Below are 46,310 nucleotides of genomic sequence, written 5' to 3' on the forward strand. Positions count from 1 at the left end.
CGGGCCGACCCCACCACCGACGCGACCGCGCAGCACCGGCTCGCCGCGGCACAGGCCGCGGTCCTCGGCCCGCCCGCGGCCGTGCGCCTGGCGCTGGATGCGGTCACCCTGCTCGGCGCCATCGGCTTCACCTGGGAGCACGACGTCCACCTCTACCAGCGCCGGGCCCTGGCGCTCGCCGCGGACTCCGGCCCGGAGGCGGACTGGGCGCATGCGCTGGGCGAGCTCGCCCTCGACCACCGGCGCGACTTCTCCCTGGTGGGACCCGGCGACCTGGCGGAGCTGCGGGCCGAGATCGGGCCTGTGCTCGATCGTGCCGTCACCCTGCCCGAGGACGACGGCGCCCTCACCGGTTGGGGGCCGGCCGGCGGCGGCCCGCGGCGGGCGGTACTCGCGGAGGCCGGTCTGGTCGCGCCCCACTACTCCGCGCCGTACGGTCGCGATGCCGGGCCGCGAGAGCAGGCCGCGATCGCCCAGGAGTTCGCTCGCCGCGGCCTGTCCCAGCCCACCACCGTCGTCGGTGAGTGGGTGCTGCCGACGCTGCTGGAGCACGGCTCCGACGCACAGCGCGACCGCTTCGTCGGTGCCACGCTGCGCGGCGAGATCGTGTGGTGCCAGCTCTTCAGCGAGCCGGGGGCGGGGTCCGATCTGGCCGGTCTGAGCACCCGCGCGACGAAGGTCGAGGGCGGCTGGTCGCTCTCCGGGCAGAAGATGTGGAACTCCTACGCCCACCTCGCCGACTGGGGCGTCTGCCTGGCCCGCACCGACCCCGAGGCGCCTCGGCACGCGGGGATCTCCTACCTCCTGGTCGACATGCGCTCACCCGGCGTCGAGGTCCGCCCGATCCGGCAGTCGACCGGACGCGCGGAGTTCAACGAGGTCTTCCTCGACGACGTCTTCGTGCCCGACGACTGCCTGGTCGGCGAGCCCGGCCAGGGCTGGCGACTGGCCGGCACCACCCTGGCCAACGAGCGGCTCGCCATGGGCGGCGCGCTCAGCCACGGGGGCGCCGACCTGGTCCGCCGCGTGGTCGCGGAGCGGACGTACGCGGTCTCCCGCGACGAGGCGCTCACCGTGCTGGGCCGCAACGTCTCGCGTGAGATGGTGCTCTCGGCGCTCGGCCTGCGCAGCGTGCTGGCCCGTCTGGCCGGGGGCGAGCCGGGCGCCGCGGCGAGCGTGCAGAAGGTCCTCAACGCGATCGCCCAGCGTGACGGCTCGGGCGCGCTCGTCGGTCTGCTCGGGCCCGCGCTGCTGGTCGACGAGCCTGACAGCCCGTACGCCGTGGACCACCTCGGCCTGCCGGCCGTCCTCTTCGGCGGCGGCACCATCGAGATCCAGCTCAACCTCATCGCCCGGCGGATCCTGGCGCTGCCAGGAGAGCCCCGATGAGCAGCGACCGGAGCAGCGACCGGACAGGAGGAGCCATGCCGACCCGCGACGAGGTCATCGCGCGCATCACCGGCCCCGGCGAGCGGTTCGAGATCGTGCGCGAGCCGGTCCTCGGCTACGAGCTGCCGGTCTACGTCCACCGGGAGCACTCGCTGGTCGAGATGCTGCTCGCCTCGGCGCGCTACGGCGACGCGGAGTATCTGGTCACCGACCGCGAGACGATCACCTTCGCCGAGCACCTGGCGATGGCCGGGGCGCTCGCGGCGGCGCTGCGCGAGGAGTACGGCGTGCGGCCCGGCGACCGGGTCGCGATCTGCGCCGCCAACTCCCCGCAGTGGATCCTCGCCTTCTGGGCGACGATCTCGATCGGCGCCGTCGTGGTGGGGATGAACTCGATGTGGGCGCCCGCCGAGCTGCGTCACGGCCTGGAGCTGACCGAGCCCACGGCGCTGGTCGCCGACGAGAGGCGCCGGGAGCTCACCGGCCCGGTCGACCTGCCGGTGATCGACATCGAGCACGACCTGCCGGGACTGCTCGCCCGCCATGCCGGGGCCCCGCTGCTGCAGGTCGCGATCGAGGAGGACGACCCGGCGGTCATCCTCTTCACCAGCGGCACCTCGGGCCGACCCAAGGGCTCCACCCACTCCCACCGCAACGTCATCTCGGCGGTCTGGTTCTTCCTGCTCAACGACGCCGTCGCGGCCGAGATGGGCGCGCCGCCCGCGGGCCGGCGCTACCTGCTGGCCAACCCGCTCTTCCACATCGCCGCGCTGCACAACCTGGCGGTGGTCCGGCTCGTCACCGGGGAGCCCTGCGTGGTGCACCTCGGCCGCTTCGACATCGAGGAGATCCTGCGCCTCATCGAGCGGCACCGGGTGACCAGCTGGGGCGCGGTGCCGACGATGGTGAGCCGGCTGGTGGAGCGCGCCGAGCGGGTCGGCCTCGACGACGTCGACCTGAGCTCGCTGCGCGTCATCACGGTCAACAGCGCGCCCTCCTCCTCGGGCCTCAAGGAGCGCCTGCGCCGGGTGCTTCCCGAGGCCGGTCGGGCGCTGGGCACCACCTACGGCCTCACCGAGTCCTCGACCGCCGCCACCCTGGCCTCGGCGGCGGAGCTGGCCGCCGACCCCGAGACCGTCGGCCGGGCGATCCCCACCATGGAGGTGGAGGTCCGCGACCCGCTCGGTCAGCCGGTGCCGGAGGGCGTGGAGGGTGAGATCTGCCTGCGCGGCCCGCAGATCCACCTCGGGTACTGGAACAACTCCGAGGCGAGCGCCGCCTCGGTCGCCGAGGACGGCTGGTTCCGCACCGGCGACCTCGGCACCCTGGTCGCCGGCGGCCACCTGCACATCTCCAGCCGCCGCTCCGACCTCATCCTGCGCGGCGGGGAGAACATCTACCCCGCCGAGGTGGAGAACCAGGTGCTGCTCCACCCCGCCGTCCGTGAGTGCATCGTGATGGGCGTCCCGGACGCCGACTACGGGGAGGCGGTCGCCGCGGTGGTCGTCCTGCACGAGGACGCCGGTCCGGTCGACCAGGAGCTCCTGCTGGAGCACCTGCGTCCCCGACTGGCCCGCTACAAGCTCCCCACGGTGTGGTCCCTCGGCACCACACCGCTGCCCCGCAACGCCACCGGCAAGGTGATCCGCCGCGACGTGGTGGTCACCGCCGGACCGAGTCACTGAGTACGAAGGACAGATCGATGCATCCAGAACTCTCCCCGGGCTCGCAGGAGTTGCGCGCGCAGCTGCGGGCCTACTTCGACGAGCTGATCAGCGAGGAGGACCACGCCGCGCTGCGGGAGCAGAACGAGGGCGGTCCCACCTTCGACCGGCTGCTGCGCCAGATGGGCGCCGACGGCTGGCTCGGCCTGGGCTGGCCGGAGGAGTACGGCGGCCGCGGCGCCGACCCGGAGGCGCTCTTCGTCTACTACGACGAGGCGATCCGTGCCGACGCGCCGCTCTCGCTGGTCACCCTCAACACCGTCGCCCCGGCGTTGATGAAGCACGGCACCCAGGAGCAGAGGGAGTTCTTCCTGCCCAGGATCCTGGCCGGTGAGCTCACCTTCGCGATCGGCTACACCGAGCCCGGCGCCGGCACCGACTTGGCCTCGCTGCAGACCCGGGCGGTGATCGACGGCGACGAGTTCGTCATCAACGGCAACAAGGTCTTCACCAGCGGCGCGATCTTCGCCGACTGGATCTGGCTGGCCTGCCGCACCGACCCCGACGCCCCGCGCCACCAGGGCCTGTCGATCATCACCGTGCCGACCACCAGCCCGGGCTTCTCGGTCACCCCGATCGAGACCGTCGGCGGTCACAGCACCACCGCGACCTACTACGAGGACGTCCGGGTGCCAGTGGCCAACCTGGTCGGCACCCTCAACGGCGGCTGGGGGCTGATCACCGACCAGCTCAACCACGAACGGGTCGCGCTGGCGGCCCGCGGCGGCATCGCCAACGAACTCTTCGACGAGGTGGTCGGCTGGGCACGCGGTACCACGCTCTCCCAGGGCCGGGTCATCGACTTGCCGTGGGTGCAGTCGCTGCTGGCCCAGGCGTACGCGCTGATCAGCGCCGCCGACCTGATGAACCTGCGGCTGGTCTCCGACCTCGCCGACGGCACCCTCAACGGCGGGGACGCGGCCGGCGCCAAGGTGGTCGGCACCGAGACCGTCGTCGAGGTCTACAACCTGCTGCAGCAGGTGCTCGGCGCGGCCGGCCTGATCCGCCCGGACAGCCCGGGCGCGGTGCTCCACGGCCGGGTCGAGGCGCTGGCCCGGCGGGCGCAGAACAACACCTTCGGCGGCGGCAGCAACGAGGTGATGCGCGAGCTGCTCGCCGCCAAGCGGCTCGGCATGACCGTGGGAGTGCGCCGGACGCCGGCGCCCGAGAGGAGCGCGAGCTGATGGACTTCCGACTCGACGAGGACCACCAGGCGCTCAGTGACCTGGCGGCAGCGATCTTCGCCGACCTCTCCCAGCCCACGCGGCTGCGCGAGGTCGAGGCCGAGGGCGGCTTCGACACCACGCTGTGGCGGGCGCTGGCCGAGGCCGACCTGCTCGGCATCGGCCTGCCCGAGGCTGCGGGCGGGGCCGGCATGGGCCTGATCGGAGTCGCCGCCCTGCTCGAGCAGCAGGGCCGGCGCACGGCGCTGGTGCCGCTGTGGTCGGTGCTCACCACCGCGCTCACCCCGATCGCGGAGTTCGGCTCCGCGGAGCAGCGCGAGCAGTGGCTGCCGCGGATCCTGCGTGGCGACGACCGCGTGGTCGGCGCATTCACCCTGGAGCAGGACGGGGTGCTGCCGTTCAGCGGCACGCCGGACGGCGAGGGCTGGGTGCTCTCCGGCGAGCTGCCGGCCGTGCTCGCGGCGCCGCACGCGGCCGCCTTCGTGTTGCCCTTCCGGGTCGAGGGGCGGCCCTACGTCGCACTGCTGCCGCGCGAGAGCGCCGGTGTGGAGGTCACCCCGACCAAGGTCACCAGCCGGGAGAGCGCGGGCAACCTGCGGCTGGACGGCGTACGCGTGCGCCCCGCCGACCTGCTGGACGAGACCGGCGGCACCGACGGCGCCGCGATCCTCGCCCGCGTGCGTACCGTCGCGACCATCGGCCAGGCGGCGCTCGCGGTCGGCGTGTGCAGCGAGGCGGTCGCGATGGCGGCGGCCTACACCTCGCAGCGGGTGCAGTTCGGCCGGCCGCTCTCGACCAACCAGGGCATCTCGCTGCGCCTGGCCGACGCCCATCTGGACACCGAGCGGACCCGGCTCACCACCTATCACGCCGCCTGGCAGGTCGACGAGGGTCGCGGGCCGGAGCGGACCTGGCCGGCCGCGCTGGTGTGCAGCTGGTGGGCGAAGGAGGCCGGCACGCGGGTGGTCCACTCCACCCAGCACGTGCACGGCGGGATCGGGGGCGACGTCGACTACCCGATCCACCGCTACCTGATCTGGGGCAAGCAGATCGCGCTGACGGCCGGGTCGGCGGCCTCGACCCAGGCCGAGCTCGGGAGCGTGATCGAGACGGCTCCTCGGATCGGCGCCGCCCTCGAGGGTGCCCGATGAACGTGCCCTCGACCTGGGCGGAGATCGTGCGTCTCCGGGCGGGGGACGACGGGCTCGGACTGCTCTTCGAGGACGACTCCTGGACCTGGGCGCAGATCGTGCAGGCCGGTGCCGACCGGATGGCCGTGGCGGCCGAGCTCGTTCCGGCGCCCGAGGGGCGTCCGCTGCACATCGGCATCCTGCTCGACAACGTGCCGGACTTCGTCTTCTGGATCGCCGGTGCGGCCATGTCGGGCGCGGCCGTGGTGGGCATCAACTCCAGCCGGGCCGCCGCGGAGCTGGCCCTCGACATCGAGCATGCCGACGTCGACCTGATCGTCACCGAGCCGCGGCTGCTGGCGCTGGTGGCGGACGGCGGCCACGGCGTACCCCCCGAGCGCGTCCTGGACATCGAGTCCCGGCGCTACCGCGGGCTGCTGGCGGCGCACGCCGGCTCGCCGCTGCCCGACGCGACCCCGGCGCCGGAGGACCACGCGTTCCTCATGTACAGCTCCGGCTCGACCGGCCGCCCCAAGGCCGTCATCGCCGGGCAGGGCCGGATGGGTCGGCTGATGGGCGCGATCGTCGACCGGATCGAGCTGACCCGGGAGAGCCGGACCTACCTGTGCATGCCGCTCTTCCACGGCAACGCGGTGATCATGAACCTGATGCCGGCCTTCACGATCGGTGCCAGCATCGGGATGGTCCGCAAGTTCTCCGCCAGCCGGTTCAGCGACGACATCCACCGCTTCGGCGCCACCTATCTCAACTACGTCGGCCGGGCGCTGTCCTACGTCCTCAGTCAGGCCGAGGACCCGCGCGACCGGACCAGCACGCTGCGGCTCGCCTACGGCACCGAGGCCTCCGAGATGGACATCGCGCGGTTCACCGAGCGGTTCGGCTGCCGGGTCTCGGAGGGGTACGGCAGCAGCGAGGGCGTCTTCCGGATCAACCGCACCAACGACACCCCGCCCGGTGCCCTCGGCAGCGTGCCCGGCGGGCTCGACGTGCGCGTCCTCGACCAGGGGACCGGCCGGGAGTGCCCGCGGGCGCGCTTCGACGAGCACGGCCGGCTGGTCGACGAGGCCGCCGTCGGCGAGATCGTCGGGGTCGGCCTGGCGCACGCCTTCGAGGGCTACTACAAGAACCCCGCCGCCGAGGCCGAGCGGATCCGCGGCGACGACTTCTGGTCCGGCGACCTCGCCTACCGCGACGAGGAAGGCTGGTTCTACTTCGCCGGCCGCTCCTCGGACTGGCTGCGGGTCGACTCGGAGAACTTCTCCGCCGCCCAGGTCGAGCAGATCCTGCGCCGCGCGCCCGGCATCGCGGTGGCACCGGTCTTCGCCGTCCCCGACCCGGTCACCGGCGACCGGGTGATGTGTGTGCTCGAGCTCGAGCGCGGCGCGAGCTTCGACGCTGTCGGGTTCGGGCGCTTCCTGGGTGCCCAGGAAGACCTCGGCGCCAAGTGGTGGCCGAGCTTCGTCCGGGTCACCGAGCGGGTGCCGCTGACCGGCAGCAACAAGCTCGACAAGGCACCGCTGCGCCGGGCCGCCTGGGCCACCGACGACCCCATCTGGGTGCGGCGGGGCAGGACGGAGGTCTACGAGCCGCTGGATGCCACCGCGCGCGAGGCGCTGATCGCGCAGTTCGTCGAGCACGGTCGCAGCACCCACCTGCCCGCCTTGCTGGGAGTGACCCCATGAGTGACGTACGCCTGTTCGAGCCGCTCCCCGTGCGGGACGTGACCCTGCCCAACCGGGTCGGCGTCTCGCCGATGTGCATGTACAGCGCCACCGACGGCCGCGCCTCCGACTACCACCTGGTCCACCTGGGCCGGTTCGCGCTCGGCGGTGCCGGCCTGGTCATCGCCGAGGCGACCGCGGTCGCCCCCGAGGGACGCATCTCCCACGGCGACCTGGGCCTGTGGGACGACAGCCAGACCGAGGCGCTGCGGCCGGTGGTGGAGTTCCTGCACCGCCAGGGCAGCGTCGCCGGCGTCCAGCTCGCGCATGCGGGCCGCAAGGGGTCGGCGCGCGTGGCCTGGGAGGGCGGCCGGCCGCTCACCCAGGAGGACGCCGCGCACGGCGAGCCGCCGTGGCCGGTGGTCGGCCCCTCCGCGATCGCCGCCGGACCGGGTTGGCAGACGCCGGTGGAGATGAGCGTCGAGCAGATCGCGGCGTCGGTCGAGGACTGGCGGGCCGCCGCCCGGCGCGCGGTGGAGGCCGGCTTCGACGTGGTGGAGCTGCACGGCGCCCACGGCTACCTGCTGCACGCCTTCTGGTCCCCGGTCTCCAACCGGCGCGAGGACGCCTACGGCGGATCGGCCGAGGCGCGGATGCGCTATCCGCTCGAGGTGGCCGCGGCCGTCCGCGAGGCCATCGGCGAGGGCCGCCCGCTCCTCTACCGTGTCTCCGCCGTCGACGGCATGGCGGGCGGCCTGAGGCTGGAGGACACCGCGGAGTTCTGCCGCCGGCTGCGCGAGGCCGGCGTCGACGTCATCGACACCTCCTCTGGCGGCATCGTCACCGACCGGGCGATCGACACCCGCGTACGTCGTGGCTATGCCTTCCACACGCCCCTCTCCGGCCCGCTGCGCGAGGCCACCGGCATGACGGTCGCCACCGTCGGCCTCGTGGTCGACCCACACCAGGCCGAGGCGATCCTGCAGCACGGCGACGCCGACCTGGTGCTCCTGGGTCGCACGATGCTGGACGACCCGAACTGGGCCCACCACGCCCGTGCCGAGCTGCTGCCCGGGGACTGGTCCGCCTGGCCGTCGCAGTCGGGCTACGCCGTCGCCGCCCGCGCCTCGGCGATGGCCAGACTCGCCGCCGACGGCGAGGACCCTCTCACGCGCTACCGCCGCTGAGTCGTGCGACGTCGGCGGCAGCCACGGAGCGCAGTCCCTGCGCCGACCGGTCTCACCAGTCCTGCCACGGGATGATCGTGCGCAGCGGCGTGGAGAGGAGCGCCTCCTCGGCCTCGGCGGCCGCGCGGGAGGTCGGCGTGGCGACCTCCTCCTCGGTACGGCGGATCGCGGCGGTGGTCTCGAGCGGATCGCCGTCGAGGTAGAGCACCCGCAGCCGGAGGCTGCCCGGCGCATCCTCGGCGGCCGAGTGGAACGGCAGCGTGCGGTGCCGCTGGTGCCGGTCGAAGGAGAAGGTCCAGGCTCCGGCGACCCCGTCGAGGTCGAGTAGCGCGGGGATGAGCGTGCGGTCCTGCCAGGTGAACAGGGCGTGCGTGCTCAGGTCGTGCGGCGCGGCGTACCGGGTGAGCGTGAGGTGCAGGCCGCGGTTGGGCCGGAAGGGCAGCACATCGGGGCCGACCAGCGCGGACGGGGCGGCGTACCCCTTGACCGGCACGAAGAACGACGTCATCCGGCGGGTGACGCCGGGAATGATCGGTCCTCGGCCCCACTGGAAGGAGTCCTCGCCGAGCCGGTCCCAAGCGGCGAGCGAGGCGGGCAGCGGGTTGCGGAAGAGGTACATCGCGACGTAGTCGACCTCGGCGTACTCCGGCGCGGCCGAGCCGGACTCGCGGTACTCCTGCGGCCTGGCCCAGCGGTCGCCCCAGGCGACGCCAGGCAGGGCCAGGTTCTCGGGGCGGTGGTCGAGCTGGTGCCACTCGTTGTAGGCGCGGTGCTGGGTGGGATCGGTGAGATCGACGAAGGAGAGGAAGGCCATCGGATACGTCACTCTGACAACCTAATGCTTGGTTGGTAACCTGTCCATGTGCGACAGGTGGCGATCGTGACCGGGGCCAGTCGAGGCGCGGGGGCGGGCATCGCCGTGGCGCTGGGCGAGGCCGGCTATGTGGTGTACGTGACGGGCCGGACCCGCGAGGGCGAGGCGCACGAGCTCGGCGGCTCCATCGGGACCACCGCTGCCGAGGTGACCCGCCGCGGCGGTCTCGGCGTCCCGGTGGCCTGCGATCACCGTCGCGACGAGGAGGTCGACGCGCTGGTCGAGCGCGTACGAGCTGAGCACGGCGGCCTCGACCTGCTGGTCAACAACGCGCTGGCGGTCGACGACGAGCTGCTGGATCCACGGCCGTTCTGGGAGAAGTCGCTGGACCAGCTGCGGATGCTCGACGTCGGCCTGCGCTCGACGATCGTGATGACCCACCGCGCCGCTCCGCTGCTGCTCGCCCGCGCCGACCGGGGGCCGCTGGTGGTCACCACCTCCGGCTTCGGTGGCACCTGCTACATGCACGGCCCGGCGTACGGTGCGGTCAAGGCCGGCGTCGACAAGCTCGCGCACGACATGGCGGTGGACTTCGCGTCGTACGGCGTGAGCGTGGTCTCGATCTGGATGGGGCTGCTGCGCACCGAGCGGACCGAGCGGGTGCTGGCCGCCGAGCCGGAGAAGTACGGCGGGGCGCGGCGCATCACCGAGTCGCCGGAGTTCACCGGGCGGGTGATCGCCGCGCTGCACGCCGACCCGGAGCGGGCGGCCCTCTCCGGGCGGGTGCTGATCGGCGCCGAGGAGGGCGAGCGCCTCGGTGTGCGCGACGTCGACGACACCCGGCCACGCTCGCGGCGCTCGATCCTCGGCGAGCCGCCGTCGTTCAGCGACGTGGTGGTGCGCTGAGTCCCAGTACCCGTGCGCGGACGGCGAAGACGGGATCCTCCGGGCCGCGCCGCCCGGCCGGGCCGTCGCCCTCCTTGGCCCGGAAGAGGCCGGCGTCGCTGCGGGTCCAGTCGCGGATCGCGAACCGCTCCCGGATGCGCCAGCCCGCGGGCGTGCGCACCAGGTGGTCGACGTAGCGGAAGCCGCTGGTGAAGTTGCGGCCCGGGTCGTCGCCCGGGGTGCCCCAGTGCACCGCGGTGCCGTACGTCTCCGCGACCGCCGCGTCGCCGGCCAGCTCGCACAGGTGGTTGGCGACCAGGTGCATGGTGCCGTCCAGGCGCGGCAGCAGGCGCTCGAGCCAGGCGACGTAGTCGTCGGCGGGGCCGGAGAAGCCGGTGTGGTGGTCGACCCCGTTCGCGGCGTAGACGGCGCGGATGTCGGCGTAGTCGAGCCGGTCGACCGCCCGGCAGTAGCGCGCACCAGGTCGTGGATCTCCTGCCGGTCGGTCAGCTCCCGGAGCGCGTCGGTCACTGCGTGACGGTCCAGCCGCCGTCGACCGGGAGCAGCACGCCGTTGATGTAGGAGGCCAGCGGCGAGAGCAGGAAGAGCTCCGCCCAGGCGATGTCGTCGGCGGTGGCCATCCGGCCCAGCGGGTTGCGGGCGAGCGCACGCTGGCCGATCTCGCTGCCGGCGAAGCCGGCCAGTCGCGGGGTGTCGGTCATACCCGGCGCGACGGCGTTGGAGCGGAAGGACGCAGCGCGGTGGGCGGCCAGGTGGCGGACGTAGCCCATCAGGGCGGCCTTGGAGGCGGAGTACCAGTCGGACTCGGTGCCGATCCTGTTGCCGGCCACCGACGAGGTGGCCACCATCGCCGCGCCCTCGGGCAGGCCGGTGGCGGCCCACGCCTCGGTCATGGCGCGTACGCTGCCGATGCAGATCCGGATCGCGTCCTCGAACTCCAGCGGGGCGGCCGAGGAGGGGCCGGCGTTGTTGGCCAGGTAGCGGATCGGGCCGAGCTCGGCCAGCGTCCGCTCGAAGCCGACGGCGGTCGCGGCGTGGTCGCTGACGTCGGCGACGTACGTCATCACCTCGCCACCGGCATCCCGGGCCTGGGCGGCGACGTCGAGGAGCCCGGCCTCGGTGAGGTCCCAGGCGGAGACGCGCAGGCCGAGCTCCACCGCACGGAGGACGAGCTGGCGGCCGATGCCGCTGGCGGCGCCGGTGATGAGGACGACGTCGCCGCGATCGAAGCCGAAGTCGGGGTGGGGCATGGTGCGCTCTCCTTCGCCGGTGGTGTGACCTCGTCATGATAGCGTAGAAAACAAGCAAGCGATTGGTTGTATGGGGGCGGCATGATCGAGGGGCGGACCGCGGTCGTCACCGGGGGCGCGAGCGGACTGGGCGCCGCGGTCGTACGCGAGCTGGCCGCTCTCGGCGCCGACGTGGTGATCGCCGATCGCGATCTCGCCGGGGCCGAGGCGCTGGCCGCGCGGCTCGCCGGTCTGCCGGGCGAGGTGATCGCCCGCCACGTCGACATCGCCGAGGACGACTCCGTACGCACCTTGTGCGCCGAGCTGGCCGAGCGGGAGTGCTCGATCCTGGTCGCCAACGCCGGCATCACCCGGGTCGAGCGGTTCGTCACCTCCGACCCGGCGTCCTGGGAACAGCTCTACCGGGTCAACCAGCGCGGTCCGATGCTCCTCGCCCACCGGCTCGTGCCGGGCATGGTCGAGCGCGGCTGGGGTCGGGTCGTCCTGGTCTCCTCCGACGGCGCTCGCGCCGGGTCGTGGGGCGAGGCGGTCTACAGCGCGACCAAGTCGGCGCTCTTCGGGTTCGCCAAGTCGCTGGCCCGCGAGACCGCGCGCGCCGGCGTCACCGTCAACGTGGTCTGCCCCGGCCCGATGCGCACGCCGATGCTCGAGCGCGTCAGCGCCGAGAGCCCGAGCCTGGTCGCCGACCTCGAGCGCGCCATCCCGATGCGCCGGCTCGGCGAGCCGGAGGACGTCGCGGGGGTGATCGCCTTCCTGGCCGGGGACGGCGCGTCCTATCTCACCGGCCAGGTCGTCAGCGTCAGCGGCGGGATCACGATGCAGTGACCGCCGGCCGCTGCGCAGCGTGTCACGGTGACACGTCGGCGGGCAGCGGGTGCCCCTGCACCCAGGCGTCGAGATGACGCCGGAGCAGGTCGGGGATCGGGGTGGACTCACCGGACGGCGTGACGGTGACGACCCGGATGAGGCCCCGGCCGACGAGCCTCTGGTCCTCGGTGCGGACGAGATGGTGGAGCATGTCGAAGGAGCGGCGGCCGACCCGGCCGACCCGCAGCTCGGCGCGGATGTGGTCGAAGAGTCCGACCGGCACGAGGTAGTCGCACTCGGTGTGGCAGGTGACGCTCCAGAAGCCGTGCTCGGCGGCGAGCTGGTCCTGGCGCAGCCCGTTCATCCAGAACCACTCGCTCTGCAGCCGCTCCATCCAGGGGAACCACGCCGCGTAGTAGAGGATCCCGGCGGGATCGGTGTCGGCGTAGCTGAGCCGGAACTCCAGCTGGTGCAGCGGCGCGGTGTCGCTCATCGGCGTACTCGCTGCGCTCCGTGCGCCGATGAGGCACACCCGCGCCGTGTTGGATCGTTCGCTCGCTGACGCTCGCTCATCAGGCCTCGCGCGGGAAGTTGGTCCAGCCCTTGCCGTCGACCCGGGCGTACCAGCCCGACGCTGCCAGGGTGCCGCCGTCGACGGGGATGGTGTGGCCGGTGACGTAGGAGGCGGCCTCGGAGGAGAGGAACTCCACCACCGCGGCGTATTCGTCGACGTGGCCGAAGCGCCCGATCGGCACCCAGGTCGGGACTCGGCCGGGGTCGCGGTCGCCGATCATCAGCGCGGCCGGGGTCTGCTCGCTGTCGGCCAGGTCCGGCGCGATGGCGTTGACCCGGATCCCGTGTCGAGCCACCTCGACGGCGAGGCTCTTGGTGAAGGCCGAGACGCCGGCGTTGTAGGCCGAGTAGACCGAGTGCCCGGGGATGCCGCGGAACGCCTCGACGGTGGAGACGTTGACGATCGCGCCGCGGCCGCGTTCGATCATGCCAGGCAGCAGTGCGTGGGTCAGGTGAAGGACATGCAGCAGGTTGAGCTCGTGCATCCGCTGCCACTGGGCGGGACTGCTGTGCACGAAGTCGCGCTTGGCCGGGCGAAAATCACCCACGTTGTTGACCAGCACCTCCACCGGACCGGCCTCCTCGGCGACCGCCCGGATGGTGGCGACCACCGCCGGATTGGTCACGTCGCCGACGACGACCTCGCACCGGCCACCGGCCGCGCGGATCTCGCCGGCGGTGTGCTCGGCGGCCTCGGCGTCGATGTCGTTGAGCACGATCCGGTCGCCGCGGCGGGCCAGCCGGCGCGAGGTGGCGCCACCGATCCCGGCCGCCCCGCCGGTGACCACGGTGATGGCCTCGGGTGAGGGGAAGGTCATGATGAGCAACCTAGCATTTGTTTGGTTTTGATCCTAGGATCATGGTCGTCACCGCGGAACGCGGGGTGACAGAGACAAGGAGTGGGTGTGGGTATCGAGCTCGACTTCACGGGCAAGGTGGTGCTAGTCACCGGTGGCGGCCGCGGGGTCGGCGACGGGATCGTCTCGGTCTTCCTCGCCGCCGGCGCCGAGCTGGAGATCTGCGGTCGTACGCAGCCCGAGCGGCTGCGGGAGGTCGACGGCCGCGCCCCGGTCTTCCGTGCTGTGGACGTCCGCGACGCGGGCCAGGTCGAGGCGTGGATCGCCGACGTGCTGGCGCGCCGCAGCCGGATCGACGTCGTGGTCAACAACGCCGGCGGGTCGCCGTTCGCCAACCTCGCCGACTCCTCGCCGCGCTACTCCGACAAGATCGCCGCGCTCAACTTCATGTCCACCGTCTACGTCAGTCATGCGGCGTACGCGGCGCTGAGGGAGAGCCGCGGCTCGGTCGTCAACATCACCTCGATCTCCGCGCGCCGGCCCAGCCCGGGCACGGCGGTCTACGGCGCGGCCAAGGCCGCCGTCGAGAGCCTCACCACCAGCCTCGCCGTCGAGTGGGCGCCCGACGTACGGGTCAACGCGGTGAGCTGCGGGCTGGTCGAGACGCCCGGCTCGATCGACCACTACGGCGACGCGGAGCAGTACGCCCGCGTGGCCGCCACGATCCCGCGCGGCGTCTTCGCGCGCCCCGAGGAGATCGGCCAGGCCTGCCTGATGCTTGTCTCGCCGCTCTCCACCCACATCACCGGCGCCGTGCTCAACGTCGACGGTGGCGGGGAGTGGCCCGCCTTCCTGCAGCACACCCCCAACGCGCTCCGCTGAACCCCCGCACCTCAGGAGGAACCCCATGCCCGAAGCCGTCATCGTCTCCGCCGCCCGCTCGCCGATCGGCCGCGCCGGCAAGGGGTCGCTGCGCGAGCTGCGGCCCGACGAGCTGGCCGAGCAGATGGTCCGCGCGGCCCTGGCGGCCGTCCCCGCGCTCGACCCCGGCCAGGTCGAGGACCTGATGATGGGGTGCGCCCAGCCGGCCGGCGAGCAGGGCTACAACATCGGCCGGGTCACCGCCGTACGCCTCGGCCTCGACCACCTGCCCGGCACCACCGTGCACCGCTACTGCGCCTCCTCGCTGCAGACCACCCGGATGGCGCTGCACGCGATCAGGGCCGGCGAGGGCGACGTCTTCGTCTCCGCCGGCGTCGAGGCGGTCTCCCGCTTCGGGCTCGGCAAGTCCGACGGCATGCCCGACACCAAGGACGCGCGGTTCCTCGCGGCGGCCGAGCGGGACCGGGCCCGGATCGAGCGCGGCGAGCCGTGGGTCGACCCGCGCGACCTCGGCGAGCTACCGGACGTCTACATGGGCATGGGGGAGACCGCGGAGAACGTCGCCTCGCTGCGCAAGGTCTCGCGCGCCGACCAGGACGCCTTCGCGGTCCGCTCCCAGAACCTCGCCGAGGCTGCCGCCGACCGCGGCTTCTGGGAGCGCGACATCACCCCGGTGACGTTGCACGACGGCACCGTCGTCGCCACCGACGACGGTCCGCGGCGGGGCGTCACGATGGAGAAGGTCTCCTCGCTGGCACCGGTCTTCCGCTCCGACGGCACCGTCACCGCGGGCAACTGCTGCCCGCTCAACGACGGCGCCGCGGCGCTGGTGATCATGAGCGACGTGCGCGTCCGCGAGCTCGGCCTGACCCCGCTGGCGCGGATCGTCTCCACCGGCGTCTCTGCGCTGAGCCCCGAGGTCATGGGCCTCGGTCCGGTCGAGGCGAGCCGGCAGGCGCTGGCCCGGGCCGGCCTCTCCGTCTCCGACCTCGACCTGGTGGAGATGAACGAGGCGTTCGCCGCCCAGGTGCTGCCCTGCGTCGACGACCTCGGCGTGGACCTCGACCGGGTCAATGTCAACGGCGGCGCGATCGCGCTGGGCCACCCGTTCGGCTCCACCGGCGCGCGGATGACCACGACGCTGATCCACGGCCTGCAGGAGCGCGACGCCCGGTTCGGCCTGGAGACGATGTGCGCCGCCGGTGGTCAGGGCATGGCGATGGTCATCGAACGCCTCTCCTGAGCCGCCGACTCGGCGCCAACCTGACACCGGGGAGCGCCGAGTCGGCGTGAACTCGACGCCTGAGAGCGTCCACTTCACGCCGACTCGGCGTTCTCACCCGTACGAGATGCGCCGACTCGGCGGCTCTCCTCAGCCGGCAGCGGCCGTGGCCCGGAGCTCCTTCTTCAGCACCTTCCCCGAGGCGTTGCGGGGGAAGTCGCTGAGCACCTGGAAGCGGCGCGGGACCTTGAAGTTGGCCAGCCGCTCGCGGCAGTAGGCCGCCAGCTCGTCGAGGTCGAGGTCGGCGTCGGGCCGGGGCAGGACGTAGGCGAGGCCGACCGAGCCCATCCGCTCGTCGGGGATGCCGACGACCGCCGACTCGATCACGTCGGGGTGGCTGACCAGCACGTTCTCCACCTCGGCGGGGTAGACGTTGAAGCCGCCGACGATGAACATGTCCTTGATCCGGTCGGTGATCTTGAGACAGCCGTGTTCGTCGAGCTCGCCGACGTCGCCGGAGTGGAACCAGCCGTCGGGGTCGATCGCCGCGGCGGTGGCTTCGGGGTCCTCGAAGTAGCCGAGCATGACGTTGTCGCCGCGCAGCCAGACCTCGCCCTCCTCCCCGGTCGGCACGCTGGCGCCGGACGGGTCGACGACCTTGATCTCGATGCCGGGCACGGCCGGGCCGGTGCACTCCGCGACGTGGCGCGGGTCCTCGCCGGGGCGTGACTGGGTCGCCACGACGCACTCGGTGAGGCCGTACGCCTGGGCCACCTGCCGGAAGCCGAGCACGTCGAGCATCTGCTCGAAGAGCGACTCCGGCACCGAGGTCGCGCCGGCGATGGAGAAGCGCAGCGAGGAGAGGTCGAACTCCGTGCGCCGCGGGTGGTTGATCAGCGTGATGAAGATCGTCGGCGCGCCGGGCAGGACGGTGATCCGCTCGCGCTGGATCAGCTCCATCAGGGTGACCGGGTCGAAGGTCGCCACTGGGTAGATGGCTGTGCCGGCGGTCAGCGCCGCGATCACGCCGGCCTTGTAGCCGAACCCGTGGAAGAACGGGTTGACGATGGCATACCGGTCCTCCGGGCCGAGCCCCGCCCCGGCCGCCCAGACCTTGGCCACGCCGATGGTCTGGCGTTGGGCGCTCATCACGCCCTTGGGCACGCCGGTGGTGCCGGAGGTGAAGAGGATGTCGGCGATCGTCTCGGGGGTGAGGGTGGCGACGGCCGCGGCGAGGGTCTCCTCGGTGACCGACTCCGCGCGCGCCAGGAGGTCGGACCACCCCACCGCGCGTGGGTCACCACTCTCCGCGATGTCGACGATGGTGTGCAGGCTCGGCAGCCCGAAGAGACCGGCGGGCCCGGAGGGATCCGGGCCGTCGTACGTCCCTGCGAGCAGGTCGATGTAGTCGTTGCCGAGGAAGCCCTGGACGGTGACCAGGACGCTGGCACGGGAGCGCTCGAGGATGGTCCGCGCCTCGTGCCCGCGGTAGCGGGTGTTGAGCGGCACCACGGCGGCGCCGATGTTCTGGGCTCCCAGCAGCGCGAGGATGTACTCGGCGCGGTTGGGCGCCCAGATGGCCACGTGGTCGCCGGGGGTCACTCCGGTGGCAAGATAGGCCCGGCTGACCCGGTCGACCTCGTGTGCGAGGTGGGCGTAGGTGAGGCGGGTCTCGCCGTCGACGATCGCGGGGCGGTCGGCGAAGTGCTCGACGCCGTAGGCCAGCAGGGCGGGGGCGGTCTGGGGTCTCATGAAGCCTGCTCCTCGAACAAGTGCTTGTTTGGTAGCATACTCAACCGACAGGTGTCGGCAGGACACGGTCGTACGGCCCGGGGATCGGGGCCGGAAGGGAGTCCTTGGTCATGGCGAGTTCCGAACCGGCCACCACCGGCCGCCGACGCGGCAGCGGCGGCAGCTCGGCCCGCCGCGCACAGCTGCTGGCGATCGGCGCCCAGATGTTCGCGGAGAAGGGCTTCACCCAGACGACGGTGCGCGACATCGCGGACGCGGCGGGCATCCTGTCGGGCAGCCTCTATCACCACTTCTCCTCCAAGGAGGAGATGCTCACGGAGGTGCTGCACGGCTTCATGGACGGCCTGCTCGGCCGGTTCGAGGAGATCGTGGCCCGCGAGGAGACCCCCCGCGCGGCCCTCGACAGCCTGATCCGGGAGTCCTTCGAGACCATGCACAACGAGCGCGAGGCGGTCGCGCTCTACCAGAGCGAGCAGGGCTTCCTGGCCACCCTCGACGGCTTCGAGTTCGTCGGCGCGGGCAGCAAGAGGATCGAGAAGATCTGGATCGGGGTGCTCGAGGCGGGCACCACCTCCGGCGACTTCCGCAGCGACCTCAACGTCCAGTTCGCCTACCGCTTCATCCGCGACGCCGTCTGGGCGTCCGTTCGGTGGTACCGCCCGGGCGGCCGCTATGGTCATGAGGCGGTCGCCGAGCAGTACCTCACGCTGCTGCACGACGGTCTCCTCAAGCATTGAGAGTGAGAGCCGGGCGTAGCGGCCGCCCGGACGGTGTTCAGGCGCGCACCTCGCGGTCGCGCAGCCCGCGCGGGTCGATGACCTCGCGGATGAGCCGCAGCTCCTCCTCGGTGGGCAGCCGGGTCGTGGTGGCCGAGGAGACGTCGATCGTGAAGCCGGTCTTGGCCCGGAGCTCCTCCGCGCTCACGCCGGGGTGCAGCGAGCGGACCTTCAGCACGCCCTCGTCGTCGTAGTCGAGGACCGCGAGGTCGGTGATGACCACACCGAGGTCGTGGAAGCGCAGCGAGCTTCCGGGATAGGCCCGCGCACGGTCGTTGCCGACGCCGGAGACGACGTCGACCTGCTCGACGAAGACCCGGGCGCTGTGCTTGCTGACCCAGTAGTCGACCCGGTGGTTGACGGTGTTGCCGGGGGCGCCGCGGACGCCGATGAGCTGCCGTGTCGGCTTGCGCCAGTCCCCGATCGAGGAGATGTTCTGGTTGCCGTAGCGATCGATCTGGCTGGCGCCCATCATCGAGTGGCGGCGACCGGAGTTGAGAATGTCGAAGATGTTGCGGAACGGCGTCCACGCCTCGATCACGCCACCGGTCGCCGCGGTCCTGCCCAGCGGTGGCGGCTCACTCATCAAGAAGCACTCGCCGTCGGAGAGCGCGAGCTCGGGAGTGTGGGTCAGCCGGGCCAGCCGGGCACCGATCGTCGGCACGGTCCCGACGGCATGGGCGAGCACCTCGCCGGCGCCGCGGAACGCCTCGGAGCAGGCGACGGCGCACACCTCGGCGCGGGTCACATCCGTGGTCACTTGGTCTCCTCCTTGGTATCGGCTCGCTCGGCGGCGCTCTCGGCGTGGAAGGCGGCGACGGCTACCTGGTAGGCAGCCTCGTCGCCGCGCAGGAAGCGCCGCTCGAAGGCCTCCCAGGCCTCCTGGCTCCCGGCCGCGGCGGCGTAGTGCCGCTGGAACGCCTCGTCGCGACCGTAGTCCGGCTCGCAGGTGGTGAAGTGGGCGCCGCGTGGCGCCTCGATGACGCCGTCCACGTAGAGCCGTGGGATGAGCAGGCTCTGGTGCGGTGCGTCGGCGGTCAGCTCAGCGGTCTCGATGATCCTCTCCACGCTCATGAAGGTCTTCTCCGAGGCCATCGCGAACATGTCGTCGAAGTACGGGTCGGTCCCGAGATACTGCCCGTTGCCGGCCTTGTCGGCGCGGTTGAGGTGGAGGAAGGAGACGTCCATCCGCAGCCCCGGGACCGCGACGTACTCCTCATCGTCGTACGGCGAGCGCACCGTGCGCAGATCGGGGTTCATCCGCGTCACGTCGCTGGCCAGTCCGGCGCGCGTCGGGGCGAAGGAGAGCCGGTTGCCGCCGGCTCGCAGTGCTGCCACGAACATGCCCTCGTCGTACTCCGCGGTCTCGATCGCGCCGGCCTCGCGGGCGGCGCGGAAGAACGGATCGAGCGCGATGCTGTCGAGGGAGACGAAGCCGTAGACGAGCTTGCGGATCTTGCCGGCCCGGCAGAGCAGGCCGACGTCCGGCCCGCCCAGGGTCACCACCGTCAGGTCGGTGACGTCACTGCGCAGCAGTTCGCGAACGATGGCCATGGGCTTGCGTCGTGAGCCCCAGCCCCCGATGCCGATGGTCATGCCGGACTCGACGTGTGCCACCACGTCGGACAGCTGCATGGTCTTGTCGACCACTGCTCCTCCTAAACCTAGCGCTTGTTTGGTGACTGTAACGCGCCGTCCTCGCTCTTGTCACCCGGGGTCCCTCGTGGTGGGATAGAAGGGACGAGCAAGCGCTTGGTCAGAAGCAGAGGGAGGGTCGCCGGTGGAGGACGTGGCGCGGACGAGGCGGCGCCTCGGTGACCTGGAGGTCTTCGCGATCGGGTTCGGTGCCATGACGCTGACCCAGGTGCCGGGGTACGACGCGGCCCGCGGCGTGCGGGTCGTGCATGCCGCGCTGGAGGCCGGCATCACCCTCTTCGACACCGCCGACGTCTACGGGCCGACCAACGGCTACGGCGTCAACGAGACCGCCTTGGTCGAGGCGCTGCGCTCCTGGCCCGGCTCGCTCGACGACGTCGTGATCGCCACCAAGGGCGGCCACACCCGGCTCGAGCACGACACCTGGTGGATCGACGGCAGCGCCGCCCACCTGCGCCGTGCGTGCACGGACTCGCTGCGCCGCCTCGGTCTCGACGTGCTGCCGCTCTACCAGCATCACCGGCCCGACCCGCGCCGGCCGTACGCCGAGTCGATGCAGGCGCTGCGCGAGCTGTACGACGAGGGGCTGGTCCGCCGGGTGGGCATCTCCAACGCCTCCTGCGACCAGATCCGGGAGGCGGCCGCGATTCTGGGCGAGGCGCTGGTCTCGGTGCAGAACGAGCTCTCGCCGGTGGCGCCCTGCGCCATGGACGAGATCGTGCTGTGTCAGGAGCTCGGGCTCGCCTTCCTGGCCTGGGGCCCCTTGGGCGGGATGCGCTCGGCCAAGGGGCTGGGCGCGACGGGCCCGGCCCGGGGCTTCGCGGAGGTCGCCGGGGCGCGCGGGGTCAGCCCGCAGCGGGTCGCCCTGGCCTGGGAGCTGGCCCGCTCGCCGGTGGTCATCCCGATCCCGGGTGCGAGCCGGCCGGAGTCGGTGCGCGACTCGGTCGCGGCGACCGAGCTGGTGCTGTCGGCCGAGGAGCTCGCCCTGCTCGATCAGGCCGTCGGGTGAGAGTGCGTCGCAGGGGGCTCCATCAGCTCGACCCGCACCCGGTCGGGGTCGAGCACGTAGACCACCCGCCAGCCGGCGAGCGGCTCGCTGGTCGTCACCGGCACCGAGATCGCCTCGGCCCCGCGCTCGGAGAGGTGGGCCAGGGTGGCGTCGAGGTCGGTCACGGTGACCCCGACGTGCGCCGCACCGGCGTGGCCGTTGTCGGGGTCGATCGAGAGCCCGGAGCCGCCGTCGTACTGCAGGAGCTCGACGATCGTCGTCCCCTCCCGGGCGCGGACGAACGCCTGCCGGACCACCACGCCCGGATGGCCGGTCACCGCGTCGATCCGCGGCCCGCTGCGCTCGTAGGGCCCAAGGCGCTCACCGCCGAGCAGATCCTCGTAGAAGTCCAGCGAGCGGCCGATGTCGCTCACGGTGATGCCGACGTGGTGGATGGCCGTCATGGCGTCCCTTCTCCCGGAGTACCTACCAAGCGATTGTTCTATCCCGAACGGATGCCCATGTCCACCCTCGCTGACCTGACCGGCCGGATCGTCCTGGTCACCGGAGCCGGCGGCGGTCTCGGTGCCGCCCATGCCCGCACCATCACCGCCCAGGGCGGGACCGTGATCGCCACCGATCTCGCCGTCCCGCCGGTCGCCGCCGAGCTCGGCCCCGACCACCTCGGCCTCGCCCACGACGTCACCGACCGCAGCGCCTGGGACGCCGTGGTGGCGCAGGCGGTGGAGCGGTACGGCCGCATCGACGGCCTGGTCAACAACGCCGGCCTGTGCCGCTACGCCCCGTTCCGCGAGAGCAACCCGGCGCTCTTCGCGAGCATGATGGCGGTCAACCTGTACGGCCCGCTGCACGGCATGCAGGCCGTCGTGCCGCACATGCCGGAGGGCGGCTCGATCGTCAACGTCTCCTCGATCGCGGGTCTCTACGGCTGGCCGAACTCCACCGCGTACGCGGCGTCGAAGCACGCGGTGCGCGGCCTCACCCACGCGGCCGCCGCCGAGCTCGGAAGGAGCGGGATCCGGGTCAACACCGTCTGCCCGGGCGCCGCGGACACCGCGATGCTGTCGGAGGAGTCGCGGGCCGGCGGCGGCGTGGTGGCGACGCTGCCGATCGCGCGGGCGGCCCGGCCCGAGGAGGTCAGCGCGATGGTGACCTTCCTGCTCAGCGACTCTGCGAGCTACTGCACCGGCCAGGACTACATCGTGGATGGTGGGATGAAGGCATGAGAAGCCCTATGTCAAGCCGCCCTATGTCAGGCCGCCTCGTTTTGTTGGGCGAGGACGTGTTGGAGTGCGTGGTGTTTGGTGGGGTCGTAGGCGAGGTTGTCTTGCCAGCAGTGCCAGATGATGTGGAGCCAGGCGCGGGCGAGGATGCGGACGGCGTGGGGGTGGTCCTTGCCGCGGGTGATGGCGTCGTTGTAGATCTTCGCGGCCCAGGGGTTGGCTCGTCGGGAGTCGCTGGCGAAGTCGGTGACGGCGTCGCGGAGTTGTTTGTCGCAGGCCCAGCGGAATCCGACGGTTCGGAGTTTGCCGGATTGTCGGGTCGAGGGTGCGGCTCCGGCCAGGCAGGTCAGGGACTCGGGGGTGGGGAACTTGGCGCGGCAGTCGCCGATCTCGGCCAGCAGTCGGGCGGCTCGGATGCGCCCGGCTCGGGGCAGGGAGGTGAAGATGTGCGCGTCGGCGTGCGTGGTCAGTTGGGTGTCGATTTGCTTTTCGAGGGCCTTGGTCTGCTCGACCAGGGTGCGTACCAGGGTGGCGTAGCTGGCGGTGATGTGGGCCTGGGTGGTGCCGTGGGTGCTGGTGGCTCCGCGGGGTGCGGCCAGGATCTGCTGGTGGAGTACTGCGGGGTCGACCCGGCCGGAGTAGCCCTGCTTGGCCAGCCAGTCGCCCAGCCGTTTGGGGGTGAGCCAGTCGAGCTTGTCCTGGGTGTCGAACCTGGTCAGGAACGCCAGGCTGATTGCGGAGTCGAGGTCGCGAAACAGGCCCACGACGGCCGGCAGCACCAGCCGCAGGTGTGCGCGCAGCTGATTGACCGCGGCGACACGGTGGCCGACGAGGTCCTTGCGGGCGCGGCAGGCGCGGCGCAGCGCGATGGTGGCCTCGGTGTCTGGCACCAGGGGCCGGAGTCGGGTGCGGTCGGTGCGCAAGGTGTCGGCGAGCACGTAGGCGTCGAACCGGTCGTCCTTGTTGCCGGCCGAGCCGTAGCGGCTGCGCAGGTTCTTGACCCGGTTCGGGGAGATCACCACCACAGTCAGGCCAGCGTCGAGCAGGGTGTCGACGACCGGGCCGTCGGGGCGTTCGATGGCGACCTCGCCGACACCGTGCTTGCCGAGGACCTTGATGAGTTCTCGCAGGCCGGCGGTGGTGTGCTCGACCGTGCCGCGGTGGACCTCGCGGCCGCGGCCATCCACGATCGCCACGGCGTGATCGTCGCGAGCCCAGTCGATGCCCGCAGTGACGTCGTTGGGCGGGAACTCGGGCAGTTCACTACTTCGGGTGTTGCTGGCAGACTTCACGTCAGCCTCCTCGCTGCTAAGCCCAGTGGGGAGGCACCCTCATCTTCAGTTGATGGTTCGGGTGGCCTTGGTGCCGGGACATGTCTGCCGGTTCGCTCACTGATCGGCGCTCGCAACCACACCAGATGTCAGTGGTGGTCTTGGCGCTCAGCCCTATCGACGGTCCACACGTCCCGGGCAACCACCAGGTCCTGCAGATCTCATGCTGGACGTCAACCGCGTCAAGCGAGCAGGGCAGTGACCCGGTGGCACCCGGGGTGCATCAGCGAGCTATCTGAACTCGCCGACGCCAGGAAGGTAGTCCAGTGAGCGCAGCGATCGAGCGTCAGCGAGCGGCCCTATGACCTGCTACGAGATCGACGGGGTGGTGCCGGTCATCGACCCCGCCGCCTTCGTGCACCCCTCTGCCGTCCTGATCGGCGACGTGATCGTCGGCCCCGGCTGCTACATCGGCCCGAGCGCCAGCCTGCGCGGCGACTTCGGCCGGATCGTGGTGGGGGAGGGGAGCAACGTGCAGGACTCGTGCGTCCTGCACGCCTTCCCCGGCGCCGACTGCGAGCTGGCGCCCCACAGCCACCTGGGCCACGGTGCGATCGTGCACGGCGCCCGGGTCGGCAGCTACGCGATGGTCGGGATGAACGCCGTCGTCATGGACGGCTGCGTGCTCGGCGACGACGCGCTCGTCGGGGCCTGCAGCTTCGTCCGTGCCGGCACCGAGGTGCCGCCGCGGACGCTGGTGGTCGGCAACCCGGCCCGGGTCGTCCGCGAGCTCGACGAGCAGGCGATCGCCTGGAAGCGCAACGGGGTGCACACCTATCAGGAGCTGGCCGAGCGCAGCCGCGTCGGCCTGCGCCCGGTCGAGCCGCTCACCGCGGTGGAGCCGGACCGGCGCCGGGTGAGCACGGACTCCTCGGTGGCCACGCCATTGCACCGGCTGCGCGCGGGGGCCTCCGATCCGTCGGCTACGTCCGCTGAGACGTCCACTGACGGCGATCCCACGTGAGCCAGGCGCGCGACCACCTCGTCCGGGCGACCCGCCGGCTCGCCGCCGCGGTCGGCCGGACCGACGTCGACCCGGTCTTGATGCGGGTGGTGGCGGAGCGGATCGAGGAGTCGCGTCGGCGCTCCTCCCGGCTCGTGGGAGTAGGCCTAGGATGCCGGGCTCACTCCGCCCGGTGATCCCCTGCGGGGCTGAGGCCCCGCCGGTGCTCCGCGCCACGGCCGAAGAGCTGCCCGGTGGCGTGGGCGCGCTTGAAGTAGAGGTGCGCGTCGTGCTCCCAGGTGATCGCGATGCCGCCGTGCAGCTGGATCATCTCCCCGGCCACGGCGGCGAACGCGTCGCCGCACCAGGACTTGGCCAGCGCCGCGCGGTGCTCGAGGGTGTCGGAGTCGTACGCCGCCGACCAGCCTGCCGCCCAGGAGATCGAGCGGGCCGACTCGACCGCGACCACGAGGTCGGCGCAACGGTGCTTGAGGGCCTGGAAGGAGCCCAGCGGGCGGCCGAACTGCACGCGCTCCTTGAGGTAGGCGACGGTCAGGTCGAGGGCGCGCTGGGCGCCGCCGACCTGCAGCGCGGTGACCGCGGTCGCGGCGAGCGCCCGCAGCCGGGGGAGGACCGCCTCGAAGCCGGACTCGACGAGGGGTGCGGCCAAGGCGTCGAGGGTGACGTCGGCCAGGCTGAGCGTCAGATCCAGCCCCGGCGTACGCCGCACCTCCACGCCCGCGGCGCCCGCCGGTAGCTGGAAGAGACCGACGCCCGACGGAGTCCGCGCGACGGCCAGCAGCACGTCGGCGTGCGAGGCGCCCAGCACCAGCGTCGCGGTGCCGCGCAGCCTCCAGCGGCCCTCCTCCGGCGTCGCGGTCAGGTCGCTCCCGTCCGTGCGCCAGCGCCCACCCGCGTCGGCCCAGCACAGCGCCGCGACCGACCCCGCGGTCAGCTCGGGGAGGAGCTCCCCGGCCGGACCGGCCAGTGCCTCGGGACCGCTGAGCAACAGCGCCTGGGTCGCCAGGACGCCGGAGCCCAGCAGCGGGCTCGGCGTCAGCGAGGCGCCGAGCTCCTCCAGCACCAGGTGCGTCTCGAGCGAGGAGAAGCCGGCCCCGCCGTACTCCTCCGGCACCGCCAGGGCGGCGACCCCGATCTGCTCGCACAGCACCTGCCACAGCTCGGCGTCGTAGCCCGGCTCGGAGCCGTACGCCGTGCGCAGGTCGACGCTGCCGACGCGGCGCTCGACGAGAGCGCGCACCGTGCTGACGAGCTCCCGCTGCTCGGGGGTGAGAGCGAAGTGCATGCTCAATTCCTAGCGGAGGTGGGCCCGGTGAGGGAGGCGAGGACCCGCCGGCGGTGGTGGTCGGGCGTGCCCCAGGCCGTTCGCAGGGCGCGCACCTTGAGCAGCCACAGGCTCAGGTCGCACTCCTGGGTGTAGCCGATCGCGCCGTGCACCTGCAGCGCGGTCCGCGCGGCGAGGCGCGCGGCCTCCGCGCAGGCGACTGCGGCAGCCGAGACGTCCCGCCCGGCCTCCGGCACTCCGGCGTCGAGGCCCAGCGCCGCGAGGTGCACCAGCGGCCGGGCGAAGTCGAGCGCCACGCGGACGTCGGCGAGCAGGTGCTTGAGCGCCTGATACTCCCCGATGAGCTGACCGAACTGACGGCGCGTGGTCGCGTAGGAGACCGACTCGGCCAGCAGCCGCTCGCCCGCGCCGAGGACGGTCGCGGCGGCGGCCAGGGAGGCACCGTCGAGCGCCCTGTCCACAGCGACCCGGTCGAGGGTCGCGACGTACGCCCCGGGGCGTACGTCGTAGAGCCGGCGAGCCGGATCGACGCTGGTGCGCGCGGCCCCGAGCTCGGCCCGTGACAGCATGGTGCCGTCGAGCACGAAGAGCTCGTCGGCGACGTCGGCGTCGAGTGCGCGTGGGACGGTGGCGGCGACGGTGACCAGGGTCGTGCCCTCGGCGACGCCCTCCAGGACCGTGTCGAGGCCGGCACCTGCCAGCAGCCGTGGCGCCAGTGCGATCGACTCGATCCACGGGCCCGGCACGGCGTGGCGGCCGAGCGCCTCGAAGGCGACCGTCAGGTCGGCCTTGCTCGCCTCCAGCCCGCCCAGCTCCTCCGGGACGGCCAGCCCGGTGACGCCGAGCTCCGCCAGCCGACGCCACAGCGCCAGTCCGGACTCGTGCTCGCCCGCGGCCCAGGCGCGCGCGGCCGCGGGCACGTCCGTGCCGGACAGCAGGTCGTCGAGCGCCTCGGCGAACGACCGCTGCTCCTGCGTCACTCCGAAGTGCATGGTCACTTGCCCTTTCCCGGACGTGGCAGGCCGAGGATCCGCTCCGCGACGATGTTGCGCTGGATCTGGTTGGTGCCGGCATAGATCGGGCCGGCGAGCGCGAAGAGATAGCCGTCCATCCAGGCTCCCTCCTCCCCGGCTCCTGCGTCACGCAGCTCCTGCTCCTTCCCGAGCAGCTCCAGCGCGGTCTCGTGCAGCTCCAGGTCGAGCTCGGACCAGAAGAGCTTGTTGACGCTGCCCGCCGCTCCGACGCTCTCACCCTGACCGACCCGGGTGACGGTGTCCCAGGTGTAGTAGCGGTAGGCCTGCGCGCCGATCCAGGCGTCGACCACCCGGTCGCGCAGGTGCGGCGCGTCTTCGCCGCGCTCGGTCCACAGCTCCAGCAGCCGCTCGGCGGTGGCGCAGAACCGGCCGGGCGAGCGCAGTGAGAGGCCGCGCTCGTTGCCGGCGGTGCTCATCGCCACCTGCCAGCCCGCGCCGACCGCGCCCAGCACGTCGGCGTCGGGGACGAAGACGTCGTCGAAGAAGATCTCCGCGAAGCCCGGATCGCCGTCGAGCTGGTCGATCGGGCGCACGGTGATGCCCGGGGCGTCGAGCGGGAAGAGGAGGTAGGTCAGTCCGCGGTGCCGCTCGGCGGCCGGGTCCGTACGGAAGAGGCCGAAGCCGCGGTCGGCAAACGGGGCGCGTGAGCTCCAGGTCTTCTGCCCGTTGAGCACCCAGCCGCCACGGACGTCGTCGCGGTCGGCGCGGCTGCGGATGCCCGCGAGGTCGCTGCCGGCCTCCGGCTCGGACCAGGCCTGCGCCCACACCTCGGTGCCGGCCGCCATCGCCGGCAGATAGCGCTGCCGCTGCTCGGGGGTGCCGTGCTCGAAGATGATCGGGGCCAGCAGCGAGATGCCGTTCTGCGCGATCCGGGTGGGAGCGCCGGCGAGGTAGTACTCCTCCTCGAAGATCACCCATTCGGTCAGGCTCGCGCCGCGCCCGCCGAACTCCTCCGGCCAGGCGACCACGGACCACCGGCCCGAGGCCAGGGTCTGCTCCCACTCCCGGTGGCGTACGGCGCCCTCCGGGGTGTCCATCGAGGGCAGCCGGCCGGGGCTGTGCTCGGCGAGCCAGGCGTGCGCCTCGGCGCGGAACGCCTCCTCGGCCTCGGTGAACTCCAGGATCACGCCTCGTCCCCCTCGCCGGCGGCCTTCTTGTTCGCCGCCGCCATGCCGCGGGCGTCGAGCCCGGCCAGCGAGTCCTTGCCGACCTCGGCGTTGTGGGCGTGGGCGGCGTGGTGGAGGCCGAAGACGGAGTCCATGCCGGAGCGCATGCCCATCAGGTCCTCGGCCTGGTTGACGGCCTTCTTGGTCAGCGCGAGGCCCAGCCGCGGCATCTCGGCGATCCGCTCGGCCGTCGCCATCACCTCGGTCTCGAGGTCGGCGCGCGGCACGACGTGGTTGACCATGCCGAGCGCCTCGGCGCGCTGCGCGGAGAGGCGGGCGCCGGTGTAGAGGAACTCCTTGGCGGCGCGCGGGTTCATCACCCACGGGTGCGCGAAGTACTCCACTCCGGGGATACCCATCCGCACCACCGGGTCGGAGAAGAAGGCGTCGTCGGAGGCGATGATGAAGTCGCACGACCAGGCCAGCATGAGTCCGCCGGCGATGCAGGCGCCCTGCACCATCGCGATCATCGGCTTGGGGATCTCCCGCCAGCGTCGGCACATGCCGAGGTAGACCTCGGACTCGCGGGCGAAGCGACTGTCGACGCCCTCCTTGTCGACGTGGTCGTACCAGATGACCGCCTTGCGCTCGAAGGACTGGTCGATGTCCCGGCCGGGCGTGCCGATGTCATGGCCGCCGCAGAAGTGCTCGCCGTTGCCGCCGAGCACGATCACCTTGACGTCGTTGTCGTTCACCGCGCGGGTGAAGGCGGCGTCGAGGGCGTAGGTCACCTTCGAGTTCTGGGCGTTGGTGTACTCCGGCCGGTTCAGCCTCACCACCGCCACCGGTCCGCGCACCTCATAGGTGACGACGGGGGCGCCGTCCTGCTCGCTCATCTGTCCTCCACACGTCGATATCCGCGGCCGTACTGTGCCTGAGTGCGCCCGAAGCACGTTACCAAACAAGTGCTTGGTTTGCTACGGTGGCAGGACGATCCGGCCACGACCAGGGAGGACCCCGATGGATCTCACCTTCTCCGCGGAGGACGAGGCGTTCCGCGCCGAGGTGCGCACGTGGCTGGCCGACAACCTCGTCGGCGAGTTCGCCGCGATCAAGGGCATGGGCGGCTCGGGCCGCGAGCACGAGGCGTACGAGGAGCGGGTCGCCTGGAACCGGCACCTGGCCGCCTCCGGCTGGACCTGCCTCGGCTGGCCCGTCGAGCACGGTGGCCGGGGCCTCAGCCTCTTCCAGCAGGTGATCTTCCACGAGGAGTACGCCCGCGCCGACGCCCCGGCCCGCGTCAACCACCTCGGTGAGGAGTTGCTCGGACCGACCCTGATCGCGCTCGGCACGCCCGAGCAGCAGGCCCGCTTCCTGCCCGGCATCGTGGCGGTCACCGAGCTGTGGTGCCAGGGCTACTCCGAGCCCGGCGCCGGCTCCGACCTGGCCGGCGTGCGTACGCGAGCCCGGCTCGAGGACGGTCCCGAGGGTGGGCGCTGGGTCATCGATGGGCAGAAGGTGTGGACCTCACTGGCCCAGCACGCCGACTGGTGCTTCGCGGTGGTCCGCACCGAGCCCGGCTCCCAGCGTCACCACGGCCTGTCCTACCTGCTGGTGCCGATGCACCAGGACGGAGTGGAGGTCCGGCCGATCGTGCAGCTGACCGGCACCTCGGAGTTCAACGAGGTCTTCTTCGACGCTGCGATCACCGATGCCGACCTCATCGTGGGCGCGCCCGGTGAGGGCTGGAAGGTCGCGATGGCGACGCTCGGCTTCGAGCGCGGCGTCTCGACGGTCGGCCAGCAGGTGGGTTACGAGCGGGAGCTCGCCACGATCACCGAGCTGGCCCGCGCCAACGGCAGCATCGACGAGCCCGACATCGCCGACCGGCTCGCCCGCGCGAGCGTCGAGCTGGAGGTCATGCGGATGCATGCGCTGCGCACGCTGAGCGCCTTCGACTCCGGCTCGCGGGGGCCCGAGGCGTCGGTCTCCAAGCTGCTGTGGGCCCGGTGGCACCGCAGCCTCGGCGAGCTCGCGATGGACGTCGCCGGCGCCGGCGCGCTGACCGTCGAGAAGGCGCCGTACGAGCTGGACCGCCTCCAGTCCCTCTTCCTCTTCAGCCGGGCCGACACCATCTACGGCGGCTCGGACGAGATCCAGCGCACCATCATCGCCGAGCGGGTGCTCGGCCTGCCGAAGGAGTACCGCCCATGACCCGGGTCGAACAGCCCACCCCCGACTACGTCCCCGGCCACGACCTGCTGACCGGGAAGGTGGTCGTCGTGACCGCGGCCGCGGGTGCGGGCATCGGTGCCGCGGTCGTACGCCGGGCGCTGGAGGAGGGCGCGAAGGCGGTCGTCTTCTCCGACACCCACGAGCGCCGGCTGGCCGAGGCCGAGACCGCTCTCGCCGAGGAGTTCGGCGCCGATCGCGTCCGCCAGCTGGTCTGCGACGTGACCCGGGAGGCCGACGTGCAGGCGCTGCTCGACGCCGCGGACGAGTTCGGCGGGGTCGACGTGATGGTCAACAACGCCGGCCTGGGCGGCACCACCGACATCCTGGAGATGCCCGACGAGGAGTGGAGCCGGGTCCTCGACATCACCCTGACCGGCACCATGCGCTGCACTCGGGCGGCCGGCAACCGCTTCGTCGCCGCGGGCACGAAGGGCGTCATCGTCAACAACGCCTCCGTCGTCGGCTGGCGCGCCCAGGAGGGCCAGGCCCACTACGCGGCGGCGAAGGCCGGCGTGATGGCGCTGACCCGATGCGCGGCAATCGACCTGGCACCGCACGGGATCCGGGTCAACGCCGTCTCGCCGAGCCTGGCGATGCACCCGTTCCTGGAGAAGGTCACCACGCCGGAGCTGCTGGTCGAGCTCAAGGGCCGTGAGGTGTTCGGCCGCGCCGCGGCGCCCTGGGAGGTCGCCAACGTGATGGTCTTCCTGGCCAGCGACTACTCCTCCTACATGACCGGCGAGGTCGTGTCCGTCAGCAGTCAGCACGCCTGACCCGTCCAGATCTCTCGAGGGAGAAGCCCATGCCCGAGGCCTACATCGTCGACGCCGTCCGCACCCCGGTGGGCAAGCGCGGCGGGTCGCTGTCCACCGTCCACCCCGCCGACCTGGGCGCCCACCCGATCAAGGCGCTGGTCGAGCGCACCGGGATCGACCCGGGGGCCGTCGACGACGTGCTCTACGGCTGCTGCGACACCATCGGCGGCCAGGCCGGCGACATCGCACGGACCTCCTGGCTGGTCGCGGGCATGCCCGACCACGTGCCGGGCGTGACCATCGACCGGCAGTGCGGCTCGAGCCAGCAGGCCGTGCACTTCGCCGCCCAGGGCGTCATGTCCGGGACGCAGGAGCTCGTCGTGGCCGGCGGCGTGCAGAACATGTCCGCCATCCCGATCTCGGCGGCGATGATCGTGGGACAGCAGTACGGCTTCAGCACCCCGTTCGCCGAGTCGCCGGGGTGGCTTGAGCGCTATGGCGACCAGGAGGTCTCCCAGTTCCGCTCCGCCCGGATGATCGCGGAGAGGTGGGACATCTCGCGCGAGGAGATGGAGCGCTTCGCGCTGGTCAGCCACCAGCGCGCCGCGGCCGCAATCGCGGAGGGGCGCTTTACGGACCAGATCACCCCGGTGGGCGACTTCGCGGTCGACCAGTGCCCGCGCCCGGACACCTCACTGGAGAAGATGGCCGCGCTGCAGCCCTTGGAGGAGGGCAGCAGGATCACCGCGGCGGTCGCCTCCCAGATCTGCGACGGCGCCGGCGCGATGCTGATCGCCTCCGAGCAGGCGGTCCAGGACCACGGCCTCACCCCGCGCGCCCGGATCCACCACCTCAGCGTCTACGGCGCCGACCCGGCCTGGATGCTCACCGGCCCGATCCCCGCCACCCGGCGCGCCCTGGAGAGGACCGGGCTGACCGTCGACGACATCGACCTGTTCGAGTGCAACGAGGCGTTCGCCTCGGTCGTGCTCGCGTGGATGAGGGAGACCGGCGTCCCGCACGAGAAGGTCAACGTCAACGGCGGCGGCATCGCCCTCGGTCATCCCATCGGCGCCACCGGCGTCCGCCTGATGACGACATTGCTCAACGAGCTCGAGCGCACCGGCGGCCGCTATGGCCTCCAGACCATGTGCGAGGGCGGCGGCCAGGCCAACGTGACGATCATCGAGCGCCTCTGAGAACGTGCTCCGAGGGTCAGCTCGCGGTGTCCCTGGCCGCGACCAGCCGACCCAGATCGCCGCCGAGGAGCTCGTGCCCTCGCCTCCGGCTCGGCTCGTCGCTTCTGTGCGGAGTTTCGCCATCGGCTCAGCCGGTCGTGCCGACCAGGTTGCCCTGAGCCGCCCGCAGGCGCTCCGCGGCATCGCGGATGATCCGGTCGATGAGCTCCTCGCAGCTGGGCAGGTCGTCGATCATGCCCACGACCTGGCCGGAGGCGAGCATGCCCGCCTCGGTGTCGCCCTCGACGAGACCGGCCTTGAGCAGCATCGGGGTGTTGGCGGCGAGCACCATCTGGGCCCAGGTGCGGCCGCCGGACCTCTTCATTGACTGGCCGTCACGCATCAGCTGCGACCAGCTCAGCCCCGACAGTTGCTTGAACTGGGCGGTACGCCGCAGCGTGTGCAACAGCCGGGTGGTGAGACCCTCCTTCTCCAGGGTGTCGATGAACTCCGTGCGCAGCAGTCGGTGCGGCATCCCGTCGGCCCTGGTGGTGACCACGGTGCCGTCCAGTCCGAAGGTCAGGTAGCGCCGGCGGATCTCCTCGGGCACGGCGGAGTCGCTGGTGAGCAGGAAGCGCGTGCCCATCCCGATGCCGGCCGCGCCGTACGAGAGGGCCGCTATCAGGCCGCGTCCGTCGAAGAAGCCGCCCGCCGCGACGACCGGGATGTCGACCGCGTCGATGACCGAGGGGAGCAGCAACGTGGTGGGCACACTGCCGGTGTGGCCGCCGCCCTCTCCGCCCTGGACCATCACCAGGTCGGCCCCCCAGGAGGCCACCTTGACCGCGTGCTTGGCCGCGCCGACCGACGGCATCACCACGACGCCGCTCTCCTTGAGCCGGCTGATCAGCTCGGGCTTGGGTGCCAGTGCGAAGGAGGCCACCTTCACGCCGTGCTCGATGATCAGGTCGATCCGCTGAGCAGCGTCGGCGGCGTCGGCGCGGAGGTTGACGCCGAACGGCTGGGTGGTCCGCTCCTTGACCTCGATGATCGCGCTCGCGAGCTGTGCGGGGGTCATCGTGGCCGAGGCCAGGATGCCCAACCCCCCGGCCTCGGCGGTGGCCGAGACCAGGCGCGGACCCGCCACCCAGCCCATCCCGGTCTGGACGATTGGGTGGGTGACCCCGGTCAGCTCGGTGAGGGGAGTACGGAACGTGGCGGGCATGCTCATCGACGTACTCGCTTCGCTCTGTGCGCCGACGAGGCACATCCGTGCTGCCTTGACTGGTTCGCTCGCTGACGCTCGCTCATGGCTCCTCAGCTCTCAGACGGACAGATTGTTGCCGGAGCGGACGAACTCGTCGCGGTGCTGGTCGGCCACGCCGAGCAGGTTGAGCTCGAAGGTGAAGCCCTGCTCGAAACGGTAGCTGCGGTTGACATCGACGGGGTCGATGCCGTTGAGCGCCTCCTTGGCGGCGCGGACGACGCGGGTGTCCTTGGCGGCGATCTCGCCGGCGAGCGCGAGCGAGGCCTGATCGAGCTGGTCTCGCGGCACGACCTCGACCACCGAGCCGAAGGCGTGCAGCTGGGCGGCGGTCGCGGTGCGGCTGGTGTAGTACATCGTCCGCATCAGGTGCTGCGGCACCAGGCGCGAGAGGTGGGTGGCGGCGCCGAGCGCGCCGCGATCGATCTCGGGCACGCCGAAGTAGGCGTCCTCACTGGCGATGATGGTGTCGCAGTTGCCGACCAGGCCGACGCCGCCGCCCAGGCAGAAGCCCTGCACCGCTGCGATGACGGGGAGGGGACACTCGTAGACCGCCTTGAAAGCGGCGTAGCAGCCGCGGTTGGCGCCCACCAGATGGTCGAAGCCGGCGTGGTGCTGCATCTCCTTGATGTCGACGCCCGCGTTGAACCCGCGGCCCTCGGCACGCAGGACGACGACGCGGCTGATGCCGTCCTCGGCAGCCGCCTGCATCGCCCGGGCGATGTCGTACCAGCCCTCGACCGGGAGCGCGTTGACCGGGGAGTAGTCCATCGTCACGACGCTGATGCGCTCGTCGACGATCTCAGTGGTGATCGGCATTCCAATTCCTAACCTATCGCTTGCTTGGTAATGTAGCAGCAGCCTGGCCTGATGGGCCAAGGAGTTCGTCGAGAATGCATGTCGAGCATGCACGGAGAGAGGGGTCGAGCGTGGGCGTCCTGGATGGCCGGATCGCGATCGTGACGGGAGCGGGCCGCGGGCTCGGTCGAGAGCATGCGCTCGAGCTGGCGCGGCAGGGGGCGAAGGTCGTCGTCAACGACTACGGCGTCACCCTCTCCGGCGATGGCGGCGAGGGCGTCTCGCTGGCCGAGGAGGTCGTCGAGCTGATCCGGGCCGCCGGTGGCGAGGCGGTGGCCAACGGCGCCGATGTGGCCGACTTCGAGGCGGCCGAGGCGATGGTGTGCCAGGCGATCGACACCTTCGGCGGCCTCGACATCCTGGTCAACAATGCCGGCTTCGTCCGTGACCGCATGTTGGTCAACACCTCCGAGGAGGAGTGGGACGCGGTGATCCGGGTCCACCTCAAGGGCCACTTCGCGCCGCTGCGCCATGCGGGTGCCTACTGGCGCGTCGAGAGCAAGGCGGGGCGTACGCGCGCGGCTCGCGTGATCAACACCTCCTCGGGCGCGGGCCTGCAGGGCTCGGTCGGCCAGACGACGTACTCCGTCGCCAAGGCCGGCATCGCCACCATGACCACGGTCGCGGCCTATGAGCTGGCCTCCTACGGCGTCACCGTCAACGCGCTGGCCCCCTCCGCGCGCACCCGGATGACCCTCGGCGCCTTCGCCGAGGCGATGGCCGTGCCGGAGGAGGGGTTCGACGTGATGGACCCGGCCAACGTCTCACCGGTCGTCGCGTGGCTGGCCAGCGTGGAGGCCGGTGACGTCACCGGCCGGGTGATCGAGGTCGAGGGTGGCAAGGTCTGCGTCGAGGACGGCTGGCGGCACGGCCCGACGCTCGACCTGGGTCGGCGCTGGGAGGCGGCCGAGGTCGGCTCACGCCTGCGTGAGCTGCTGGCCAAGGCCGGCGATCCCGAGCCGATCTACGGGGCACGGGGATGACGGACCCGACGAGCGCGGGCGACTGGATCGGTCGCGAGCTCGGCGCGCGGGCGGTCTCCTGGACCGATCGCGACGTGATCCTCTACCACCTCGCGCTCGGCGCGCGGGCCGACGAGCTCGACCTCGTCTTCGAGCAGCGCCTGCACGTCCACCCGCTCTTCGGCCTCACCCTCGCGCAGTGGGCGCCCGACGTCCTCGGCGGCGAGGGGGCGTTCCCGGTCGGACAGTCGGTCCAGGGCGCCCAGGGCCTGGAGGTGCTCGCGCCGATGCCGCCCAGCGGCTCCACCGAGATCACCGCGCGGGTGGCGGCGGTCTGGGACAAGGGCTCGGCGGCGGTCTTCGAGGTCGAGGCCTCGTGTGACTACTTCCGCGGGGTCTGGTCGATCTTCGCGCCCGGCCGTGGCGGCTTCGGTGGTGAGCGCGGCCCGAGCAAGCGGTCGGCGCCCACCGGGCCTCCGGCGTACGCCAGCGAGATCGTGCTCGACCCGCGGGCGGCGGCGCTCTACCGGCTGACCGGCGACCGCCACCTCATCCACGTCGACCCCGCGGCTGCCCAGGCGATCGGGTACCCGAAGCCGATCCTGCACGGCCTCGCCACACTCGGCACCGCGGTCATGGCCCTGGCCGACCAGGTCGGGGCGAAGCCGTGGGAGCTCACCTCGCTCACCGGCCGGTTCAGCTCGGTGGCCTTCCCGGGTGACCGGCTCGCGGTCGAGTCGTGGGCGGACGGCACGTTCCGGGTCGTCAGTGGGCGTGGCGTCGCGATCGATGACGGCACGATCGCGTTCGGAGGCGCGCGATGAGGATCCTCGTCGTCGGCGGCACCGGCCTGATCGGGTCGCACGCGGCCCGGCTCCTCGCCGCGGAGGGTGAGGACGTCGTCATCGCGGGGCGTACCGCGCCCGAGGCTCCGTCACTGGTGGAGGAGCTCGACTTCCTCGAGGGCGACTATGCCGCCGGTGACTTCACTCCGGAGCGGCTGCGCGGCTTCGACGCGGTCGTGATGGCGGCGGGCAACGACATCCGCCACGTCGCTCCCGGCGCGGGGGACGTGGACCTGACCGACTTCTGGGAGCGGATGCAGTCCGGTGGCATCCCCGCCGTCGCGGAGGCGGCCCGCGCGGCAGAGGTCGGCCGGTTCATCCAGGTCGGCAGCTGCTACCACGTCGTGCGCCCCGAGTGGGCCGAGACCAACCCGTACGTCCGCGCCCGCCGCGACGCCGACGAGCGGGCCCGCGCGCTGACCACCGACGAGTTCGCGGTCGTCACGCTCAACCCGCCGCCGATCGTCGGGATGACCCCCGGCATCGCCACTCGCCGCTACAGCCGACTGTTCCGCTGGGCGCGCGGCGAGGACCCGAAGTGGCCGTTGACGGCGCCGCCCGGTGGGACCAACTTCGTCACCGTCCGCTCGCTCGCCGAGGCGATCCGCGGTGCGCTGTGGGTCGGGCGCCCCGGTGAGGCGTATCTGATCGGCGATGAGAACCTGAGCTACCGGGACTACTTCCAGACGATCGTCGACCTGGTCGGTGGCACCGGTCGTGTCGAGGTCGTTGATGCCGAGCACTGGTTCCTGCCGGATCGGATGATCGTGCCGGGTCGGTCGGCGATGTTCTCCTACGAGCCCGACCCGGCCGCGGTGGCGCTCCTCGGCTACCGCCGGGACGACATACGCCCGATGCTCGCCGCGATGGTGGCACAGGCTCGCACGGCGGGGCTCGTCTGAGGTGCGTCCGGAACGGGCAGTACGGCTCTGTGAGGTGACACCATGGTCGGGTGGAGAGCGAGACCCGGACCTATCGCACCGGCACCGACGAGGTGGTCCTCGACCTGACCCGCGATGCGGCAGCGTTCGTCGATGGTCGCGGCGACGGGCTGTTGCACCTGTTCGTACCGCATGCGACCGCCGGGATCGCGATCCTGGAGATCGGCGCGGGCAGCGACGACGATCTGCTCGCCGCGCTGGCCGACCTGCTGCCCGCCGACGACCGCTGGCGTCACCAGCACGGCAGTCTCGGGCACGGTCGCTCCCACGTGATGCCGGCGCTGATCCCGCCGTACGCCTCCGTGCCGGTGCTCGACGGACGCTTGGCGCTCGGCACCTGGCAGAGCATCTGCCTGGTGGACCTCAACGTCGACAACGTGGAGCGCGAGGTGCGATTCAGCCTTCTCGCGGGCTGAGCCAGGCTGAGGCCGGGCCGGCCGTTCCTCGGTGGGCGGGATGCGGCGGTCATGGCTGTGCCCAAGAGCCGCATCCCGACGTGACCGATGCGTGAGCGATGAAGGGATGCAGATGACGGCGTCGTACGCGGACAGGCTCGCGGTGGTGATGGGGGCAGGGTCGGGGATCGGTGCCGCTCTCGCCGAACGGCTGGCGGCGGAGGGCGCGACGGTGGTCGCCACCGACATCGACGCCGCGCGGATCGGGGACGTGGTCGAGCGGATGGTCGCCGATGGTGGCCGTGCCTTCGCCCGTACGGTGGACGTGGCCGACGCAGCGTCGGTAGACGCGTTGGCGGAAGAGCTCTTCGCCGAGCACGACCACGTCGACCTGTTGATCAACAACGCGGGCCTGCAGACGGCCGGGCCGGTCTGGGAGGCTGACCCCGCGCGCTGGGAGCAGATGATGCGGGTGAACATCGATGGCGTCTTCCATGGCATCCGCTTCTTCGTGCCGCGGATGCTCGCGACCGGCCGACCTGCGACGGTGGTCAACCTGTCGTCGGTGGGCGGGGCGGCGATCGTGCCGTTCCAGTCCTCCTATGTCGCCAGCAAGCACGCGGTCCTCGCCCTGACCGAGTGCCTGCACCAGGAGCTCCAGCTGGTCGGCGCGCCGATCCAGGTCTCGGTGGTGCTTCCCTCGTACGTCCGAACCCGGATATTCGTCGACGCCCAGCGGGTGGCGCCGACCGGCAACGACCTGGCGGCGGCCTATTTCGACCGAATGGAGCAGATCGGCCAGGAGCAGGGCAAGAGCCCGGCGGAGGCCGCCGCCGCGATCCTCGCCGGTGTGGCCGGAGGCGACTTCTGGGTCTTCACCGATGATGCCGCGGGTCAGCGGGTGCTGACACTCCGAGCCGAGCAGCTTGCCGGCCTGCGCCGTCCGCCCGACGCCCGTCCCCGCCTGCGGGAGATGGGCCTGGACGTCTAGTCCGCGGTCCCCTGGCCTGCCGGTTGGGCGTCCCTGGTGGCGGAGACGTACTCCCCCAGCCTCTGCCGACCGCTGTTTCCGTGCGATTCTGGGAGGAGTCGATCGACGAAGGAGACATTGATGAGTGAGCAGCAGGTGCGCCAGATCGTGCTCTCGACCGAGGACCTGGACTCCTCGATCGGTTTCTATGAGGCGCTGGGATTCACGTTGAAGTTCCGCGACGGCACCCACTACGCCGCGCTCGACGGTGGTTCGGTGACGATCGCGCTGGCCACCTCGATCGACCACCCCCTCCCCGGCAAGGTGGTCGTCGGCATCAAGACCGACGACGTCGACGGCGCGGCCGGCGCGATCGAGGCGAGTGGCGGGGCGATCGTGAAGGCGCCGTACGACGACGCGCACGAGCGGCGCGCGGTGGTCTACGACAACCAGGGCAACGGCCTGGTCTTCTACCAGCCGCTCCCACGCTGAGCCGACGGCCGGGGCGCCGGCTCGCCGATCGAGCGTGCCGGTGGGCGGCGTCTTGGAGCAGAGGGATTCAATGGTTCCGGCAGTCGCGTACCTATCGCGAGTGCGCAGGCGCATCCACGCTGACCGGGAAGGATCCGATCGATGAGGCACCCAGACCGATGAGGCAACCGGGGGGAATCCGCGCGCTCGTCGCGGTCGGTGTGGTGGGGTGGTCGTTGATCATCACCGGGTGCGCCGGGAGCAGTTCCGCGCCCGATGCCGCCGGGTCGTCGACGACCACGTCGTCGATGACCGCGAGTGCGACGGCATCGGCGTCGGCGTCGGCGTCGGCCAGCTCCTCGCCGAAGAAGGCGAAGAAGAAGCACTACCCGACCGGACCCGCGATGCTGCTGGACAGCATCGCGCCGCTCAGCGACACCACGGTCGGCGTGGCCATGCCGATCTCGATCGTCTTCACCGACCCGGTCAAGGTCTCGGCCCGCAAGCAGATCGAGGAGCACATCAAGCTGACCACCTCGGTCCCGGTCTCCGGGGCGTGGCACTGGTTCGGCACGCGGCGGGTCGACTTCCGGCCCCGAGGCTTCTGGAAGCCCGGGACCACGGTGTCGATGGTGGCCAGCTTCAACCACGTCGGCGACGGCCACGGTCGCTACGGCACCCACAGCTACGCCCGGGACTTCACGATCGGTGCCGACGTCCGGACCCACGTCTACGTCAGGCAGCACAAGACGGTCGTGACCCGCAACGGGACGGTGGTGCGCACCATGTCCAGCGACGCGGGTAGCCCGGACTACCCCTCCTGGGATGGGACGATGGCGGTGGTCAACAAGTCGCGCACCGTCCGGATGACCTCGTGCAGTGTGGGGATCGCCTGCGATCCGAGCGACCCCGACTACTACGACCTGGTGCTTCCGTGGGACGTGCGGATCACCTGGTCGGGCACCTTCCTGCACTACTCCACCGGCGATCCCTATCCTGGCCACAGCTACGGCTCGCACGGCTGCGTCCACCTCTCCTACTCGGACGCGAGGTGGTATTACAACCTGGTCAAGCAGGGCGACCCGGTGACCATCACCGGATCACCGCGGGGCAAGGCCGCCGGCGACAACGGGTACGCCGACTACGATGTGTCGTGGCGCGAGTGGCTGGCCGGCAGTGGGATGAAGCAGTTCACCACGCAGGTCTGACCGGCTCCTCACCCCGAGCTGCCGCGGGTCGCCTCGGGCTGCCCTGTCGCCCGGCGTGGCAGCGGGCGGCGGCGGGATCGCAGTAGGGTCGGCGGGGTGAGCGATGACTGGCGAACCGAGACCGCCCAGAACCTGCGGACCCTGATCCTGTCGGCCGACCCCGAGATGGTCGAGGAGGCCAAGTGGGTCAAGCCGTCGAACCCGGCCGGCGTACCGACCTTCTCCTGCTCGGGTCTGGTGTGCACCCTGGAGACCTACAAGGACAAGGTGAAGCTCACCTTCGCCAGGGGCGCCTCGATCGAGGATCCGGCCGGGCTCTTCAACGCCAGCCTCGACGCCGGGACCCGCCGCGCGATCGATGTCCGCGAAGGGGAGATGCCGGACGGAGCCGCCTTCGTCGAGCTGGTCCGCAGCGCGGTCGCCCGCAACCGAGGCTGAGCCTGGACCCGGCAGCTCGGATCGAAGCCGAGGTCGCGACCCTCCTCGCGGCCGGCGTACTGTGCAGTAATAAGCGCCGACGAAGGAGACCTCCGTGTTGAGACTCGCCAACTCCGGTGGAGAGCGCAGGCTTCTGGGCCCCCTGCGGCGGGTCGAGCGCGGCGTGCGCGACCAGGTCGACGCTCGGGTCAAGCCGGTGGTCCGCTGGGGCGTGGGCCAGGCGCTCCCGCGGGCGGCGATGCGAGGCGCGGCGCGCAAAGGCGACCTGCAGGGCAGGCTGATCGGCGCCTCGCCCGGGGTGCACACCGAGGAGCTGCACGGTCTCTTCGAGGAGGTGCGCGCGGCCGGACCGGTGCACAAGGGCGGGTTCAGCTATGTCACCGTCTCCCATCAGCACGTGCGGGAGGTGCTGAGCAGCAACGACTTCCGCACCGGGATCCTGGAGGGTCGCGGCGTGATCGGACGGCTCGGCGCCTGGTCGGCCACCGACGTGTTCAACCCGGTGCAGCCGCCCTCGCTACTGGCCACCGAGCCGCCCGACCACACCCGCTACCGCAAGCTGGTCACCCGCGTCTTCAGCGCCCGTGCGGTCGCCGGGCTGCGCAGCCGCACCGAACAGATCGCCACCGAGCTCCTCGACGACCTCGACGCCCGCGACGGCCGAGCCGGCGAGGGGCCGGTGGACCTGATCACCTCCTACTGCGGGCTGCTGCCGGTGACGGTGATCTCCGAGATCCTCGGCGTCCCCACCGAGCTGCGGGAGTGGATGCTCGAGCGCGGCGCGGCCGCCGGTGCCAGCCTCGACCTGGGGCTCGGCTGGCGCCGCTTCCGGGAGGTCGAGACCGCGCTGGCGGAGTTCGACACCTGGCTGACCGGTCATCTCAAGCGGCTGCGTGCGCAGCCCGGTGACGACCTGCTCAGCCAGCTGGTGGCGGTCAGCGAGGACGGCAGGGGCCTCAACGACCAGGAGCTGCGGGCGACCGCCGGGCTCGTCTTCGCGGCCGGGTTCGAGACCACCGTCAACCTGCTCGGCAACGGCATCGCGCTGCTCTGCGACCATCCCGACCAACTCGCGCTGCTGCGCGCCCGGCCCGAGCTCTGGCCGAACGCGGTCGACGAGATCCTGCGACTCGACCCGCCCGTCCTGCTCACCGGCCGGGTCGCCGCCCGCGACACCGAGGTGGCCGGCGTACGGATCGGCGAGGGGGCGGTGGTGACGACGGTCCTGGCCGCGGCCAACCTGGACCCGGACGTCTTCGCCGACCCGCACACCTTCGACGTCACCCGGGAGAACGCCCGCGAACACATCTCCTTCTCGGCCGGTCGGCACTACTGCCTGGGCGCCCAGCTCGCTCGGATGGAGGGCGAGGTCGGCCTGCGCGCCGTCTTCGACCGGTACGCCGACCTGCGACTCCTCCCCGGCCGGGTGCGCCGCCCGACGCGCATCCTGCGCGGCTACGAGCATCTGCCGGCCGTCCTGGGTGACGGCGAGTCCGTCGACGATCGCGTTGGTCCGATCGGGGCGTGATCCTCAGGCCTCGGCGGCGGCCAGCAGCCGCCGGCCGAGGTCGACGAGAGCGGCCCGCACCTCGTCGCCGAGCACGACGCGGAAGGGTGCCGGCAGCCTGACCAGCTGTTCGGCGTAGGAGGCCGGGTCGTCGGTCGAGCCCACCAGCCGACACCCGGCACCGTCCTCGCTGAGCCGACCCAGATGGCCCGCGACGGCACCGGCCACCCGGTCCATCGGCGCCTCGATGTGGATCTCCACGGGGTGCGTCCAGCCCTCGCCGAGGTGCTCCTCCACCGTGGCCACCGGGTCGAGGTCGGGGGCGGTGATGCGCTCGTCGGTGGGCCGCACCCAGGAGATCCGGTCGATGCGCAGCACCCGTCGCGCCTGGGAGGTCTGGGAGTAGCACAGCAAGTACCAGCGGGCATGGCGCACGACGATCGCCCACGGGTCCAGCACCATCTCGCGCAGCCGCTCGGGGCGGGTGCGGTAGCCGACCCGGATCCGGGTCCCCGTCTCACAGGCCCGGGCGAGGTCGACGATGACCTCGGGCTCCGGCCGCGCCGCCGCCCGGTCCGGTGCCGCGGAGGTCGTCCGGCGAACCGCGTCCAGGGTCTGGGCGAGCGGCTCGGGCAGCACCCGGGCGATCTTCCCGATCGCGGCACCGACGGGCGTCTCGCTGGTGCCGACGTCGTGGTGTCCGTCCAGCACCGCCATCACCAGGCCCAGCGCCTCGGTGGTGGAGAAGATCAGCGGTACCCGGGCACCCCGGCCGAGCCGGTAGCCGCCGTACGGGCCGCGCACCGAGTCGATCCGCAGCCCCGCCTCGCGCAGCGTCGAGACGTAGCGTCGGGCGGCCCGGTCGGAGACGCCGAGCCGCTCACCCAGCCGCTCGGCGGTGATCCCGGGCGTCGCGCCGATCAGCTCCAGCGCCAGGAGTGCACGCGCGGTCGGGCTCTCCTCGGGGGACATCGCGCCCTCCTTCCGGATTCCTGGGTTGGTCGAGCAACCAACGGATGCGACATCGATCGGTGTCGCCCCAGCCTCTCAGAAGCTCCGCGCCCCTTCACGCCCTCGCGGGCGAGGCGCCGCCGGTAGGCTCGGCCTCGATGCGACTCCTCCTGATCCGACACGGCCAGACGCCCAGCAACGTCTCGGGCGCACTCGACACCGGGATCCCCGGTCCCGGCCTCACCGAGCTCGGCCGGGCCCAGGCGCGGGCCATCCCGGAGGCCCTCGCCGGCCAGCGGATCGGCGCCATCTCGGCCTCCCCGATGATCCGCACCCAGTTCACCGCCGCACCGCTGGCCGAGCGGCTCGGCCTGCCGGTGACGGTGCGGGCCGGGTTGGAGGAGATCTCCGCGGGCGACCTGGCGATGAACTCCGACCGCGACTCCGTCGAGGCCTACCAGCAGACGCTGCACGAGTGGGTCACCGGCAACCTGGACCACGCCATCCCGGGGGCCGCCGACGGGCATGCCTTCCTGCGTCGCTACGACGCCGCCATCGCCGCGGTGGCGGCCGAGACGATCCGTGCCGACGGCGCGGACGGCGTCGCGGTGGTGGTCAGCCACGGCGCGGCGATCAGGCTGTGGAGCGCGCTGCGCTCCGACGCCGGCCACGCGTTGGCCACCCAGCACCGGCTGGGCAACACCGGCATGATCGTGCTGGACGGGGCGCCGGACTCCGGCTGGCGGATGGAGCGATGGCACGGCGACCCGATCGGTGGGGTGGGACTCGCCGACGTGGCCGCGCACGACGTCACCGGCGACGCGGATCCGGTCGAGTCGGAGGAGTCGAACGCCTCGTGATCGGTCCCGAGGAGCTGGCCAGGCTCAGGGCCGCGCAGGCCGCGGATCCCACCTCGGTGCGCACGTTCGTCCCGGTGGCCCCGGCGGACCGGCCGCGCCGTCGGCGTCGTACCGCGCGGGTGGTCCTGGTCGACGACCGCGACCGCACGCTGCTCTTCGCCGACTCCGACCCGGGCATCTTGGGGTCGCGCTGGTGGATGACACCCGGCGGGGGGATCGATCCGGGGGAGAGTGACCGGGCTGGGGCGGCGCGCGAGCTGGCCGAGGAGACCGGTCTGGTGGTGGCGCCGTCCGGCCTGCTCGGCCCGATCATGGTGCGCACCGTGCTGCACGGCTACACCGATGTGGTCATCGAGCAGGAGGACGTCTTCTACGCCTGCTGGACCCCCGCGTTCGAGGTCTCCGACGCCGGCCACACCGAGGAGGAGAAGCTCACCCTGGCCGAGCACCGCTGGTGGAGCCGTGTCGAGCTGGCCGGGACGGTCGAGGAGATCTGGCCCGCCACGCTGGCGGCGCTGTGGGCCGAGGCCGACGTACGCCGTGCGGCGGCCCTCGCCGGAGATCCGCTCGCCCCTCCGCTCGACGGCGGCATCGTGGAGGAGTCGTCCGTCCCGGTGTGAGGCGGCACGAGTCGGCCGCTACCCGAGCCCCATCTCAGCCCCCTCGGGCCCGGGCTCAGAGGTAGAGCCCGCCGGAGTCACCGTGGCCCTCACCCTGGGGCTGACCGGGCATCCCAGCCTGGGGATGCATGCCGGGTCCGGCCGCCTGGGCGCCCGGCGGCAGTCCACGCCGGATCTGCTCGAACTGGGCGCGGGCGGCCACCTGCTGGGCATAGATCGCCGTCTGGATGCCGTGGAAGAGGCCCTCCAGCCAACCGACCAGCTGGGCCTGCGCGATCCGGAGCTCGGCCTCCGACGGGGTCTGATCGTCGGTGAACGGCAACGAGAGCCGCTCCAACTCCTCGACCAGCTCGGGGGCGAGCCCCGACTCGAGCTCCTTGATCGAGGATCGGTGGATCTCCCGCAGCCGGTTCCGGGAGGCCTCGTCCAGTGGCGCGGCCTTCACCTCCTCGAGGAGCTGCCGGATCATCGAACCGATCCGCATCACCTTGGCCGGCTGTTCGACGAGATCGGTGATGCCCCGCTCCTCGCTCTCCTCGGCCTCCTCGGTGGCTGCCGCCATCGCCACGGGCTGGCCGTCCGGCCCGATCACCATGACCGGCCCCTGCTGCTCCTCGCTCATGTTTCCACCTTAGAGGGTCCGTGACGCAGGCCCGGTGGGCGGGAAGAGGGGGACCGGCGCGGCCCCGGCCGCGCACCGGGGCACGGCGACCGCTCGCCCGTCGCCACTCGCTCGCAGTCGCTCGCAGTCACTCGACGGTGAGCAGGATCTTGCCGGTGTGCGTGCCGGACTCCATCAGCCGGTGCGCGTCGGCGGCCGCACCGAGCGGGAAGACCTGGTGGACGACGGTGGTGATGCTGCCGTCGGCGATCAGCGGCCAGACGTGCTCTCGGACCGCGGCGCAGATGGCCGACTTGCCCGCCACCGGCCGGCCCCGCAGGTTGGTGGCGATCAGCGCGGCCCGCTTGCGCAGCAGCGCGTTGAGGTCGATCTCGCCGCGTCGCCCACCCTGCATCCCGATGACCACCAGCCTGCCCTCGAGTGCGAGCGAGTCGATGTTGTCCGCCAGGTAGCTGGCGCCCATGTTGTCCAGGATCACGTCGACCCCGGCGCCGTCGGTCAGGTTCTGCACCGCCGCCGGCCAGTCGCCGTGGTAGTCGATCGCCTCGTCCGCGCCCAGCCGTCGGCACAGCTCCAGCTTCTCCGGCGTGCCCGCCGTGGTGAGGACCCGGATGCCGAGGGCATGGGCGAGCTGGATCGCGAAGCTGCCGATGCCGCCGGCGCCACCGTGTGCCAGCAGCGTCTCGGCCGGCCGCAGGCCACCGACCATGAACACGTTCGACCAGACCGTGCAGGCCACCTCGGGGAGCGCCGCGGCGTCGATCAGCTCGACGCCGTCGGGCACCGGCAGCAGCTGACCGGCCGGCACGGCGACCCGCTCGGCGTACCCACCGCCGGCGAGCAGCGCGCACACCCGATCCCCGACCCGCCAGTCCTCGACCCCTTCGCCGACCGCGCCGATGGTGCCGCTGCACTCCATCCCGATGATGTCGGAGGCACCGGGCGGGGGCGGGTAGAAGCCCTGTCGTTGGAGCAGGTCGGCCCGGTTCAGCCCGGCCGCGACCACGTCGACGACCACCTCACCGGGGGCCGGCATCGGGTCGGGCACCTCGGCGACGCTGAGGACCTCGGGCCCACCGGCCTGTGTTGCCACCACTGCATGCATGCCGCCAGCGTAGTGACCGGTACGTCGCCCCGGGCCGCTCACCGCCCGGGCAGATCCGCGGGGCTGTCGACGTCGCGGTGCTCGTCGCCCTCGGCCGGCGTCTCGACCAGCCTCAGCGGTGCCAGCAGCCGCCACACGCCCAGGCCCACCGCGGCCCCGGGGGGCAGTCCGGCGTGCAGGTTCCGGAGGGCCGCCGCCTCGAGCATCAGCGCCAGCTGCCGGCGCGCGTCCGGCCCGATCAGGACCGCGCCGTCCGTCGCCTCGTCCATGCCGCCCGCCGGCTTCACTGCCGCGGCCCGGGCCAGCCGATCGAGGGTGCCGGTGGTCAGGTGCGGCATGTCCACCGCGAGCACCGCGACCCGGGGCGGCGCGGTCCGCAACGCGGTCCAGCCGGCGAGCAGGGCCGCGGCCGGGCCGGCGTACGGCGGCTGCTCACGGACGA

The 46,310-nt window shown here is 72.1% G+C and carries 48 protein-coding genes and 1 pseudogene; 29 read left to right on the forward strand and 20 right to left on the reverse strand.

The window, feature by feature from the left end; all coding sequences use genetic code 11:
* The 6 genes from QM638_RS08160 to QM638_RS08185 form a co-directional block, all read left to right on the forward strand.
* On the forward strand, positions 1–1,389 hold a 1,389-nt coding region (locus QM638_RS08160), incomplete at its 5' end, for an acyl-CoA dehydrogenase family protein (RefSeq protein WP_415141459.1).
* Positions 1,386–3,074 carry a class I adenylate-forming enzyme family protein gene (locus tag QM638_RS08165; protein WP_415141460.1) on the forward strand — a complete coding sequence of 563 codons (1,689 nt, stop codon included), beginning with the start codon at positions 1,386–1,388 and terminating at the stop codon, positions 3,072–3,074. The genes QM638_RS08160 and QM638_RS08165, both read left to right, overlap by 4 nt.
* A gap of 17 nt (positions 3,075–3,091) precedes the next feature.
* Positions 3,092–4,297: an acyl-CoA dehydrogenase family protein gene (locus tag QM638_RS08170; RefSeq protein WP_415141461.1), complete on the forward strand. Its 1,206-nt coding sequence runs from the start codon at positions 3,092–3,094 to the stop codon at positions 4,295–4,297.
* Entirely contained in the window at positions 4,297–5,448 is a 1,152-nt protein-coding gene (locus QM638_RS08175) for an acyl-CoA dehydrogenase family protein (protein WP_415141462.1), read from the forward strand. The genes QM638_RS08170 and QM638_RS08175 overlap by 1 nt, the downstream gene beginning before the upstream one ends.
* Positions 5,445–7,130: an AMP-binding protein gene (locus tag QM638_RS08180; RefSeq protein WP_415141463.1), complete on the forward strand. Its 1,686-nt coding sequence runs from the start codon at positions 5,445–5,447 to the stop codon at positions 7,128–7,130. Before QM638_RS08175 ends, QM638_RS08180 begins: the two co-directional genes overlap by 4 nt.
* Complete coding sequence (locus tag QM638_RS08185) at positions 7,127–8,296, forward strand: NADH:flavin oxidoreductase/NADH oxidase (protein ID WP_415141464.1); 1,170 nt, start codon at positions 7,127–7,129, stop codon at positions 8,294–8,296. Before QM638_RS08180 ends, QM638_RS08185 begins: the two co-directional genes overlap by 4 nt.
* A 52-nt stretch (positions 8,297–8,348) precedes the next feature.
* Here QM638_RS08185 and QM638_RS08190 read toward each other — a convergent pair whose 3' ends face one another.
* Positions 8,349–9,122: a hypothetical protein gene (locus QM638_RS08190; RefSeq protein WP_415141465.1), complete on the reverse strand. Its 774-nt coding sequence runs from the start codon at positions 9,120–9,122 to the stop codon at positions 8,349–8,351.
* Between the two features lie 36 nt (positions 9,123–9,158).
* Here QM638_RS08190 and QM638_RS08195 point away from each other — a divergent pair, with 36 nt between their 5' ends.
* Positions 9,159–10,016, forward strand: a complete 858-nt coding sequence (locus tag QM638_RS08195) for an SDR family NAD(P)-dependent oxidoreductase (protein ID WP_415141466.1) — start codon at positions 9,159–9,161, stop codon at positions 10,014–10,016.
* Here the strand turns inward: QM638_RS08195 and QM638_RS08200 are convergent.
* Positions 9,994–10,461: pseudogene (locus tag QM638_RS08200) on the reverse strand (nuclear transport factor 2 family protein); the annotation flags it as partial. The gene QM638_RS08195 and the pseudogene QM638_RS08200 sit on opposite strands and share 23 nt — an antisense overlap.
* 61 nt (positions 10,462–10,522) lie before the next feature.
* Positions 10,523–11,266, reverse strand: a complete 744-nt coding sequence (locus tag QM638_RS08205) for an SDR family NAD(P)-dependent oxidoreductase (protein ID WP_415141467.1) — start codon at positions 11,264–11,266, stop codon at positions 10,523–10,525.
* 81 nt (positions 11,267–11,347) lie between these two features.
* Between QM638_RS08205 and QM638_RS08210 the strand changes: the two genes are divergently transcribed.
* The gene (locus QM638_RS08210) at positions 11,348–12,091 is read left to right on the forward strand and encodes an SDR family NAD(P)-dependent oxidoreductase (RefSeq protein ID WP_415141468.1); all 744 of its coding nucleotides are present in this window, start codon (positions 11,348–11,350) and stop codon (positions 12,089–12,091) included.
* Between the two features lie 22 nt (positions 12,092–12,113).
* On the opposite strand, the gene QM638_RS08215 is transcribed toward QM638_RS08210, so the two are convergent.
* Together QM638_RS08215 and QM638_RS08220 are read right to left on the reverse strand one after the other, a co-directional pair.
* Positions 12,114–12,566 carry an acyl-CoA thioesterase gene (locus QM638_RS08215; protein WP_415141469.1) on the reverse strand — a complete coding sequence of 151 codons (453 nt, stop codon included), beginning with the start codon at positions 12,564–12,566 and terminating at the stop codon, positions 12,114–12,116.
* A gap of 79 nt (positions 12,567–12,645) precedes the next feature.
* Positions 12,646–13,464, reverse strand: coding sequence for an SDR family NAD(P)-dependent oxidoreductase (locus tag QM638_RS08220; RefSeq protein ID WP_415141470.1), 819 nt, complete (start codon positions 13,462–13,464; stop codon positions 12,646–12,648).
* A gap of 87 nt (positions 13,465–13,551) precedes the next feature.
* On the opposite strand from QM638_RS08220, the gene QM638_RS08225 reads away from it, so the two are divergent.
* Together QM638_RS08225 and QM638_RS08230 are read left to right on the forward strand one after the other, a co-directional pair.
* Positions 13,552–14,325 carry an SDR family oxidoreductase gene (locus tag QM638_RS08225; RefSeq protein ID WP_415141471.1) on the forward strand — a complete coding sequence of 258 codons (774 nt, stop codon included), beginning with the start codon at positions 13,552–13,554 and terminating at the stop codon, positions 14,323–14,325.
* Between the two features lie 25 nt (positions 14,326–14,350).
* Positions 14,351–15,568 (forward strand): acetyl-CoA C-acetyltransferase, encoded by a 1,218-nt coding sequence (locus tag QM638_RS08230; RefSeq protein ID WP_415141472.1) that lies wholly within the window; start codon positions 14,351–14,353, stop codon positions 15,566–15,568.
* Positions 15,569–15,697: 129 nt separating this feature from the next.
* On the opposite strand, the gene QM638_RS08235 is transcribed toward QM638_RS08230, so the two are convergent.
* Positions 15,698–17,299 carry an AMP-binding protein gene (locus tag QM638_RS08235; RefSeq protein WP_415141473.1) on the reverse strand — a complete coding sequence of 534 codons (1,602 nt, stop codon included), beginning with the start codon at positions 17,297–17,299 and terminating at the stop codon, positions 15,698–15,700.
* Between the two features lie 110 nt (positions 17,300–17,409).
* Between QM638_RS08235 and QM638_RS08240 the strand changes: the two genes are divergently transcribed.
* Positions 17,410–18,036: a TetR/AcrR family transcriptional regulator gene (locus QM638_RS08240; RefSeq protein WP_415141474.1), complete on the forward strand. Its 627-nt coding sequence runs from the start codon at positions 17,410–17,412 to the stop codon at positions 18,034–18,036.
* 37 nt (positions 18,037–18,073) lie between these two features.
* Here the strand turns inward: QM638_RS08240 and QM638_RS08245 are convergent, their stop codons facing one another.
* Positions 18,074–18,835: a CoA-transferase subunit beta gene (locus QM638_RS08245; RefSeq protein ID WP_415141475.1), complete on the reverse strand. Its 762-nt coding sequence runs from the start codon at positions 18,833–18,835 to the stop codon at positions 18,074–18,076.
* Positions 18,832–19,725, reverse strand: a complete 894-nt coding sequence (locus QM638_RS08250; RefSeq protein WP_415141476.1) for a CoA transferase subunit A — start codon at positions 19,723–19,725, stop codon at positions 18,832–18,834. The genes QM638_RS08245 and QM638_RS08250 overlap by 4 nt, the downstream gene beginning before the upstream one ends.
* Before the next feature lie 130 nt (positions 19,726–19,855).
* Between QM638_RS08250 and QM638_RS08255 the strand changes: the two genes are divergently transcribed.
* A complete protein-coding gene (locus QM638_RS08255; RefSeq protein WP_415141477.1) occupies positions 19,856–20,740 on the forward strand; it encodes an aldo/keto reductase in 885 nt (294 codons plus the stop codon).
* Here QM638_RS08255 and QM638_RS08260 read toward each other — a convergent pair.
* The gene (locus tag QM638_RS08260) at positions 20,725–21,183 is read right to left on the reverse strand and encodes a VOC family protein (protein WP_415141478.1); all 459 of its coding nucleotides are present in this window, start codon (positions 21,181–21,183) and stop codon (positions 20,725–20,727) included. The two genes, QM638_RS08255 and QM638_RS08260, sit on opposite strands and share 16 nt — an antisense overlap.
* A 57-nt stretch (positions 21,184–21,240) precedes the next feature.
* Here QM638_RS08260 and QM638_RS08265 point away from each other — a divergent pair, with 57 nt between their 5' ends.
* Complete coding sequence (locus QM638_RS08265; RefSeq protein WP_415141479.1) at positions 21,241–21,966, forward strand: SDR family NAD(P)-dependent oxidoreductase; 726 nt, start codon at positions 21,241–21,243, stop codon at positions 21,964–21,966.
* A 26-nt stretch (positions 21,967–21,992) separates the two neighbouring features.
* On the opposite strand, the gene QM638_RS08270 is transcribed toward QM638_RS08265, so the two are convergent.
* On the reverse strand, positions 21,993–23,255 hold the full coding sequence (locus tag QM638_RS08270; protein WP_415141480.1) for an IS110 family transposase: 1,263 nt from the start codon (positions 23,253–23,255) through the stop codon (positions 21,993–21,995).
* Positions 23,256–23,595: 340 nt separating this feature from the next.
* Here QM638_RS08270 and QM638_RS08275 point away from each other — a divergent pair, with 340 nt between their 5' ends.
* A complete protein-coding gene (locus tag QM638_RS08275) occupies positions 23,596–24,258 on the forward strand; it encodes a transferase hexapeptide repeat family protein (RefSeq protein ID WP_415141481.1) in 663 nt (220 codons plus the stop codon).
* The gene (locus tag QM638_RS08280; protein WP_415141482.1) at positions 24,255–24,434 is read left to right on the forward strand and encodes a hypothetical protein; all 180 of its coding nucleotides are present in this window, start codon (positions 24,255–24,257) and stop codon (positions 24,432–24,434) included. The genes QM638_RS08275 and QM638_RS08280 overlap by 4 nt, the downstream gene beginning before the upstream one ends.
* Here the strand turns inward: QM638_RS08280 and QM638_RS08285 are convergent.
* Genes QM638_RS08285 through QM638_RS08300 form a run of 4 tightly spaced genes read right to left on the reverse strand, consistent with a single transcriptional unit; the run spans position 24,419 to position 28,579 of the window.
* The gene (locus QM638_RS08285; RefSeq protein WP_415141483.1) at positions 24,419–25,543 is read right to left on the reverse strand and encodes an acyl-CoA dehydrogenase family protein; all 1,125 of its coding nucleotides are present in this window, start codon (positions 25,541–25,543) and stop codon (positions 24,419–24,421) included. The two genes, QM638_RS08280 and QM638_RS08285, sit on opposite strands and share 16 nt — an antisense overlap.
* 2 nt (positions 25,544–25,545) lie before the next feature.
* Positions 25,546–26,535: an acyl-CoA dehydrogenase family protein gene (locus QM638_RS08290; RefSeq protein WP_415141507.1), complete on the reverse strand. Its 990-nt coding sequence runs from the start codon at positions 26,533–26,535 to the stop codon at positions 25,546–25,548.
* Positions 26,536–26,537: 2 nt separating this feature from the next.
* Positions 26,538–27,704 (reverse strand): acyl-CoA dehydrogenase family protein, encoded by a 1,167-nt coding sequence (locus tag QM638_RS08295; protein ID WP_415141484.1) that lies wholly within the window; start codon positions 27,702–27,704, stop codon positions 26,538–26,540.
* The gene (locus QM638_RS08300) at positions 27,701–28,579 is read right to left on the reverse strand and encodes an enoyl-CoA hydratase (RefSeq protein ID WP_415141485.1); all 879 of its coding nucleotides are present in this window, start codon (positions 28,577–28,579) and stop codon (positions 27,701–27,703) included. Before QM638_RS08300 ends, QM638_RS08295 begins: the two co-directional genes overlap by 4 nt.
* A 124-nt stretch (positions 28,580–28,703) precedes the next feature.
* On the opposite strand from QM638_RS08300, the gene QM638_RS08305 reads away from it, so the two are divergent.
* Genes QM638_RS08305 through QM638_RS08315 form a run of 3 tightly spaced genes read left to right on the forward strand, consistent with a single transcriptional unit; the run spans position 28,704 to position 31,872 of the window.
* Positions 28,704–29,897: an acyl-CoA dehydrogenase family protein gene (locus tag QM638_RS08305; RefSeq protein ID WP_415141486.1), complete on the forward strand. Its 1,194-nt coding sequence runs from the start codon at positions 28,704–28,706 to the stop codon at positions 29,895–29,897.
* Positions 29,894–30,691, forward strand: coding sequence for an SDR family oxidoreductase (locus QM638_RS08310; protein ID WP_415141487.1), 798 nt, complete (start codon positions 29,894–29,896; stop codon positions 30,689–30,691). The genes QM638_RS08305 and QM638_RS08310 overlap by 4 nt, the downstream gene beginning before the upstream one ends.
* A gap of 29 nt (positions 30,692–30,720) precedes the next feature.
* The gene (locus tag QM638_RS08315; protein ID WP_415141488.1) at positions 30,721–31,872 is read left to right on the forward strand and encodes an acetyl-CoA C-acetyltransferase; all 1,152 of its coding nucleotides are present in this window, start codon (positions 30,721–30,723) and stop codon (positions 31,870–31,872) included.
* Between the two features lie 127 nt (positions 31,873–31,999).
* Here QM638_RS08315 and QM638_RS08320 read toward each other — a convergent pair whose 3' ends face one another.
* Positions 32,000–33,082, reverse strand: a complete 1,083-nt coding sequence (locus tag QM638_RS08320) for an NAD(P)H-dependent flavin oxidoreductase (protein ID WP_415141490.1) — start codon at positions 33,080–33,082, stop codon at positions 32,000–32,002.
* Positions 33,083–33,175: 93 nt separating this feature from the next.
* Complete coding sequence (locus QM638_RS08325) at positions 33,176–33,934, reverse strand: enoyl-CoA hydratase family protein (RefSeq protein WP_415141491.1); 759 nt, start codon at positions 33,932–33,934, stop codon at positions 33,176–33,178.
* Positions 33,935–34,044: 110 nt separating this feature from the next.
* Here QM638_RS08325 and QM638_RS08330 point away from each other — a divergent pair, with 110 nt between their 5' ends.
* From QM638_RS08330 to QM638_RS08370, 9 genes are all read left to right on the forward strand, one after another.
* On the forward strand, positions 34,045–34,956 hold the full coding sequence (locus tag QM638_RS08330; RefSeq protein ID WP_415141492.1) for an SDR family oxidoreductase: 912 nt from the start codon (positions 34,045–34,047) through the stop codon (positions 34,954–34,956).
* Positions 34,953–35,759 carry a MaoC/PaaZ C-terminal domain-containing protein gene (locus QM638_RS08335; protein WP_415141493.1) on the forward strand — a complete coding sequence of 269 codons (807 nt, stop codon included), beginning with the start codon at positions 34,953–34,955 and terminating at the stop codon, positions 35,757–35,759. The genes QM638_RS08330 and QM638_RS08335 overlap by 4 nt, the downstream gene beginning before the upstream one ends.
* Complete coding sequence (locus tag QM638_RS08340; RefSeq protein ID WP_415141494.1) at positions 35,756–36,682, forward strand: NAD-dependent epimerase/dehydratase family protein; 927 nt, start codon at positions 35,756–35,758, stop codon at positions 36,680–36,682. The genes QM638_RS08335 and QM638_RS08340 overlap by 4 nt, the downstream gene beginning before the upstream one ends.
* A 50-nt stretch (positions 36,683–36,732) precedes the next feature.
* Positions 36,733–37,137: a YjbQ family protein gene (locus QM638_RS08345; RefSeq protein ID WP_415141495.1), complete on the forward strand. Its 405-nt coding sequence runs from the start codon at positions 36,733–36,735 to the stop codon at positions 37,135–37,137.
* Positions 37,138–37,228: 91 nt separating this feature from the next.
* Positions 37,229–38,107 (forward strand): SDR family NAD(P)-dependent oxidoreductase, encoded by an 879-nt coding sequence (locus QM638_RS08350; protein WP_415141496.1) that lies wholly within the window; start codon positions 37,229–37,231, stop codon positions 38,105–38,107.
* A 120-nt stretch (positions 38,108–38,227) separates the two neighbouring features.
* On the forward strand, positions 38,228–38,578 hold the full coding sequence (locus QM638_RS08355; RefSeq protein ID WP_415141497.1) for a VOC family protein: 351 nt from the start codon (positions 38,228–38,230) through the stop codon (positions 38,576–38,578).
* A 158-nt stretch (positions 38,579–38,736) separates the two neighbouring features.
* Positions 38,737–39,765, forward strand: a complete 1,029-nt coding sequence (locus QM638_RS08360; protein ID WP_415141498.1) for a L,D-transpeptidase — start codon at positions 38,737–38,739, stop codon at positions 39,763–39,765.
* Positions 39,766–39,861: 96 nt separating this feature from the next.
* Positions 39,862–40,203: a DUF1801 domain-containing protein gene (locus QM638_RS08365; protein ID WP_415141499.1), complete on the forward strand. Its 342-nt coding sequence runs from the start codon at positions 39,862–39,864 to the stop codon at positions 40,201–40,203.
* Positions 40,204–40,297: 94 nt separating this feature from the next.
* The gene (locus QM638_RS08370; protein WP_415141500.1) at positions 40,298–41,731 is read left to right on the forward strand and encodes a cytochrome P450; all 1,434 of its coding nucleotides are present in this window, start codon (positions 40,298–40,300) and stop codon (positions 41,729–41,731) included.
* Between the two features lie 3 nt (positions 41,732–41,734).
* Here the strand turns inward: QM638_RS08370 and QM638_RS08375 are convergent, their stop codons facing one another.
* Positions 41,735–42,682 carry a helix-turn-helix transcriptional regulator gene (locus QM638_RS08375; RefSeq protein ID WP_415141501.1) on the reverse strand — a complete coding sequence of 316 codons (948 nt, stop codon included), beginning with the start codon at positions 42,680–42,682 and terminating at the stop codon, positions 41,735–41,737.
* 137 nt (positions 42,683–42,819) lie between these two features.
* On the opposite strand from QM638_RS08375, the gene QM638_RS08380 reads away from it, so the two are divergent.
* Positions 42,820–43,521 carry a histidine phosphatase family protein gene (locus tag QM638_RS08380; RefSeq protein ID WP_415141502.1) on the forward strand — a complete coding sequence of 234 codons (702 nt, stop codon included), beginning with the start codon at positions 42,820–42,822 and terminating at the stop codon, positions 43,519–43,521.
* Positions 43,518–44,141 carry an NUDIX hydrolase gene (locus QM638_RS08385; protein WP_415141503.1) on the forward strand — a complete coding sequence of 208 codons (624 nt, stop codon included), beginning with the start codon at positions 43,518–43,520 and terminating at the stop codon, positions 44,139–44,141. Before QM638_RS08380 ends, QM638_RS08385 begins: the two co-directional genes overlap by 4 nt.
* A 55-nt stretch (positions 44,142–44,196) precedes the next feature.
* On the opposite strand, the gene QM638_RS08390 is transcribed toward QM638_RS08385, so the two are convergent.
* From QM638_RS08390 to QM638_RS08400, 3 genes are all read right to left on the reverse strand, one after another.
* Positions 44,197–44,763 carry a bacterial proteasome activator family protein gene (locus tag QM638_RS08390; protein WP_415141504.1) on the reverse strand — a complete coding sequence of 189 codons (567 nt, stop codon included), beginning with the start codon at positions 44,761–44,763 and terminating at the stop codon, positions 44,197–44,199.
* 127 nt (positions 44,764–44,890) lie between these two features.
* Positions 44,891–45,868, reverse strand: coding sequence for an NAD(P)H-quinone oxidoreductase (locus QM638_RS08395; RefSeq protein ID WP_415141505.1), 978 nt, complete (start codon positions 45,866–45,868; stop codon positions 44,891–44,893).
* Between the two features lie 38 nt (positions 45,869–45,906).
* Positions 45,907–46,310: NTP transferase domain-containing protein (locus QM638_RS08400; protein WP_415141506.1), on the reverse strand; the 404-nt coding region annotated here is incomplete at its 5' end.

It is taken from the genome of Nocardioides sp. (assembly GCF_047606145.1).
Classification (GTDB): Bacteria; Actinomycetota; Actinomycetes; order Propionibacteriales; family Nocardioidaceae; genus Nocardioides.

Coding starts and splice junctions, on each gene's coding strand:
- QM638_RS08165 (WP_415141460.1), top strand. CDS start 1,386: ATGAGCAGCGACCGGAGCAGCGACCGGACAGGAGGAGCCATGCCGACC.
- QM638_RS08170 (WP_415141461.1), top strand. CDS start 3,092: ATGCATCCAGAACTCTCCCCGGGCTCGCAGGAGTTGCGCGCGCAGCTG.
- QM638_RS08175 (WP_415141462.1), top strand. CDS start 4,297: ATGGACTTCCGACTCGACGAGGACCACCAGGCGCTCAGTGACCTGGCG.
- QM638_RS08180 (WP_415141463.1), top strand. CDS start 5,445: ATGAACGTGCCCTCGACCTGGGCGGAGATCGTGCGTCTCCGGGCGGGG.
- QM638_RS08185 (WP_415141464.1), top strand. CDS start 7,127: ATGAGTGACGTACGCCTGTTCGAGCCGCTCCCCGTGCGGGACGTGACC.
- QM638_RS08205 (WP_415141467.1), bottom strand. CDS start 11,266: ATGCCCCACCCCGACTTCGGCTTCGATCGCGGCGACGTCGTCCTCATC.
- QM638_RS08210 (WP_415141468.1), top strand. CDS start 11,348: ATGATCGAGGGGCGGACCGCGGTCGTCACCGGGGGCGCGAGCGGACTG.
- QM638_RS08215 (WP_415141469.1), bottom strand. CDS start 12,566: ATGAGCGACACCGCGCCGCTGCACCAGCTGGAGTTCCGGCTCAGCTAC.
- QM638_RS08220 (WP_415141470.1), bottom strand. CDS start 13,464: ATGACCTTCCCCTCACCCGAGGCCATCACCGTGGTCACCGGCGGGGCG.
- QM638_RS08230 (WP_415141472.1), top strand. CDS start 14,351: ATGCCCGAAGCCGTCATCGTCTCCGCCGCCCGCTCGCCGATCGGCCGC.
- QM638_RS08235 (WP_415141473.1), bottom strand. CDS start 17,299: ATGAGACCCCAGACCGCCCCCGCCCTGCTGGCCTACGGCGTCGAGCAC.
- QM638_RS08240 (WP_415141474.1), top strand. CDS start 17,410: ATGGCGAGTTCCGAACCGGCCACCACCGGCCGCCGACGCGGCAGCGGC.
- QM638_RS08260 (WP_415141478.1), bottom strand. CDS start 21,183: ATGACGGCCATCCACCACGTCGGCATCACCGTGAGCGACATCGGCCGC.
- QM638_RS08265 (WP_415141479.1), top strand. CDS start 21,241: ATGTCCACCCTCGCTGACCTGACCGGCCGGATCGTCCTGGTCACCGGA.
- QM638_RS08275 (WP_415141481.1), top strand. CDS start 23,596: ATGACCTGCTACGAGATCGACGGGGTGGTGCCGGTCATCGACCCCGCC.
- QM638_RS08285 (WP_415141483.1), bottom strand. CDS start 25,543: ATGCACTTCGCTCTCACCCCCGAGCAGCGGGAGCTCGTCAGCACGGTG.
- QM638_RS08290 (WP_415141507.1), bottom strand. CDS start 26,535: ATGCACTTCGGAGTGACGCAGGAGCAGCGGTCGTTCGCCGAGGCGCTC.
- QM638_RS08300 (WP_415141485.1), bottom strand. CDS start 28,579: ATGAGCGAGCAGGACGGCGCCCCCGTCGTCACCTATGAGGTGCGCGGA.
- QM638_RS08305 (WP_415141486.1), top strand. CDS start 28,704: ATGGATCTCACCTTCTCCGCGGAGGACGAGGCGTTCCGCGCCGAGGTG.
- QM638_RS08310 (WP_415141487.1), top strand. CDS start 29,894: ATGACCCGGGTCGAACAGCCCACCCCCGACTACGTCCCCGGCCACGAC.
- QM638_RS08315 (WP_415141488.1), top strand. CDS start 30,721: ATGCCCGAGGCCTACATCGTCGACGCCGTCCGCACCCCGGTGGGCAAG.
- QM638_RS08320 (WP_415141490.1), bottom strand. CDS start 33,082: ATGAGCATGCCCGCCACGTTCCGTACTCCCCTCACCGAGCTGACCGGG.
- QM638_RS08325 (WP_415141491.1), bottom strand. CDS start 33,934: ATGCCGATCACCACTGAGATCGTCGACGAGCGCATCAGCGTCGTGACG.
- QM638_RS08335 (WP_415141493.1), top strand. CDS start 34,953: ATGACGGACCCGACGAGCGCGGGCGACTGGATCGGTCGCGAGCTCGGC.
- QM638_RS08340 (WP_415141494.1), top strand. CDS start 35,756: ATGAGGATCCTCGTCGTCGGCGGCACCGGCCTGATCGGGTCGCACGCG.
- QM638_RS08355 (WP_415141497.1), top strand. CDS start 38,228: ATGAGTGAGCAGCAGGTGCGCCAGATCGTGCTCTCGACCGAGGACCTG.
- QM638_RS08360 (WP_415141498.1), top strand. CDS start 38,737: ATGAGGCAACCGGGGGGAATCCGCGCGCTCGTCGCGGTCGGTGTGGTG.
- QM638_RS08375 (WP_415141501.1), bottom strand. CDS start 42,682: ATGTCCCCCGAGGAGAGCCCGACCGCGCGTGCACTCCTGGCGCTGGAG.
- QM638_RS08380 (WP_415141502.1), top strand. CDS start 42,820: ATGCGACTCCTCCTGATCCGACACGGCCAGACGCCCAGCAACGTCTCG.
- QM638_RS08390 (WP_415141504.1), bottom strand. CDS start 44,763: ATGAGCGAGGAGCAGCAGGGGCCGGTCATGGTGATCGGGCCGGACGGC.
- QM638_RS08395 (WP_415141505.1), bottom strand. CDS start 45,868: ATGCATGCAGTGGTGGCAACACAGGCCGGTGGGCCCGAGGTCCTCAGC.